This is a genomic window from Cohnella luojiensis (assembly GCF_004564235.1).
In the GTDB taxonomy this organism is placed as follows: domain Bacteria; phylum Bacillota; class Bacilli; order Paenibacillales; family Paenibacillaceae; genus Cohnella; species Cohnella luojiensis.
Genome location: NZ_SOMN01000035.1, coordinates 1 through 54,929, shown reverse-complemented (window position 1 = coordinate 54,929; position 54,929 = coordinate 1). Strand labels below are relative to the sequence as shown.

Genomic DNA, 54,929 nt, shown 5'->3' with positions numbered 1-54,929 from the left:
GTGTTGTTTTTGTTTGTATCCGTTTCCTAAACATATGCGATAGTTAACATGGCAAAAGCCACGCCCTATCCGAAGTTTTCTAACTCACGACTGAAGTCACGAGTTTGCGAAAACTGATCATCAAGTATACCATTTCTTTCCTCTGAGATTCTGAGATAATCTCCCTTGACATTATTCACGCAAGAGAGTATAGTTAAGAATCTAGAAGTAGTAACCCTCAGATTTTTCCTCAATAAAGGGTAATATTCCTCCGTTTTCCCACACGTTCCTTATTAAAATCTCAGATTGGCTGCTGGAAGGAACACGAATTCTAAACTGGAGCGGTCTTGGAGCCGTAAGAACGATAGAGAGGCAGGGCTATCGTTGTCTTCGTGAAAGTGAAATCAGGATGAATCGCGCGGTTGCGCTTCAATATTAGACCCTCGTCAGATACGTCTGACGGGGGTCGTCCAATTTTAAAGGATACAAGGAAAAGGCGGCACCCTTTACAGGGATGCCGCCTAACGTACTATTCATGAGATTTAATGACCAACCATCACCGGGATCTCGGCACTTCCTTCTTCGCCTTCGACCTTCTTAGGCTTCTGAAGCATCAGTCCAAGCACACCGCCGAGGACCGCGATTCCCAGCAGTATCAAGAACGTGTAACCGAAGGAAGAAGCGTATAGCTCGATGTCTTTTTCCGTCTTGCCCGTCTCGATCATCAGATCCTTCATCTTCGTCGCGGACAAAGTCGTGAGGATCGCGATAGCGAAGGACATCATGACTTGTTGCGCCGCATTGGTAAGGGATGTGACTCGGCCTACCAGGTTCTGCGGAGCGGATTGAATCAGATGGTTATTGAGCGGCATCATGAACAATCCCATTCCGGCTCCTAGCAAAGCAAGCGGCAACATGACCGCCGCATCTCCCGAAGACGCCGAGATGTTGGATAGCAACAATGCCGATATGGTCGTAAGAGCCATACCTGCTATGACTAGAGGACGCGCGCCGAACTTGTCGGATAATTTACCCCCTATCGGCATGAACAATCCGGAAGCAAGCGCTTGAGGCAGCATAATCAAACCTGTTTTGAACGGGCTGTACCCGTGAGCCTGTTGCAAAAAAAGAGGAACCATGAACATCGTACCGAACATCGCGATTTGCGAAATCCATTGCACGATAATTCCTTTAGTGAAGTTTCCGGAGCGGAATACGCGAAGCTCGAGCAACGGGTTCTGACGTCTCGTCTCGACGAGAATGAACAAGATCAGCGCCACGATACCGATTCCCGAACCGATCAACGTCGTTGCGTCGTTCCAAGTGGATTCACCCGTCATTTCGTCAACGCCGCCCTGGGAAACGCCGTATACGAGCGCGGCGAAAGCCAATGGCCCGAGGATCATACCCAACAAATCCAATGCCGCAACCGACTGGCGTTGAATGTTAGGCAACGAGCGTATACCGATAAGGATTCCGATTACGCCGATAGGCAAGTTAATCAGGAATATCCACTGCCAGCTATGATACTCGACCAACCATCCGGCGACTACCGGTCCTAACGCGGGGCCGAGCAGAATCGGAATCCCCATCATACCCATGACGGTCCCTACTTTACCCGGAGGCGACAACCTATAGATAAAGGCCATAGCGATCGGAATAACGACGCCTCCGCCCGCGCCTTGGATAATTCGGTACGTAATGAGCATTTCTACCGAAGTTGCCATTGCGCATAGCCCGGATCCGATGGTGAACAAACCGACCGAGATCAGGAATATTTTTTTGGCTCCGAATCGATCCGAAAGCCAGCCTGCCAATGGAATGACCGCAGCTTGCGCTAACGCATAACCGATGACCGTCCATTGTACTAACGAGAAGTTCAACAGTTCAAATTCTTCCGCTAGCTTGGGGAGCGCGACGTTAACGGCCGTCCCGTCCAAGATAACCATAAAAATACCGACGACGATCGCAACCAACGGGCCGATAATGCTGCGCATTGAGAATGGCGCTTCTTCCTTAGTTGCTTGTGCTTGCGTTGCTTTTGAAGACATGTATTCCCTCCTATCCTGATTAGAGCTTCCTTCGCGCAGTCTCTCTCGTCCATTGACCGCCACTTTCTTTGGCGTTACAATATGGACATATGGACCCTTCTGACGAAAGCCCGCAACTTTACCGGACAATTGTCCGTTTAAATCTGATGTTACCGGACAATTATCCGGTTGTCAACAAACGAAATGTAAATTTTCGGTAAAACGAGGAGGCTATTCCGTGTCCATTCGCCGGGAACGCAAAGACGCGTTGGAACACCGCCAATTGATTCTTCGGACCGCGCACGATTTATTCAGCGAACACGGAGTCCAGCCTGTCAGCATGCACCAAATTGCCAAGACGGCTGGGATAGGACAGGCAACGTTATATCGCAGATATGCCCACAAAGGCGATCTTTGCTTAGATATGTTATATGATTACAGCCATCAGCTCATGAACCAGATCAATCTCTTCTTGGAGGAGCATCGGAACGAGCCGCCTGCCTTTCGTTTGGGAGGAATCGTGGATCATTGGGTCGATGCGATCGAAGAGAAAGCCGATTTGATCATTGCCATGGAATCCAAGATGAGCTGCGAGGACGACCGCGGGAACTTCTTCCATTCGCCGATGTATCGCTTCTTCAGAGATAGGATGTCCGAAATTCTCTCCGAGATGCTGGTCAGCGATTCTCAGCAACCTATCGATACCGACTTTGCTGCCCATTCCATCATTTGCTCCATGTCCCCTATAGGCTACTTCCACATGAAGCAGGAGAAGGGCTATACGGTCGAACAAATTAAGCTGCACTTTCGCCGACTATTTACATTCTACGCGCATCCGCGGATGGCACAATAAAAAAAGAGGCTGATTCCCCCAAGCAGAGTTTGAAATCTGCCTATAGGATCAGCCTCTTTTTCACATTCCTAAGCCCCGAATGTTTTTTGACGTTCGCGCGTGACTTGGAACCTGCGTTCCAACAAGAAGAGCACTGCGGTAACGACTTCTACAAGAAATATTCCCGCTAATGCATCCATAATGACGTGTTGCTTCACGAATAATGTGGACATAATAATGGTACTGGATATCACTGTGATTAACGTTACGTTCCACTTGTTACGGAAAGAACTGGTCCATATCGTTCTCATGACCATATAGCTGGAGAAGCAGTGAATACTCGGAAAACAGTTATAAGGCTTATCGCGTTGGTAGATATAGCTCATTAGCTGCGAGATCGGATCGCTTCCCGTTACGATAGGACGGGGAACGGTAGTCTGGAATACGGAATAAATCAAATAACAGATTAAAGCGCAAACGACGTAAGTCATCAATGCGCGGTAATACACATTGACGTCCTTCTTGAAGAAATAAATCAAACATACGTAAATGTAGAATATCCAGATGGAATACGGCAAAGCGAAAGCCTTGACGAACGGAATGGCTTCATCCGCGGCCGTAATCAAGTGATAAACATCCCTATTCTCTATACTATTCGTCCAAGCATACATTAACCCCAGAATAGGGAATACAAGCATAAGCAACAGCGGCGCGTATTTCTTCCATTCTATATTTTTAAAAACCACTATCTGAACCCCCTGTATCTATATCTATATATCTATAATTCCGAACCCTCATTCATGTTTTGGCAGGTGACTCACGTAACTATCCGATAGCCTTAACAGCTCCAACGCTCGGTTATATTCCTCTTCCGTCGAATCCTTTTCACTCGCTTTCGCTCCGTTGAACGGATAATTCGATCCATCTTTGAATTCGAGTCCCGGCACGAAGATGCCCTTTCCGTTAACGAAAGACCCGGATGGCAAGTAATAACGCTGTGGAAGCAGGTTATCAACCTCGTTGAGAATATCCTGTCCGAAGTGAATATGGCCTTGCAACGAAATACCGAGGAGATTGGCCAACGTCGGGAAAATATCGACCTGGCCGCCTGTCTGCGTCAACCTCTTCGGTTCAGTGACGCCCGGAGCGACGACCAATAACGGAATATTCATCATTTCCGCGTATTGATATTCCCTTCCGTAAATTTCCCGCATCAGATCCTTCTCATGATTGCTGAGCGAGTAGATCGGCAAGCCCATGTGATCTCCGTATATAACGAACACCGATTTGTCCCACAATCCGTTCTTCTTCAGCTTCTCGATGAACAAGCCAAGCGAATAATCCGTATAATTCTGGGCTTGAATATAATCCCCGACCATAGTGCCTTGGTACCGTTTCGGGAGCTGAAACTTCACCTTGCGCTCCGGAATATCGAAGGGATGATGCGAGGACATCGAGATGATCTGCGAATAGAACGGATTGCCGGACCGGCTCATCTTCAGCAACTCATCCGCCGCCTTATCGTACAGAACTTCATCGGAAGAACCGAAGAATACCGTGTCTTCATCTCCGAAAAATTCGGCATCGTAATAACGATCGAATCCCAGCGCCTTGTATAATTCCTTGCGATTCCAGAATTGCACGTCATTCGTATGGAACGTAGCCGTCTGATAACCATGATCCATTAACACCTTGGGCATACTCGGCAAAGCCAAGTCCCCGTAATCCTGAGCGGCCGCTCCATGCTGAGGAATATAGAAAGACGTGTTCACTACGAACTCGGCGTCGGACGTATTGCCTTGGCCGACTTGCTGATAGAAATGCGGGAAATAAAAGTGCTCCTTCATGAGCTTGTTCATAACGGGCGTCACTTCCTGCCCATCGATCTTAAGATCGATCAGGAAATTCTGAGTGGCTTCCAGCTGCAGGACGATGACGTTCCTGCCCTCCGCTTCACCCCAATATAGCGGTGCCGCGGAATGCTGTTCCCCCTTGAGCTTGGCGATCGCTTCCTCCGTGACGTTGCCCGGATCCTCTGCCTTTTCGGTAACGCTGGAAATAGCGGCATAAGCCTCGTAACCCAGGATTCCCATGTTCTCCGCTTGCTTTAATTCGTTAATGCTGTCCCGGTGAATCCAGACGTTCGTCACGCTAACCGACAAAGAAAGCACGAATACCGCGGAGACGAGCACATTGGATTCACGCATCGAAAGAGATTTGCCCCATTGACGGAAACGACGGCTTATGAGCAGCAACAAAACCGCGACAATATCGATGTAAACGAACAGGAAGTAGGGGTGAAGCAAGGAGAAGACGCTCCCTTTGACCTCCGTAACTTGATTAACCTGCTGTAAAGCGTGATAGGTTACGATTACCCCAAAATATTTATAATACATTATGACTGCGAAATATATGGTCGTTAACAACAAATTAACCGTTACGTAAACACCTAATTTTCTGCGAGGCGCAAGCCATTCAATCAAGCAAAATAACACCCAGACAGACGGTATCCCCGTTGCCAACTGCAGCCAAGCCGATGAGCTGTCGAATACGACGACTCCAGCCAAATAGATCTTCATCACCATTAAGATGGAGAAAAAGACAAAGGGCTTGGACAGCCACGCTCCCAGCCTTGTAAAAGTCATGCAATACACCTCCAAAGAACCTTATTCATTATATAGGAAGTTTACAATGTGTTAAAGTACATCTTGAAGGAAGTTAACCTAAAGGTTGGCTAAAGAACGAGGCGTCGCGTATAATGAATCAAAACTTGAAAGGGGTATGCCCCATGGCCATTAGCTATACCAGAGAATATGACCAAATCCTGGACGATTTATCCCGAGCCTTGGTCACCGTGCCGAATTTCTATGAAGCATTCGAGATGGAGTCGGACGATTGGGAAAGCCTAAGCAAAGACGAGCGCGATATTTGCATACGCACTCTCGCCGATGATTTGTTCTATGTTCTTGGCACCGATGCTTCCGCCGAAGTCGGCCTCGGTACCGCGGAATATGACTCCAATCACTCCGTCATTAAAGTAACGGCCAACTCCCAGCTCGTTCACGTCGTTTCCTTGCGGGAATAGCCCATCTTTGGAGATTGACAATAGGGAATCCGAAGCGATATTATGGTTAAATGATAATGATTATCATAATCATAAATGGAAGGGCGGGATCCTATTGGACTTGAAGCTGTTCGAGGAACACTTCCACCTCTCCGACAAGGGGTCGGAGCATCCGTTGCTCTCAATCTCCGGTAATGATATCTTGAATGCCGAACCCATGCTAGCCATGCTGCGGAAGGGCTCCGAGTTGGTTAAGGGCATCGGTCTTGAGATTGGCGTCTCCGCTATTGGACTCGCTTTCTACGGGCTTATCGCTACCAAACAACTCGTCATGTCCCAATATAATCGGATATTGGATCTTTCTCTTGATAATCTAACCATACAAATTGAATCCCATAATGACCATGCCCATTTCGTATTCAAGATTTCGGAATTGAAATGGACCGACTTGCCCGCGGAAGGACGGGAAGCCGCCGTTCTGGCGGAATGGTCCCGATACTTCGCCGACACCGTTAATCCGCTGATTGAGGCTGCAACCTCGGCTATCGGATTGAAACCGTCGATTGTATGGAACCAATACGGAGCCCGTTCGGCTTACACGATGGACTATGTGCGGAAGATCGTTCCTGAAGGAACGGTACGTCAATTGATCGATGACGATTTTTCCTTGCTGGCCGGCCTTCCCGGGAAAATTTTCAATCGCGGGAAGAACCCTTTCGAATTTACCCCATGCTACCTGGACAGCCCGTATAAACCGGGAGCTCAAATCATGCTCCGCTCCTCATGCTGCCTGTGGTACAAACGAGAGAACGGAGTCAAATGCTATAATTGTCCGATTCTCAAGGATGATGAGAGAACCGAGCTGAAGTCGAAGATCGAAGCATCCATCAAAGAAAAAGAGCAGAGTGCATAGGTACATTGTTACATAGGAATTGGGCTGTCCCAAAAGTATGAACTTTTGAGCAGCTTCTTTTTTATCTTGGACCAGGTCGAACTTGGTGCAGGAATAGTTGCTGCTACTATTAAGAATTCGTTCTTATTTGCGTAGGTCAAACTAAATTGGTGCTCGAAGTCAGCGCGGAGGGTCGTAGTTAGCTTTAGTCAAACTAAACGCGGCGCGGAGTCGGTGCGAAGGGTCGTAGTTAGCTTTGTCAAACTAATTGGGTGCACGAAGTCGGCGCGGAGGGTCGTAGTTAGCTTTAGTCTAACTAATTGGGTGCCCGGAGCGGCGCGGAGGGTCGTAGTTAGCTTTAGTCTAACTAAATAGGTGCACGGAGTCACATCGGCGGGCCGTAGTTAGCTTTAGTCTAACTAAATAGGTGCACGGAGTCACATCAGCGGGCCGTAGTTAGCTTTAGTCTAACTAAATAGGTGCACGGAGTCACATCGGCGGGCCGTAGTTAGCTTTAGTCAAACTAATTGGTTGCCTGGAGTCGGCGCGGAGGGTTTAGTTAGCTTTAGTGCTTTAGTCTAACTAATTGCGTACTGGAGGCTTTGTTTAAGGTGTTGTAGTTTGCGTAGGTTTACTAATTGCGTGAGTGGAGAGGATTTATGAGTGAAGAAGGGGCTATCCCAAAAGGGTAGAACCGATTAAGTAAATCCCGAAATATGAACAAGAAAACCTCCAAATCCACTATCAAAGTGGGGATGGATGTTTTACTTTGGCTTGATTATTCATAGAAAGTGGGGGCTCAAAAAACCTAAAATTGACTTTTGAGACAGCCCCCTTTATTTTCGTATCATTTTTGGGGAATCTGGGGGTTGACTCCGCTCAGCAGCCTTCCGATTTCCTTCTGCAAATCCTCCGGCTCTTTCACGTAGTTGTACATTCCGAGGAAAGTTTCGGTTGCCTGCCGATCCGATCCGACCAAGCTGTAAGCTGCCGTTATTTCCGGAGGTGCAGGCGTATTCTTCGTAAATTGGCAGCCTATCCAGAACCGGGACATCAGCTTGGCTTCCATGGCCGATTGATACACCTTGCCCATTGGCTCCCAACTTCTCTTCCATTCGCTGGCCGGATACTGCGATAGGATTTCCGAGAGCATATGCGCACCGTATAACGCATCGTGCAGCCCTTGGCCGACAGCGGGATCCTTGAAGGATAGGGCATCCCCTAGAAGCGCCCATCCTTGACCCATGCCGACAAACCAGTCATTGTCGTAGCCATGCATACCCTTAACGGTTTCTGCGAAATTAGCCTTCCGAAAGCGATCAGCCAATGAAGTATGCCCGAACCCCTCATCGATCAGTCTTCGGATGCCCTCTTCCGGATCAGATTTGAATCTTTCCATCCACGCGGAATCGTCGAGCGGGTACATGACGCCAACGACGAACTGATCGTCGCTGGTCGGAAATACGATTGCCAGCTTATCTTGGTTTTTGTAGAATTCGACGTGCATTTCGCCTTCCTGGACGAAATCCGTTACGTAAGCTGCGTAGGAGGCGAAGTCGGTCGGCACCGCGATCTTTCGCTCGCTCCCTGCCCACTCCCTAACCTTCGATAATCTTCCGTCTGCTCCGACGACTAAGCGCGCGGAATAAGTCTCGATATCATCTCCGCCATCCTTGCGCTTTCCTTCTATGCACGTAATTATACCGTCCTCTTGGATAAGAGCCGTAACGCGGAAGCCTTCGATCGCCGTGACGCCCGGCTGGGCTTTGGCATTTTCGAACAGGATTTGGTCCAAGTATTTGCGCCGAACGCATAGGCACCCCGTTATGCCGTCGGATTCCGGGAATAAGCCATCGATGACCGCTCCATCGAAGTTAATGTGCGCACGGCGATATATTGGCGTATTCGTATTAAGCAGTGCGTCCAACACCCCCATCCCGCGCAGCAGGCCGAGCGAGTTGCTGTATAGGTTATTGGTCGACAAGGTATCGCTCGGGAACGTTCCCCGGTCTACTAGAAGTACCTCATAGCCCTCCCTCGCTAACCAATAAGCCAACGAAGAGCCCGCTACCCGGGCGCCCACAACGATCACGTCATACGTCTTGCTCATTATGCTCTCTCCTTCTCTCCAAAGACAGTTATGGATTCGATTCCATCCTCCTATCATCGTAATTCCATGCTGTGTAATATGACCAGTTACCACAGTCACCCGGGAAGTCATAGAATAAAAGCACAAAAAAACTCGACAAGGTCGAGTTTAGTTTCTTGAGCCCGAGAAAAGAAAAAGAGCACCTCTCGCGGTGCTCTCCAACATAATCTTGGTTATCCGATTGAGACGCCTTTACGCAAGGATTTTTGATCCCGGTTCGTGTTCACAAGCGCGGGAAGCATTTTAGTTCCGCTTTCCATCGGCTCATTACACAATCCGCAGGTCGGGATGGTTTCGAATGCGAAGTTATCCCTCATCCATCCTTTGCAGCCTTCACTCGTGCAGGACCAGACCGCCGTCATTTCTTCAGGAATTTCTTCGAACACTTTTTTCCGTGAGTACATGGACGAGCCTCCTTTTCCTATAGCATAACCAAAAAAAATGCCCTTAACTAACTGTTAAGGGCATTTTTGTACTGGATTTACAGTTTAACAACGTTCTCCGCTTGTGGTCCGCGGTTGCCTTGTACCACATTGAATTGAACGCGTTGTCCTTCGTCCAAAGTTTTGAAGCCTTCACCCGTGATCGCGCTGAAATGCACGAATACGTCGTTGCCGCCTTCAACCTCGATGAAACCGAAGCCTTTGTCTGCATTGAACCATTTCACTGTACCTGTTTGCATGTAATTCACCTCCAACTTCTATTGCCTCATGAACTTTTTTATTCATACGAATAAAAAATCCACAATATGAAACGGGTTAAAATCTACAAAATAATAACCCTTTCCATTTTGTGAATCCAGGTCACGATTTCGATAGGTCTTATCATATCAGGTTCCCATATAAAATGCAAACGGATTCTCCTTACGTTTTCATTTTCACAACCCCTTTTCCCATAAAACAGTAACCAGCAGCGCCGTGATTCAGGCGTTGCTAGTTTAGATTAACCATTATTAATAATCTTATTCTTGGTTTATTTAACCCGTCGCGACCAGATCAGTTGAGCATACCTGCGCCACGGATGGCCATCCGTCTCCTCTAGCAAGGTGCCGAGAACGTATTGGCAGTATCGCAAACGATGGACTCCGCCGGCATAAATAAAAAGACGATTTCCTTCGCTAAAGCAAAGGAAACCGTCTCTTTTGAATTTATATATCGTAAACGGGTTATTTTTTGGTCACTAGTTCCAAATCGACCGGAATGGCGTTTGGCACCTTCTCGCCTCCGGCTACTTTTACCGCCGTTTCGATCGACTGTTGGCCGATCAATTCCGGTTTCTGCGCAACCGTGGCTGTCATCGTGCCGGCATTGACGGCGCTAACCGCGTCGGCTGTCGCGTCGAAACCGACCACGACGATGCCTTTTTTGCCTGCGGCTTCAATCGCCTGCAAGGCGCCGAGCGCCATTTCGTCGTTATGGGCGAACACTGCCTGAATGTCGCTTTGGCTTTGCAAAATGTTTTCCATAACCGTAAGTCCTAAAGCACGGTCGAAATCGGCTGGCTGAGAAGCAACGACCTTCACGCCGTCTTTGCCGTCTACCGCTTTATGGAATCCTTCGCCGCGATCGCGGGCAGCGGAGGTGCCGGCTTTTCCCTGAAGTTCGACGATATTCCCTTTTCCGCCAATTGCTTGCAGAATATAATCGCCCGCCATCTGACCGCCCTTCACGTTGTCGGATGCGATATGCGTAACGACCGTTCCGCCATTAGCGGCGCGGTCAACCGTAATAACCGGAATACCCGCGCTATTGGCCGATTCCACGGCCGATACGACCGCGTCGCTGTCCGTCGGATTGATGAGAATGACGCTAACCTTTTTCTGGATTAAGTCCTCGATACCGCCGATCTGTCTTGCCGTATCGTCTTGAGCGTCAACGACGATCAGCTCCGCGCCTGCGGCTTTGGCCGCCTTTTCCGCGCCTTCTTTAAGCGTTACGAAGAAAGGGTTGTTCAAGGTCGATATCGAAAATCCGATCGTCACCTTGCCGCCAGCCGCTTGGCCGTTTCCTGTACCTGTATCTGTTGCCGTACCTGTCGAGCAAGCCGCTAGGAAAACGAATGCGGCAAGAAGCAGCATCGATCCGAATAATCTTTTTTTCATGGTTGTAGTCTCTCCCTCTAAGGTTGAATTTGTTATTAGCGTTTTTTCGAACGATCGAACAATACTGCGATTAATATGACGGCCCCTTTGACAACTTGTTGATAAAATGACGATACGTTCAATAGATTGAGTCCGTTGCTCAGAACGCCGATAATGACGGCCCCGATCAACGTTCCGACTATCCTGCCTTTGCCGCCCGACAGACTGGTTCCGCCGAGCACGACCGCCGCAATGGCGTCCAACTCGTAGGTAACGCCCGCCGTAGGTTGAGCGGAATTGAGCCTGGAGGTCAAGATAAGTCCGCTGACCGCAGCCAACAGGCCGCTGATCGAATAAACCAAGACCTTTACTTTCGATACGCTAATCCCCGATAGCCACGTCGCCTCCTCGTTGCTCCCGACCGCATACACGCGCCGGCCGAAAGTCGTATGTCTCAAAATGATATATAATACTGCAAACGCGATGATCATCCAGATGATCGGCATCGGTATTTGCAGAAAATACCCTTTCCCCATGAAGGCGAAATCTTTGTTCAATCCCGTAACCGGTTTTCCGTCTGTATAGACGAGCGTAAATCCCCGGAAGACGGTTAACGTGGCCAGCGTAACGATAAACGGAGCGAGCCTTCCGTACGCGACCAGAAGCCCGTTGACGGCGCCCATCACGATCCCGGCCAAGAGTCCGACGCCGACGGCCAGCCATGTATCCGTTCCCCCGGCCATCAAGCCGGCCGTAAACGCGCTGGACAAGGCGAGAATGGAACCGACCGAAAGGTCGATGCCGCCCGTCAAAATGACGAATGTCATTCCGAACGCGATCAGCGCGTTAATGGAAACTTGCCGTAGCACGTTAAACAGGTTGTCTACGGTTAGAAAATTTTCCGCCGAAACCGATAACACGAAAACGATCAATATTAACCCGATCAAGGAACCGAGCCCCTGCACCTTGAACCTTTTATGTTTCCGAACGTCTATTGCATCAGCTTGCTGCATGTGGTTCTCCTCCCCCTGTTGCGCTCATCATGATATTTTCCTGAGTAGCCTCTTTTTTGCTAAATTGCCCTGTTATTTTCCCTTCATGCATGACGAGTATCCTATCGCTCATTCCGAGCACTTCGGGAAGCTCCGAGGAAATCATCAATATTGCGACTCCATCCGCAGCCAGCTTGTTCATCAGATCGTATATTTCTTTCTTCGCCCCGATGTCGACGCCTCTCGTCGGCTCGTCCAATATGAGTACCTGCGGGTTCGTCGCCAGCCATTTCCCGATGACGACCTTCTGCTGGTTGCCCCCGCTGAGAGATCCGACCGGTTGCGCGCCGCTAGACGCTTTGATGAACAGCGACTTCATCATCTTGTCGGACAGCTCCCGCTCCTTCGCGCCGCTCAGAATGCCGAGATTCGAAACCGTCGCTAAGTTGGGCATGGACAAGTTATCGCTGACGGACATCGGCAGGAGCAGTCCTTCGTCTTTGCGATCCTCCGTCACGAGAGCGATGCCCGCTCGGATCGCGTCGATCGGTTTGCGAATTGAGGTCGGCTTGCCGTTTACCGAAATCGTTCCCCGGTCGATCGGATCAACCCCGAACAGCGCTTTGGCAAGCTCCGTACGGCCCGCTCCCATCAGACCCGCTATTCCGACGATTTCGCCCGCCCGGACGGAGAACGAGATGTCATGCAATACGCCTTTTCGCGAAAGCCCCGCAACATTCAGTTTGTCTTCGCCGAGCGTAATATCTACCTTCGGAAACCGGTCTTTGATTTCGCGGCCGACCATCATCTTTACGATTTGGTCCATATCCGTTTCCGCCACCCGCTCGGTGCCGACGTAACGCCCGTCGCGCATGACCGTGATCCGATCGCATATCCGGAAAATTTCTTCCATCCGGTGAGAGATGTAAATCATGCCGACGCCGCTCTTTTTAAGTGAAGCGATTACATGAAAGAGCGCCTCGATCTCGCGATCGGTTAGGGCGGCCGTAGGCTCGTCCAGCACTAAAATCTCTGTGTTCTTCGACAATGCCTTGGCGATTTCGACCATCTGTTGCTGGCCGACGGACAACTCTTCGACAACCGTATCCGGATCGATCGCCAGTCCAAGCTGCGATAGAAACCGAGTCGATTCCCGTTTCATCTTTCGCCAGTCGATAAGCTTAGTCGGTCCGTACGTGAATTCCCGGCCGAGGAAGATGTTCTCCATCACCGTCAAGTGCGGAATCAGGTTCAACTCCTGATGAATCATAACGATTCCAAGCTGCTGCGCGGCCGAAGGTGTAGATAGCGATTGCTCGGCTCCCTTTACGTTCACCGTACCTCCGTCCCTCGCGTAGATTCCGTTCAATATTTTCATCAAAGTCGACTTGCCGGCGCCGTTCTCGCCCATCAGGGCGTGCACTTCTCCGCTATCGAGCGAGAACTGCGCCTGCTGCAGCACTTTAACGTCGGAAAAGCTTTTATCGATCCCCTTCATCTCCAGCAACTGCGTTGCCATCTCGTGTACCCCCTTAGTTAGAAAGTAACCCCCGCGTGTAAAATGACGTTGGCGTAAGCCGTATGTTCTCCGGTACGAATAACCGCTTTCGCCAGATTGGTCAATTCCTTGAACTGCTCATGGCTGACGCCGTGCGCCTCTGCTTTATCCAGAATGCGTCCCGTCTGTTCGAACAACTCCGGACTGGCTTGTCTCATCTCATCAGCTATCGTATACCGTTCGACCTGCATTTCTTCCATTATAGTCTCCAGCGTTTCCAGAAAACCCGGTACTCCGCGCTTGAGGGCCAAATCGATCCGTTTCACGCCGGGCGGAATCGGCAATCCGCTATCCGCAATAACTATCGTATCCGTATGGCCAAGCTCGCTGATCAGTCTCGACAGCTCGCTGTGAATGATTCCGATTTTCTTCATCCTGTTACTCTCCTGTTGTCTTCAGTTCCTTCATGAACCTTAGCGCCTCGTCTTCCGTCGGCATTCCTGCCTGCGCGCCGAATTTGGTTACTGCTAGCGCGGAGACTACCGACGCGTAGTCGACCGCTTCTTCCAAGCTCCGTCCGGCCGCGATCGAAAGAGCCAGTCCTGCGTTATAGCAATCGCCGGCTCCCGTCGTATCGACAACCGGCACTTTATAACCCGTTAACGTACGCATCCCGCCGTCATCCGTCAAATATGCCGAGCCGTCAGCACCCAGCGTCGTAACGACATGGGCGGCGCCCATCTCTTTCATTCTCCGCATAGCCGACTCCAGCGCTTCGCCTTCGGCGTCCATCCCGGTATATCGGGAAAGCTCCGTTCGGTTGGGCGTCAAGTAATCGATGAACCCGAACAGCTCTTCCGGCAACGGCTGCGCGGGCGCGGGATTGAGCACAACCGTTTTACCTAACGACTTCGCTTTCTTGGCGGCATATAAGACCGTTTCGACCGGTATTTCTAATTGCAGCAGAACAATGTCCGCCTGAAGGAGCTTGCCTTCGCTGCGGTCAATGTCGGCCGGCTCCACCCGGTAATTCGCCCCCGGCACGACGACAATGCTATTGTCGCCTTCGGCGACATAGATCGAGGCCACGCCGGTCGCCACTCCGGCGACACGTTTCACGCCTGACACGTCGACGCCGGCTTCCTGCAATGAGCGGAGTAATTCCTCGCCGAACGCGTCATCGCCGAGCGCTCCTATCATTGCGGTCTCCGCGCCGAGCCGAGCCGCCGCGACCGCCTGATTCGCCCCTTTGCCGCCGGGGATAAATTGGATTCTTTCCCCCAATAGGGTTTCCCCTACCTGCGGATAACGTTCGGTTTCGATCACGATATCCATATTCAAGCTGCCGATAACGACTAGCTTAGGCTTGTTCATTCGTACCTTGCCTCCTAAAAGTCGAGTCCCGGACGATAAGCTTAACGTCAAGCTCGTACAACCGGTCCTCTTCCAACTTGCCTTCGATTTTCTTGATCAGCAGGCGCGAAATGAGCGCTCCCATATCATAAATCGGCTGCGCAATCGTCGTGAGCTCGGGTACCGTTATTTCCGTCGTTTGTATCCCGTCGAAACCGCAAACGGCCACTTGCCGGCCAACCGGAATCCCCTTTCGATGCAGCGCTTTCAGTGCCCCGATCGCCATCAAGTCGTTACCGGCAAAAATGCCGTCTATATCGGGATGGCGTTCCAGCAGCCGATCGGTCGCCTTCATTCCGCCGGCGATCCTGAAGTCTCCCGGCTCTATCAGCGTAGGCGAATACCAGTCTAATATCTGCACCGATTGCTCATAGCCGATAAGCCTCTCCTTAGCCGTAATCAGATGCTGCGGTCCGTATATATGCGCGATTTTACGGCAGCCCACGTCAAGCAAATGTTGGACAGCCATGATGGCGCCTTCTTTGTTCTTGGACCTCACTATGCTCGAGTTTTCTTCTGAAGGACCGCGATCCAAGCAGACGAAGGGAATTCCTAGCTTCGTCAACATTTCCGCATCATCGTGCCCAAGCGTGTTGGAGGCGAAAATGATTCCGTCGATATACTTCTGCTTAAGCGTTTCAATGTATCTTTTCTCTTTGACGGCTTGATCATCCGAATTTCCGAAAATAACCGTATATCCGTAAGTGGCTGCGACATCCTCCACCGCGCGTGCCAAGTCCGAAAAAAACAAGTTCGATATGTCGGGAAGAATGAGCGCGATCGTGTTCGTTTTTTTGCCGGCTAAGCCTCGGGCGACCTGGTTGGGCGCATACTTCAATTTGTCTATCGCATACTTAATCGTTTGCTCCGTTTCCGAATTCACGTAACCGCTTTTGTTCAAATAACGCGAGACGGTCGATACGGAAACTCCGGCCAGCTTGGCCACATCACGAATGGTTGAGATGGCTCTCCCCCCTCTGCGAAATAAATTGCGGTAACGGTACCATAAATCTTTATAGTATGCCTTAATAACGCTTATATATAGCATTATTCTAATGTGGTAACGGTACCGCATTTGTAATATAGCACGCAGAATAAAAAAGCACAAGCACCCGCTAATTATTAGATATAATTAACAATTTTATGCTTGTCGCGAATTACACGGCCGTTTTTAAATCCTCGGGACAAAAAAAAAGGCCTATTCCAATACGAATAGACCCTTGATATACCCTTTTCCATAACTCGTTTTTACCAGCCTACCGCCATACCGTCTCCCCGCGGATCGGCCGCTCCATTCAAGCAGCCTTTGTCCCGGTCGATCAATATTCCTTGCGCTTGACCCATGATCCAATCCCAATCTCCGACCCGTTCCACGTTATGGCCTTTTTTTCGCAGCATTCGAACCTCCTTTTCGGAAACCCTGCCCTCCACCTTGAGGCTGTCGCTTACTTGCCCCCAAGTCCTGCCATACACCCATCTCGGATTGGCTATCGCTTCTTGGATCGTGCACCCGTAATCCAGCACGCTCGTCATGATCGATAATTGCGTTTGCGGTTGCCCTTCCCCGCCTTGCGTTCCGAATAACAAATACGGCAAACCGTCTTTAAAGACCATAGCGGGCATCAAAGTGTGAAAAGTGAGCTTACCCGGCAACAAGCAATTGATATGTTGGGGATCCAGAGAGAAAAAGGAGCCTCTGTTCTGCATGATTATACCTGTACCGCCCGGCATATAGCAGGAGCCGAAATCGAAATACAGGCTTTGAATAAAAGACACTCCATTCCCTTCCTCGTCCACGACGGCGGCGTACGCCGTATCCTGCCCCATGGCCGGAGACAGATGAGCGCCCGCTTTCTCAAACGATATACCCTCAGCAAGATGATTCGCGAACTCTTTGGAAAGCAAGCGGTGCAGCGGGATGTCGGCGAATTCCGGATCCGTTAGATAGAGGTCGCGTTGGAGAAACGCCTTTTTGACGACTTCCGTCATCAGATGATAGTAATCGGCGGAATGACGGGAAATCGCGCCAAGATCGTGCCGCTCCAACATATTCATCATCATGAGCGCGGTGAATCCCTGAGAGTTGGGAGGCATCTGATAGATTCGATAATCGCGGTATTCCGTCGAGATCGGTTCCACCCACCGGCCGGCATGAGAGTTGAAATCCGCCTTTCCCAGCAAGCCGTCGTTCCGTTCTGCGTCGGCCACGATCCGCTCCATGATTTCGCCTTGATAGAAGGCATCCCTCCCTCCCTTCTGCAGCAGCCGAAGAGTTTGCGCCATATCGCGCTGAACAAGGGTTTCTCCCGGGAGCGGGATAGCGCCGCCCGGCATAAATACTCGCGCCATCTCCGCGTTCTGTCGAATCAGCTCCTCGTCCCTGCATATCCAATCATAAAGGTTTGGGGAGACGGGAAAGCCCTCATCCGCATATTGGACAGCCGGCGCCAACACTTGCTCCCACGTCAGTTTCCCGTTGACCGACCACACTTCCCACCAAGCGTCCACCATCCCGGGGACCGTTATGGCGCTAAGCGCTCCGCGCAACGGAATAGAGGATAATCCCTTGTTCGCGAAATATGCGACATCGGCGCGGGCAGCCGCTCTGCCCGTGCCGTTGAATCCTATCAATTCTTTTGATTTCGCTTTATAGAGCATGAAGAAAGCATCTCCGCCCACTCCGGTCATATGCGGGTAAACGACCCCGAGCGCCGCGCTGACGGCTACCGCAGCATCGAATGCGTTGCCGCCCTGCTCCAATATCCTCGCGCCCACCATGCTCGCCAAATAATGAGGGGAAGTTACCATTACATGCTGTGTTACCGGCATCGCGTTATTCATTTTCCTTCCCCCTCCTTAACTTGTTCAGTCCGATTATTAACCTAAAGCGCATGGGCGTCAAACCGTTGCTTCGCCTTTTGTTACATATAATAAGATTCCCCCCACGCTTTGTGCATAAATACGTTTCATTCTCGAATTCGGAAAATCGCGCAGCGCAAAGACCGCCTTCCTCTTAGCAGGAAGGCGGTCCGATTCCTAAAGATTAACCGATCAACAGCGACTCCGCTCCGTCAATAAACACTTTCGTGCCCGTGATCAGCGAGGATTGCTGGGATGCCAGGAACAGCACTAGGTCGGCTACTTGCTCCGGCGAGCCGGCATGGTGCTCGAGCGGACTGGAACCTTCGGGATATTCTACCGGAATGGCGGCCTCTTCCGCCTCGGGCGTCCGATTCGTATTTTGACCGATGTTGGTCTTGATTGCCCCGGGGCAAATCGCATTCACGCGTATCCGATATTCGGCCAACTCCAAGGCAGCCATCTGCATAAACGCGACTTGCCCCGCTTTGCTCGTGCTATAAGCGCTCGCTCCGATATTCGAGAAGATTCGGTTACCGTTCACCGAACTTGTGATAATGACGCTCCCCCCTTGCTTTTTGAGAAACGGAATCGCGTATTTCAGCGTTAGGAAGGTTCCTTTCAAGTTAATGTTCATCGTTCGGTCCCAATCTTCCTCGGACAGATCCTCGATCGTCGTCCACGTACCGTTAATGCCCGCGTTTGCGAAGACGATATCGATCCTCTCCCAGCGATCCGCCGCTTTGCTGATCGCCATTCTTACCGACTCCGATTCCGACACGTCCGCTTCTACCGCCATCGCTTCGCCGCCCAGTCTCGCGATTTCTTCCTTCACCATGTTCGCGCGCTCCCTTTCGCGATCAAGCACGCACACTTTGGCTCCATGCTCCGCCAACCGAAGCGCCGCCCCGCGACCAATTCCAGATCCGCCGCCAGTGACGATAGCCACCTTGCCATTGAGTTTTTGTTGGCTCATATCGTTTTCACTCCTCATCGATTTCGTTCATCGAACCATTGTTTCCCCTCCTCCCCTTTTTTACCCGTCTGGGATGGCTTCCGGACGCAATGTTTACACGGGGCATCACCCCCTACATTTTTAGTTGCAAAATATGCATGAAGAAACTCAAAAGCCCCCGATTCCACAAGTTATCGCGGAAACGGGGGCTGTGCCATCTCTTCTTAACCTCCGGAAACCAGCTGCATGACGAAGAGCTTGTCGCCGGGCTGAAGCGGGAGATCAAGGCTATCCAACCAATCGATGTTGTCCTTGTTGTAGCACAGGAGAACGTGTTTCCTCACCTTGCCCGTCTCATCGTAAACATGGCGCTTAAGCAAGGGGTAGTCGGCGAATAAACGGTCTAGCGCTTCCTTTAGCGTATCGGCTTCCAGCGGAAACTTGGCCCTTCCGCCCGTACAATCCGCCAGCAAGCCTGGTACGCCAACCTCAATCCTCATCCTCGGCCTCCAAGATCCATGGTTTAACCGACAGAATACGCGATAGCTGCCCCGGCAACCGCTCCCAGTTCACTCCCCGATCCAAGGAACAGAATAGCTCCCCGGACGTCGTGCCGAAGTAAATGCCGTAAGGATCCATGGAATCGACCGACATGGCGTCGCGAAGCACGCTGACATGCCTTTGCTCCTCGGGAAGAACATCCCCGATCGGCAGCCACGCCGCTTCGTCCCCGCGTCTGCGATAAACGAGCAGCTTGCCGTCCCTCATCGACCGTTGCTCCGAACTCTCTAATGGAATAATGAATAAATCCCCCGTCGGCGATACGCAGAACGGAAATCCGAACGGCTCGTCCCCTTCTTTCATCGTCAAGCCTTCTTCGAACGGCATCCAATTATCTCCGCCATCCTCGGATTTGAATACCCCGCAATGTTCCTGCATGAAGAGATTATCCGTATTATCCGGATCAGCCACCATCTTATGGATGCAATAGCCTACTTCTTCGAAGGGCTGTCCCGTAGGCACGCGTGCTAGACCGGCATTGCGGGCTTGCCAGGTTTCTCCTCCGTCTTCCGACCGGAACACCCCGACCGCCGACATCGCTACCCATATTCTCTCGGGACGGTTCGGGTCTACGATAATCGTGTGCAAGCACATCCCGCCGGCACCCGGGAACCAACCGGGACGCGAAGGATGACTCGTTAATCCGCTTAGTTCCTTCCAAGTGACCCCGCGATCATGGCTGACGAACAGACCCGCTTCCTCGACTCCCGCATAGAGCGTATCCGGCTGCGACGGCGCTCCCTTCGCTAATTGCCAAATCCGATTCAGCGAGAAGCCGCTTTCCTCGGAATAACGCGGTCCTTCTTCGATCTGCGTCCACGATTCTCCGAAATCATAACTGACGCGAATGGACGGCCCATAAGCGGCATGGGAAGTGCCCGCGAACAGAGCATGTCCGTTGCGACTGTCACCCAGTACGCTATAAGCCTCCCAACCGCTCAAATACGGACCGCTAAGCTTCCAATCTTTCCGTTCTTCATTAGAGGAATAGACAAACACGCCCTTGTTCGTTCCTACCAACAATTTTACTCGCTTGGCCAAGAAATTCCCTCCTGACAGGTTTTCGTTCTTCGTACAAAAGTTCGCTAAAAAGGCAGCGTTTTCCTTTATTTTAAGAATATATTCATGGAATATTTTACGGTATACTGGCTTTATGGAATGGAGTGTGATTGAAGAATGCCAGCAACCGAAACCAAGGTCGTCCGGTCGGTCTGTCCCTTCGACTGTCCCGATACTTGCAGTTTGCATGTGAAAATGGAAGATGGCGTCATAACGTCCATCGACGGCAATTCGGAACACCCGGTTACCCAAGGCGCGATATGCAACAAGGTACGTCATCTGAACGAGCGCGTCTATCATCCCGATAGGCTCATGCATCCCATGCGCAGGGTCGGTCCTAAAGGATCGCTTGCGTTCGAGCGCATCTCCTGGGATGAAGCCTATGATGAAATTACCCGGCGGCTCAAAGATAAAATCACCGAAAAGGGAGCGGAGTCGATCCTCCCTTACAGCTTCTACGGAAACATGGGGATTCTTAACGCCGAAGGCATGGATCGCCGGTTTTTCCACCGTCTGGGCGCAAGCCAGCTGGAGAGAACGATATGCAACGCGGCCGGTTCCGCGGGTTATCGTTATACGATGGGAGCCGCAGCGGGAATCGATCCCGAGGATACCGTACACTCGAAGTACGTCCTCGTGTGGGGCTGCAATCTCGTCTCGACCAACATGCACCAGGTCATGTACTTGACCGAAGCTCGCAAGCGGGGAGCCAAGATCGTGCATATCGACGTTCATCGCAACAGAACCTCCGCATGGGCGGACGAGTTCATCGGGATTCTGCCCGGCACGGACACGGCTCTGGCTCTCGGCATGATGCATGTGCTCATTAAAGAAGGACTTACGGATGCCGAATTCATCGCTAACCATACGAAAGGCTACGATGAGCTTATCGCCCAAGCGGAATCGTATCCTCCGGAGAAGGTCTCGCAGATAACGGGTATCCCCGCGGACGTGATCGTGGGTCTGGCCCGCGAGTACGGCAATGCTTCGCCGTCTTTCATCCGGATCGGCAATGGCTTGCAGCATCACGATAACGGCGGCATGGCCGTCCGCGCCATCGCTTGCTTGCCGGCGTTGACCGGTCAATGGGGTATTCTCGGCGGCGGCGCGATTAAAGGCAACGGTTATTATTCCGCGGTGAACAGCTATAAGCTGGAGCGGCCTGATCTCATGCCCGATCGGAATGTTCGTTCCATCAACATGAACCGTCTGGGAGAAGCTTTGCTTACCGCCGAGCCGTCCGTCGATATTCTATTCGTATACAACAGCAATCCCGCGGTCGTCGCGCCCGACCAGAATCAAGTGCGCCAAGGCTTGATGAGGGATGACCTGTTCACCGTCGTGCATGACTTGTTCCTGACCGACACCTGCCAATACGCGGACTTGGTTCTGCCGGCGACGAGCCACTTCGAGAATCGCGATCTATTCGCTTCATACTGGCACTTATACCTTCAATTGCATGAGCCGATCATCGAACCGATGGGAGAATGCAAATCAAACTTCACTTTGTTCAAGGAGCTAGGCATGCGCATGGGCTTCGAGGCTGAGACGTTCGACATCACGGAGGAGCAGATGATCCGGCAAGCCTTGGACCGCAGCACCCCTTACTTGGACGGTCTCGCTTACGAGGATCTGGAGCGGGACGGTTGGGCGAAAATGAAGCTGAACAAGCCTTCGATGTTCCCGGATAAGATTCCGACGCCTTCCGGCAAAATCGAGTTTTATTCCGCAGCCATGCTGAAAGCCGGACTCCCTCCCGTACCGGAATACGTTCCGATTCACGAGCCGGAGGAGCTTCCCTTCCTGCTCGTAACTGGGCCGAATCATAGCTTCATCAATTCGACCTTCGGCAATCAGGACCGGCTGAAGCGGCTCGAGAAGCAGCCGACCGCGGACATGAACGCCGAAGACGCCGCCTCTCACAGGCTGCAGAACGGAGACAAGGTTCGGATATGGAACGAGCGAGGGGAATGCCGCATCGCCGTGAAGGTTGCGAACAACGTCTTGCCGGGCGTGCTCGTAACCCAGGGGTTATGGTGGGAACATGGCAACGAGGGGGTTCAGGCCGTCAATTCGCTGACGTCCCAGCGTCTCTCCGATATGGGAGGCGGGGCAACCTTCTTCTCGACGCGGGTGGACATGGAGAAAATAGAATAAGTAAAGGCCGCCCGGGGAGCAAATCCTCGGGCGGCCTTCGTTTATCCCCATTTTACAATTCCCTCTAGGGTACCAGTACCGTATGCTGGGTGACCGTATGGAGGTCCCGCCATATCCGGTTCATCGGGTTATCCTCCATCAGAACCGCCATGCCGAGCAACGGAAAAATCGCATGCGCATATGCTAATGTGCTTATGGCTATCCTTTGGCTGCTTTCGCCGACCTCGCGTTGCTGCTGCTCATCCATCGCTCCGCTTCTCTCGAAATCCGCCCAAGTCCGCTCCACCGTTTCATAGAACTGTTTTGCTACGGCATCCAATGACGTTTCATGCTCCTCGAGAACGCTAATCAACGCCTCTAATCGCTGGGGACGAGCGATTGCCCAATCGGCCTGCCTTGCCATGGCGAAAGAACGGGCTTCTTCCAGGAAGTGACGGCAGATGCCGAGACTTACCGCAGCGAAAGAGGTTTGGGCGAAAGGGAGGAAAGGATATCGGAAAATGGGGTCGTCATAGTGAGGCGTGCTCATAATATCGAATGTGCGCTCAGAGGGGACGAAGGCTTCCTGCACCCTGATCGAGTGGCTTTCGGTTGCTTTTAATCCGAAAGCGTTCCAATCCCGAATGATCTCCACTTGCTCGGGCAGGAAAGCGAAGGAGCGAACCTCAGGTTCCTCGCCCGGCTCGGCTCCTATTCTGCAATTCGCGGTGAACAGGCTGGCATAGGTCGAACCGCTGCAATACTTCCATTGCCCGCTAACGATATATCCGCCATCGACCGAAAGAGCGATCCCGTTCGCATGGCCGCTTCCCGCAACGACGGCTCTATCATGTCCGAACAACAGCTTGGATTGCTCTGGAGGAAGCGTCGCCGAGAAAAACCCTCCGCCCGAACCGATGGTAACGAGCCATCCGAAGCTCCCGTCGATCCAGGAAGCGCGCTCGAACACGCGCAGCGCTTCGGGCAGAGGCAGCATAAGGCCGTTTAATTCCTTTGGCACGAACAGCTTGAACAGTTTCGCTTCATACATATAGTTCAAAATCTCTTCGGGAAGCTTGCCTTCATTTGCATGCTTATCGGCGACATGGCGTATTTCGGTTATCATACGTTCAGGAATGTTCATGAATAGAACCCTCTTTCTTTATCGTCTAGGACAAAAGTCTACTTGATGGACATTTGTCTATATGTGAGATAAACTATGTAAAGCACTAACCTTAAGGAGGGTCGGGCAATGGATCGCGAACAACAGATATTAGACCTCATACGCCACAATCCTTTTATCTCTCAGAATGAAATCGCGAGCCGAATCGGCATATCGAGGTCCGCCGTAGCCGGCTACATTGCAGCCCTAACCAAAAAAGGCGTCATCCGCGGACGGGCATACGTAACCGCAGATGAGAATACCGTTCTCTGCATCGGAGGCGCGAACCTCGATAGCAAAGCGACAGCCAAGCAGCGGATTCGTTCCGCCTCGTCCAATCCCGCTAACGTCAAGGAATCCTGCGGCGGCGTGGCGCGCAATATCGCGGAGAATCTGGCCCGTCTGAGCTGTACCGTTTCCTTGCTGACCGTAGTCGGCGATGATCAAGCCGGACAGTGGGTGCTGAAGGAAACCGCAAGAACCGGCGTGGATACCAGCTTGTCCAACGTACTGCCTGACGAGAAGACCGGTACGTATACCGCTCTTCTCGACATGAACGGAGAGATGTTCGTGGCCTTCGCGAACATGGACATCTACGATAAACTCTCCGCGCGATTGCTCCAGGAGAAATGGTCGCATATCGCGGCGTCGAAGCTTGTGATCGCGGATACGAACTTGCCAGCCGATGGATTGAGCGAACTCATACGGCTTTGCCGGGACAGCGCGCTACCGTTATTCATCGATCCGGTATCCTCGGAGAAAACGAAGAAGCTGCCTAGCGACCTGCGCGGGGTGACCGCCATTTTCCCCAATCTGGAGGAAGCGATTGAATTAGCCGGCGCAGAGGCTACAGCCTCGGACAAGCCGGACTACGCCGAGTTAGCGCTAGCCATTCATAAACGCGGCGTCCAGCATGTATTCATTACGGCGGGCGAGCAAGGCGTCGTGTACTCCGGAGACGAAAGCGCTGCCGTTCTCTACCCTTCGGTTCCGACCGACGTAGTCGAGGTCACGGGCGCGGGAGATGCGTTCGTCGCCGGTGTGGCCTATGGCATACTGCATGATTTTAACTACCCCGATGCGTGTCGGCTTGGGTTAGCGGCAGCCCATCTAACGCTTCAGACGAACGAGTCCGTATCCGCGCAATTAAACGAACGGATACTCCAACAAACAGCCAAGGAGAGATTATCATGAACAACTACCTTACTTTTACGGATGAAGTGCAAGATGCACTGGTCCAAAACAAACCGATCGTTGCGTTGGAAACTACGATCATATCCCATGGCATGCCTTATCCGCAAAATATAGAGATGGCTCGCAAGGTCGAGCAGATCATTCGCGACAACGGAGCGGTTCCCGCTACGATCGGCATTCTGGACGGACGTATCAAGATCGGCCTGAACGAACAAGAACTGGAAGCCTTCGCGACGACGAAAAATGTGGAGAAAGTAAGCCGACGCGACTTCCCTTATATACTAGCCTCCGGCAAAATCGGAGCGACGACGGTAGCCGCTACGATGATCGGCGCCGCATTGGCCGGCATAGAAGTATTCGCGACGGGCGGAATCGGCGGCGTTCACCGCGAGGGAGAAACGACGATGGACATTTCCGCCGATTTAACCGAATTGGCCCGGACGAACGTTGCCGTCGTCTGCGCTGGCGCCAAGTCCATTCTAGACATCGGCCGAACGCTGGAGTTCTTGGAAACCCACGGCGTGCCGGTCGTCGGTTACAAAACCGACGAGTTCCCTTCTTTCTATGCAAGGGAGAGCGGTTATGGCGTTGATTTCCGCCTCGACGAGCCTGCTCAAGTCGCCAATGTTTTGAGAAAGAAATGGGAACTGGGGCTAGACGGCGGAGCAGTCATCGCTAATCCGGTTCCTGCTGAATCCGCGCTGCGGCAACAAGATATCGAAGGGGTGATTCAACAAGCGCTCGCCGAAGCCAAGGATCAGCAGATCACGGGCAAGAAGGTGACTCCGTTCTTATTAGCTCGCATTAAAGAACTAACGGACGGCAGAAGCTTGGAAACGAATATTGCCCTCGTGTACCATAATGCTCAAGTGGCAGCTCAGATTGCCGTCGCTCTTAAAGCTTAATTCAAAAATAGCGCATATAGACAAGCGGCAGTCGGGCTTCTATTCACAACGGAACGACCCGAACGGCCGCTTGTTTGCCGCTAAGCTGGATTCCCGTCTCCTTTTTACCGCCCGCAGCCAGATCCTTCAGCAAGCGCTCCAGCAATTCCTTCGCTTTCGGTCCCTCTTTGCCTTGAATTTTAACGACCAATTGAACCGCGTTGCCCGAGGCGAGCAGCTTCTCGGCTTGCCGCTGCTTCGTCTCGTAATCATGCTCCTCTATACTCGCCGTAAGCCTGATCTCTTTCACCTTCAGCTGTAGATCCTTCTTCCGCGCGTCTTGCTTCTCCTTCGCCGCTTCCTGCTTGGCCGCGCCCCGCGATACTAGCTTGCATGGGGGAGGGCTGCTGAACAGGGAAGTACAGACGAGATCGACCTTCAGCTTGCGTGCCATGGCCAAAGCTTCGTCTCTCGAAACAACTCCCAGATCCTCTCCGTTAACTCCCGTCAACAGGACCTCGGATGCCTTTATTTTTTCGTTTAGAATGAGCATGGTTTATAAGTACCTCCTTAGTAACGTACATTAGCAAGAATACCTAATAACAACATAATAACAAAAAACCCGATCCATCAGGGATCAGGTTCGACAGGTTTGAAGCTTTAATATCGGTCTACCACTTTGGATATATAGCGAAAGTCGTCGACATCGGCGCCTTTGAGCGAAGTGGTTTTTTCCGCCAACAGCAAAATCGGAAGCACCGCGACGATCTGGGAAAGAATCGCGTCTGCCTGTTCGGGCAATATCAATATCCGCTTTTCGGTAATCCCCGGCAACGATACGCTCCGATCAGTAATGAAATACACTTCCGCTTGCAAGGAGGCCAAATGCTCTGCGTGTTTCAGCGATTCCTCCCTGTCTTCGGCCGTTGCGATGACCACGATCAGGAGTCCTTCCCGCACTACTTCGATATTGCCGTGCCGGAATTCCGACAATGTCATCCCTTCCGCGTGCTGGAACGTTTTTTCTTTTATAACGAGCGGCGGGCGGAGTTAGCAAACTTTCTTTACTATCTCGGCTCGATTCGACTGCGGCGGGCCGAGTTAGCAAACTTTCTTTACTATCTCGGCTCGATTCGACTGCGGCGGGCTGAGTTAGCAAATATTCTTTACTATCTTGGCTCGATTCGACTGCGGCGGGCTGAGTTAGCAAACTTTCTTTACTATCTCGGCTCGATTCGACTGCGGCGGGAGGAGTTAGCAAACTTTCTTTACTATCTTGGCTCCATTTTCCAGCGTGTTCCTTAGTTTGGTAAGGTTTTGTTACTGATAGGTTAAAAAAAACACCCGCTGCTCGGGCTCAGTTATGATCCGGAACAGGCAGGGTGTCTTTTTAAATCGTTTCCAATGATAGCTCTCCCGTGGCCGGGTTCTTCAGCACGATTCGCGCCTCGAAGGCTTCCTCGTCGGCTTTATCGAATTTCAGCTTAGCCGTCTTTCCCTTCTCTACCAGCGCTTTAACCATCGTATCGGTCAACGTGCGGTCGAAGCTTTCCTTCCAGATAACGAAGCCGCAGCCGGTCTTGTAATTGCTGCAGCCATAGCCTTTGCGGCCCATGAAGATGTGACCGCCGCAGCCTGGATTCGGACATATTCCGATCGTGCCGGGTTGCGCCGAGGAACTCGCGGGTGCGGATTTGGCCGAAGCGGGAGTCGCCTTGGTTTTCTTCGGTGCAGCCGATCCCGCGGATTCCCCTTCCGACGTTGGCTTCTTCTTGCCTTTTGCTTCCTTTGCCGGAGGCTCGGGTCTCGCGAAAGCATTCTTGGCGGCTGGCCGCTGAAGCTTAACCTTATCGATAATTTGCCACGTGAATTTCTTTACGTTGCCCATAAAAGCATCCGCGGAAGCTTGTCCGCGCGAAATCTCCGTTAGTCTCCGCTCCCAATGCCCGGTCATCTCAGGCGAGGTGAGCAGCTCGACTCCGGCTCCGCGGATGAGCTCGATCGCGGTCCGTCCTTTAGGAGTGATCACGATTCTCTTACCCTGCATGTCGATGTAACCGACCTGCTTCAGCCGTTCGATCGTTGCCGCCCGGGTGGCCGGCGTTCCCAGCCCCGAGTCCTTCATCGCATCGCGAAGCTCCTCGTCCTCGATTTGTTTGCCCGCGCTTTCCATCGCTTTAAGCAACGTACCTTCCGTAAAATGCTTCGGAGGCTGCGTTTCCTTAGCTTTAACCTCGACGTCGCTGCAAACGACGGGCAGCCGCGGATCGATCTCGAACGGAGCATCCGTCTCCTGCTCCTCCTCCTCGGCCGATCCCGCTCCATCCTCTTTGCCGCCGTCTTTTCCGCTGCCGTTGTCCTTGCCCGACTTGGCTTGATCCGCGTAAATGACTTTCCAGCCTAAGCTAAGCAATTGCTTCACCGTCGTCTTGAAGCTTTCCTTTTCCACTTCGGTCATAACCGTATGGACTTTATATTCCGCTGCCGGATAGAAATGGGACAGGAATCTTTTTACGATCAGATCATAGAGCTTCCGCTCGTCGGGACTTAATCCTTGAGGCTTCTTCATCGTTGGCATGATGGCATGATGATCTTCGACTTTAGCCGGATTGCAGACGTTCTTGTTATTCGTATGTACAAGCTTCTTATTCGCGTCCTTCACGAATTCTCCGTAATCGGAAGAACTCCGCAAGGAATCCAGAATCTTGTGCATCTCCGGAATGTTCTGCTCGTTGACGTAGTTGGAGTTCGTACGCGGGTAAGAAATGACCTTATGCTTCTCGTAGAGCGCCTGCGCCGTGTCCAACGTTTTCTTGGCGGAGAAGCTGAACTTCCCGTTCGCTTCCCTTTGGAGCAGCGTCAAGTCGTAAAGCTTAAAGGGATACTCCTTCGTATCCTTGACCTCATAGCTTGCGATCGTGCCCGTCTTGCCCTTCACCTTGGCTGCGATCGCTTCGGCTTTCTCGGGATCCGTAAGCCTGTCTCCTTGCCAAATTCCTCTATAGTCGGTCGCCTGTTGCGTGAACAAGCCCGTAATGTCGTAAAATTTCAAAGAATCGAAAGCTTCGATCTGTTTCTGGCGATCGTATATGAGGGCGAGAACGGGCGTCTGCACCCGGCCGACGGACAACAGCTCGTTGTGCTTCGTCGTGAATGCGCGGGAGCCGTTCATTCCGATCAGCCAATCCGCTTCGCTTCGTACGCGCGCAGCCTGCGTCAGATTCTCGTACTCGGTATTATCCTTCAATTGGTCGAAGCCCTTGCGAATCGTCTCCGCCGTCAAGTCTGAAATCCATAGACGCTTGACCGGTTGCTTCAGATGGAGATGCCTTACGATGAGCGAAAATATATGCTGCCCTTCCCGCCCGGCATCGCAAGCGTTTACGAGCGCGCCGCTCCTTGCCGCGAGTTCTTCGATCACTTGAAGCTGATCCTTCGTCCGCGGATTGGGGAGCAGCTTGAAATCTTCGGGGATGATCGGCAGATCGCCGAATCGCCATTTTTTATATTTGTCATCGTAGAGGTCCGGCTCCGCCAACCCGATGAGATGGCCGATCGCCCAGGTGATGATATAATTTTCTCCTTCTAAATAGGAGCGTTTATTTTGAGCTTTGGGCTCGATGACGGCGGCGATGTTGCGGCCCATGTCCGGCTTTTCCGCTATGACCAACGTCTTCAAAGGGGTCGTTCCTCTCCGCGTGGGATTACAAGATTTTTGTCTCATTATATCATATGTCCCTTAAAGGGCGGGAACCGTTATGTCCCAGGTTCAGAGAATCGATCTCCGAATCCGGCCAACAAAAAACAGTACAACCGTCAATAGGCTGTACTGTTTGATAGGTTTTACTGTTAATAGGTTTTACGATCCGTTACCAAGCAAGCATGACGGCAATCCAAGCCGCGACGGCCGGAATACCTTGCGCGAAGAGGATCGACCTCTTCACGGTCCAGCCTCCATAGAGGGCGGCGATCAGGACGCAGACGAGGAAGAACGTCTGAATCTGATACCCGGTGGAAGCGTTGGGGTGAAGCAACCCCCATACCAGTCCCGCAGCCAAGAATCCGTTATACAATCCCTGGTTGGCCGCGAGCGTCTTGGATTCCCTGGCGAAGCTTGTGGACGTGCCGAACCTTTTCCGAATGCCGGGAGAAGTCCATAGGAACATCTCCATGAGCAGAATGTATACATGCTCCAAAGCGACAAGCCCCACCAGAATCGCAGCTATCACCACCGGGCAGCCTCCCCTTCACATTTGCTCAGCCTAGTTGAGTATTTCCCCTACTCTTTATTTATTCGTGACGGGGATGGAATTATCACTGCGTTTTCGCGTATTCGGCAGCTCCGGCTTCCTGCGTCCGGGGAACCACCAACTCGCCCGTCCGAGCAGCTTCATCGTAACCGGAACGAGCAGCATCCGGATGACCGTGGAATCCAGCGCGATTGCTACGGCCATGCCGAAACCGAGCATCTGTATCGGAAGCACGCCCGAGAAAGCGAATCCGGCGAAAACGGCAATCATCAATACGGCCGCGCCGGTAATGAGAGGACCGGTCTTCTCCATGCCCTCGGCAATGCTGTCTTCGTGCGCTCCGGTCCGATCATGCTCTTCCTTCACCCGGCTCACGAGAAACACTTCATAGTCCGTGCTCAGTCCGAACAGCAACGCGAGCAGCAGCACCGGAACGAAGTGGATGACGTAACCGTTCGATTCCGCGTTGAAGATTTCGGAGCCGTAGCCGAGCGCGAACACGAACACCAAGATCCCGTAAGTCGCGGCGACCGAGAACAGATTCAAGATAATCGCTTTAAGCGGCAGCAACAGACTTCTAAAGGTAAAGATCAGGATGAGGAAAATAAGTACAAGCATGATCCCCAGAGCCGGAAGCAGGCTGTCGCTAATCGCTTGGGACGTTTCCATGCCGTTCATCGTTTCCCCGCCGATACTGAAGGAGGTTCCTTCCGGCAGAGCGAACCCGGGCAACACTATATCTCGCAAACTCTTCACGACTTCCCTGCCCGCTTCGCTCGATCCGTATTGATCGAGCTCGACCTCCAGCAAGGCGGTATGACGATCCTTGCTCACATAGCGGTTTACCATGAAATCGACGTCGACGGGTAAGGCGCTGCCGCTCCCATTCAATAAGCCGGAGACGATACCCGAATCCATGCCGGGAAAAAAGGATGCGACGGATGTCACGTTCGATATATGCTCTTGTTTGCCAAGCTCCGCATGGAGCTCGGCAATCTTCGTGAGCGCTTCCGGAGCGCTTAGGTCGCTGTTCTGGTTACGCAGCACGATGCTGATCTGATTCGTCGCGCCGATTCCGAAAGATTCCTCCATGAGGGCAAAGCCCTGGCGAACCGACGTATCGGCGGGAAGCGTGCGGATATCGGGGGAATCGAGCTTCAAGTTGAGAGCGGGAGAAGCGAATGCGCCCAATGCGAGTAAAGTAAGGACGAGGAACAATATCGGGCGTCGCATAATTGCTTTCGTCCATCTTTTCCAGCCGCTTGTTCGAGTGCTAGCGCGTGGCCGCAGAAAAGGAATACTGCCTTTATTGATACGAAGACCAAGGATGACGAGCACGGCAGGCAACAGCGTCAAGCTAGCCAGCCCTGCCACGAACACGACGACGATGCCGCCGAACGCGATCGCTTTGATCGCATCGATCGGAACAATGAACAACGCGGAAAGCGCGGCAATGACGGTTAGCGCCGAGAAGAACACGGTATGACCGGCCGTTTCCAGCGTTTTCACGAGCGCGTCCTGCTTTGTGTTACCTTTTATCGCGAGCTCCGACTTAAACCTGCTGACCATGAACAAGGAATAGTCGATTCCGACGCCAAGCCCTAGCATCATAGCCGAATTCGTCACGAATACCGAAAGCTCCACTTCCCGGGCGACCAAGTATACGATCCCCATTGCGACGAGCACCGAGGCAATCGTAACCATAAGCGGGGTAATCGTGGCCATGACCGACCGGAATACGAGCAGAAGAATGATAATGATAAGCGGGAATACGATCATCTCCGCCTTAGCCAGCCCTTCCTGGCTTTGCACGCTGCTCTCGCCCCAGAAGGCCGCTCCTCCTACCAGATAAGCTTCCGCTCCAAGGCTCTCGGCCTGCTCGACTACGCGTTCCTGGTAATCGGGCACTTTATTAATGACGAAATCCAATTTCATGTCCATATCCACGAAAGCGATGCTTAGATTAGGATCCTTTCCGACTAGCCCAGAACCGATCCCCTCGGAGGCGTTCAGGATGCTGAATACGCCGGACACGCCTTCTTCGGCCTTAAGCCGATCGACGATCTTCCCTAGCTTGTCGTTATATTCCGGCGAACCCGCCGCATGCTCCGGATCCTTCAGGACAAGCGTCATGGAGCTCTCCGACCTGCCGTCGAACTCGGTCGCCAACAGCTTGCCCGCGGTTAGCGACTGCGATCCGGGTACATCCCATCCGCCCCCGCTTAGCAGAGGCGTTAATTTGCCGAAGGCAAATCCTCCGAACAGAGCGATTACGATCCAAAACGCTACGATTACCCATCTTACCTTGTACAGCGCCTTTCCCCATCCGCGTAATAACCCGTGCATTCCTCTCCACCGTCTTTCTCTGTTTAGTTGTTCTTTTTACTCGCATGAATGATATATGCAATTTATTGTTTGATCATTCAAACAACGAACGTTAAAAAGAAAGAGCCGTGATCACGTTTCTCTCTTTTCGTTTAACCGTTCATAATACGCGCCGAGCATCTCGGCAAGCATCGCGTACGCTTCGTCGTACTTGAAATCCGGATCCGCGACCTTCTGCAGCCCGAGACCCTCGATAATCGAATACAGAAGAGATGAGAATACATCTGCCTGTTCCTTAGGGAATCCCGCGATCTCTCCGACCGTATCGCCGATATACCTGCGCTTCGTAGCCAACATTTCCTTCAATGTCTCGCGAGCCGCCTCGTTCCTGAGCCCGATCGCGGACAGCTCATAACGAAGACGGAACCATTCCGGTTCTTCGAGCGCCCTGCTCTTGGGATACTCGAGTAACCTAGCGATGCCGGATAACGTTAGAGGCTGGCCGTCCAGCTCGATTAGTTCTTCGAAGGACTCGCAATATTTTCGCGTTTCCCTGCGGAATACTTCGGCGAACAGCAGGTCCTTGCTCGGGAAGTAATAGTTGATAAGCCCTTGCGCCACGCCGGCCGTGATCGCGATTTCTTTGGTCGAGGCCTTATCGTAGCCCTTCTCCGATAATACGTCATAAGCGGCCGCTATTATTCTGTCTCTTTTGTCTGCGTCGGTCATCGGCACACACCTTGTTTCGTATTTTAATGAAATGCAGATTTATTAATAAGTTGAATGAACGTTCAAACAAAAAAATAACATACTAACTCCTAGTATGCAAGTCTGAATCTGAATCTATAACGCGAGCTTATAACGTCCCGAACCAAGTTTCCACTTCCCGGAACGTTCCAACGTTCGATAAAATGCCGTCGTGGTCTGCGTCGAGTATAGTTGCAACCTTTGCTTGGTTATGCTCGGCGAACAGCGGCGCGTATTGTCCGGGAATAAAAACCTCTTCCTTCTCGCCTACCAACACGAGGGTCGGTTGGTTCATTGCCTGCAAGTAACGCTCGTATTTTGCTTTCGTCGTTCTGGACATCAGCAGCCGATAGCTGACTTCCAAGGTCTCGCGGCCGTGCCTGAGTGCCAGCGGCTTGTCGTTGCGCATGACAATCCAATTGTTTAGAAAACGAATGCCAACCGCGTTAAGTATGGTGAGAAAGGCGATCTTGGAGAAATTAATCCGAATCGTGCTCCAAGGGTCCTTCTTGTGGTTAATCGGCGCGTTCGGGTGAATAGACGGGGTCAACAACAGGAATCCTCCGATATCCTTCGCTAGCCGTCGGTGGGTAGCCAATCGGATCGCGTTCGCTCCCCCGCCCGAATGACCGGCGATAATCAGCTTAGGCGGAGAAGAAACGCTCGACCGGATCCATTTCGTTAAATCCTCTATATCGTCATCGTACTGGCCGATATATTCCACGTCGCCCCTGCGAATCGGATGCATGCCGTAGCCTCGTAAATCAGGCACGATCACCTGCGCCAGCCCTCGCTTCGATATAAATTCCGCCAGCGGCCGAAGGTAGTGCCCATCTTCCGAAATCCCGTGCAGCAGAATGACGATTTTATTTGAATCCGCCGGATAATGGCGGTAGCATAACGATCTTCCATCCCTAGCATTATAGGTTTGAATCGAGGGCAAATCTCTGTCCGGCATGATGGGCCTCCAACGGTAACATTCTACGCACACTCCGCGCGACTAGCGATTTATTCTTTTGAAAACGCTATTCAGAGTTTATCATACCACACCCCCTGCTTCGCGTCCCATTAAATTTAGGTCTATAGCCTCACTGATTACGGGCAGCCTTTTTTTGTGTTTTGAATCCCGCCGAGTTGACCGTATACTGAAAGTAGGAGGGGACGAGCGATGTGCGGAAGATATACGATCGTGGTTTCCATGGAAGAGCTGATGCTAAGGTATTTAAGCGAGTTGCCAACCAACCGGTATTCGCCCCGCTACAACGTGGCTCCCATGCAGAACGTGACAGCGGTGATTCATGACGGAGAAAAGAACAAACTCGGAGAACTAAGATGGGGGTTGGTTCCTTCTTGGGCATCGGATGAGAAAATAGGAAGTAAAATGATCAACGCGCGCGCGGAAACAATCCTGGAGAAAGCCTCCTTCAAGAACCTGATCCGCCGCAAGCGCGCGATCATCCCGGCCGACGGATTCTACGAATGGAAGCAGCACGGGGGCAAGAAGCAGCCGATGCGCATTACGATGAGGGACGGGGCCATTTTCTCCATGGCCGCGCTATATGATTCATGGATGGCGCCCGACGGGCGAAAATTAAGCACGTTCACGATTATAACGACTACGCCGAACAGCCTAATGGCCGACATCCATGACCGGATGCCGGTGATTTTACAGCCAGAGGACGAGGCATCGTGGCTGAATCGGGACAATGACGACGTCAAGCAGCTAACGGGCTTGCTTCGCCCTTACTCCGCCGAAGCGATGAAGGCGTACCCGGTTTCGCCCATCGTAGGCAACGTAAAGAACGATACGCCGGAATGCATCGAGGAGCAGATGGTGTTGTTTTAATAAGCTATAGCCCCTTGATCATTCCGCCGTCGACGAGCAGCGATTGTCCGGTGACGTACGTGTTGGCGAACGAGCCGTAGAAAACGGCATGACGCGCGAACTCCTCCGGAGTGCCCGGCCTGCCGAGCGGAATCTGCTTGTTGGCTTCCGTCTGAATGTCCTCCACCGAGCAATGGCGGTCCGCGGCTCTTTTCCGATCCAATTCGGCGATCCGGTCCGTCGCGATCCTGCCCGGCGCGACCGTATTGATGAGAATGCCATCGCCGGCCAATTCGGAAGCAAGGCTTTTCGTCAGAGAGTTGACTCCCGCCCGGAAAACATTCGATAAAATGAGTCCGTCTATCGGCTGCTTGATGGAGGTGGACGCCAGATTCACGATTCTACCGCCGTATATGGCGGACTTAAGATACGGCATCGCCTCTCGGATGAGCCGAATGGTGCTCATCAAGCTGAGCTCGAAGCCCTTTGCCCAATCCGCATCCTCCATGTCTGAGAAGAATCCGGCGGGAGGGCCTCCGGCGTTCGTGACCAACACGTCCAATCCGCCGTGCGCCTCGGCCGCGCTTCGGATCGCATGGCGAATATCCTCGCCCTTGGACACATCCATCTGAATAACAGTTGCTTCAATGCCGGTGAGCGCCCGAATCTCGTCGCGCGTTTGAGCGAGCTGATCCAAGCTTCTACTGGCTATGGTCAAGCGAGCTCCCTCTATCGCGTATTGCAGCGCGACCGCCTTGCCCAGGCCTTTGCTCGCCGCCGCCACGAATACGGATTTCCCCTTAAGCATCAAGTCCATAAGACACAACTCTCCTTTTCATACCATTCCTGCCGTTAGTTTTGCTATCCCTTTCGCTCAGAAGCGGCCACACACTTATTTGTTGTGGTGCCCGCTACAGCCGTAATGGCACAAGTGTCGGGGTACTGACCGCGTAACGGCAGGTTTTGCCGTTAAGCCACGCAAGTGGCGAGGTAGGGACCGCGTAACGGCAGGTTTTGCCGTTAAGCCACGCAAGTGGCGAGGTAGGGACCGCGTAGCAGCAGGTTTTGCCGTTAAGCCCGCGCAAGTGGCGAGGCGTAGGGACCGCGTAGCGGCAGGTTTTGCCGTTAAACCTGCTCAAGTGACGAGGTAGGGACCGTGTAGCGGCAGGTTTTGCCGTTAAGTCCACGCAAGTGGCGAGGTAGGGACCGCGTAGCGGCAGGTTTTGCCGTTAAGCCCGCGCAAGTAGCGAGGTAGGGACCGCGTAGCGGCAGGTTTTGCCGTTAAGCCCGCGCAAGTGGCGAGGTTGGGACCGCGTAGCGGCAAACGGTGACACGCCGTGCTATTATTGTTACGCATCCACGTAGTTCCATACACCGTAACGGCAATCCGTACCGCTGATATTGTCACGTATCAACCCGATGCTTTTAAATTTCCCAACCATCTGAGTGAAAGGGATAACTCATCTCCAATATTATGCACTATTCATTATCGATTTGGATATGGGGATCGACTTGCGGAAAAGAGACTTTCAAAAGCCTCGTTCGATCGCGGGAGAGAGTTGAAGATGGCCAAAGAGAATATTCATTTCGGTTTGCTTAAAGCTTGGACTACGGATTCGGCCTTGACACCTCCGAGATCGTCCGGTATATTGAACGAACATAACTTAATTTACCAAACTTACGACGGAAGCACCGGTAAGCAAAGGCGTTTAACAGCCTTTCTTGCAGGTGCTTTTTTGTCGTCCAATCCGCTTCTAAACCCAAGGAGGAGATCGTTAATGCAAATGCCTTACGGAAAAAGAATGACAGCCCCGATTGCCTTGTTCGTAGTAATTCTATGCGCCCTATTGGTCGCGACGCCCTTCTCGGGCGTTTCCGCTGCATCGGCAATCGAACTAACCGCGCCCGTAAAAGCCGATTTCGATAAGGCCGTTGCCTCCATAACGGATAAGGAAATGTCGGCGAAGCTTGGGGCGCTTTACGGCGACTTCGGCACTCTGCTTAAACAGGACAAAACCGACGAAGCGAAGATCAAAGCGCTGCATTATCGTAACGAGGAAGATTTGATCCTTCTTCGTAAGCAGATTCGGTTGATCGATGCGGACAAGCTTAGCAAGCTTGGGAATCAAGTCAAGGCGACCAAGGAACGGTACAAGCCTTTGTTCGAGGCTTATACATTGGTGAACAAGCAAATCACGATCGCTAGATCGCTAAAGAACAAAGCGCTAAGCGCCCTGCTGCGAGCCCAAGCAGACGCGCTGAAGCTGTCCGTCCAATTCGCCCGCGAGGACATTAAGGCCAAGGAAGCGTTATACAGCTCGGCGAAATCGGCGACAGCCCGCACAATCAAAACCGCACGGGAATTGCTTGAAGCCATTGATCCTCTCAAGGTTCAAATCAAAGCGCAACGGAGCGCGGCCAAGCTGCCTCGAAGCAGCTTAGCTCCCTTATGGACGAATTTCAAGTACGCGATCAAGAAGCGAGAGGCCAAAGGCACGCTGGATGCGCTGTCCACCCTCGTCATGCTAGCCCGTCAGATCGTAGATCAGCAACAGAAAATCTACGCGCTGGAGGTTAGAATCGGCGATATCATCGCCACGACCAAAGCAAGATACCTATAATGCCAGTCACGGAAGAGGTATAATAGACTCCGACGATTAGAAGGAGATGACCTCGGCATGGCATTGAACATTCGGTTGCTAACCGATCAAGATTTCGAAGACGCGATGCAGCGTCAAGCCCGGCTGCGCGTCTTCAAGAACGACCATATCGTCGACTCCAACGGAATTATCGTCCGCTTCGACGATCGGACCGTCGTCATTCAATCGGGAGTAGGAGATCTGGCTTATCACGCGAGGAAAGATTGCGAATTTTTCGAGCTGCGTAAGCGATAGGCGCTTAACGAAGAGAGCCTTCAGGTTTCGCGTTGGAAACGCGCCTCCTGAAGGCTCTTTTTGGGATTTTACATCATTTAATTAGACTAACTCGAACTACGGCGCTCCTCACCCACTCCCTGTAGGCATTTAGTTTGACTAACTCCAACTACGGCGCTCCTTAGCCACTCCCGGCACACATTTAGTTTGACTAACTCCAACTACGAGGATTCTGAACTCGGGACGAATTAAGCAATCATCGCCAGTGCAGTTAGGTTTTTCCTAAATGCAGTATCGGGTTGCTATCCCCTGGCAGTCAGGTTTTATCGAACTCCGGAACCATATCCCCCCATATCATGCATATATATGGATATGACCTTCGGGGAGGGAATTCATCCATGAGACTTGCGCTTTGGTGCCGCGTCGTTATTATCCTTTCAGCCTTGCTGTTCATTCCGGCCGTGGTTACCGTTCACGCGGCAACCGCCGTTCGACTCGAGAAGAAATTCGCCAAGTACGAGCAGTTCATCAAGATCGACAAGTCCTCCAACAAGCTCTATTTCTACGAAAAGGGAAAGCTGGTCAAATCCTTCCCCGTCGCCACGGGAAAGAAGCCATCCTATACGCCGGAAGGCTTGTTCACGATTCATGAGAAAATCAAAAACCGGCCGTACTATAAAGAAAAAATCAAAGGCGGAGACCCAAAGAACCCGCTCGGAGACCGCTGGCTCGGATTGAAGGTCACCCGTAACGGAAAAACGTCGTACGCTTACGGGATTCACGGGAACAACAACGAAAAGTCAATCGGCAAGTACGTATCCGCGGGTTGTATCCGGATGCACAATAAAGACGTCCGCTGGCTCTATGACCAGATCAAGACGCCTACCCTCGTGTACATTATTTCGTCGAAGTAAGCTTGGCCTAGACCTTGATCGCGGATGTCCAGCCCCAGTAGAAGGCATCCCGATCCCAGGCCGCTTTGCCGCCGTGCAGCTTCTTGAACGCCTTTTTGACATCCTTATCGATAGACTCATGCCCGTTATCGTTAACGTAAATAAATCGCTCGCCAAAGTTGGATTTAATATAATTAACCGCATCGGTTTGATACAGGACTCCCGCATTCTTCAATTCTCCGAACATCCAATTTGCAACGTCGTCAGCCGTTAAATCCATCGCATTCCGCTCCTGCCTTATCCTACGATTCTGTCGATCTCGCTCTTCAACAACAAGTAGCGATGAACGCTTCTCTTGATGGGCATCTTGGTCAGCCCGTGCTTGTCTACGTAAATTTTCATCTGATCCTTGGAAAGCCCCAGCAAGCTCCCCGCTTCCGTAAGCGTTAGTACTTCCTCCGTGCTAGTGGCGTTAAAAGTCTTCTTCGCCTTCTGGTTCCAGTCTTCGAATGCTTGCATATATAACAACCTTTCTGCTAGTCAGCTCCTAAGCATCTGGCTTATCTGCCGTTCAACTCTTTGTATTTCTTATTATAGCATGTTTTACCCCTATTTATCAGCACCGCGGGTCATGCTCCCCAAGATATCCGAGCAAATTTAATGTTAGATTACCTTACATATCAGCACAAACGCTTAACGAAATCGTGTTTGAGCTGCAGAACGTGCTCGACAAGTTAAAGGTATAAAACTAACGCCCGAAGCACATAAGAAAATACAGAGCTACGGCATTAATCTCGCCGTGCTCTGTACTCATAATCATGATTGGATTCTCGACATTTATAATTGCTCTTTTAACTTACATCGCAAATAACTACAAGAGAAAGTAAAAACCCACCCCAAGGTTAGCTGCCAAAGGTGGGTTTTTGTCGCTGAACTTGAATGGACATCCCATCCAAGCCAATTGTATAGGCCGAGTGTTACCAGCACTCGGTCTTTCTATTGTCATTTTAGCATATGCGACTCGGGTAAGACAATATACACTGCCGCCACCTCGCGGTATGCTGGTAACTTTCATTCCTTAATCGGCGCACTGCCAAGCACACCAAAAAGCCGGTTCCCGTTTCACCAGGGACCGGCTTTTATGTTGCGTCATCTATTGCAGCTGTCCATGACCGTGAAAGAGGTCGCTGTAGAGGCCTCGCTTCGCCAGCAACTCGTCGTGGGAGCCTTTCTCCAGCAAACTTCCATCCTTAAGCACTAGAATCTGATCCGCACGCCGAATCGTATTCAGCCTGTGGGCGATGACGAAACTCGTACGACCTTCCATCAATCGTTGCAGCCCCTCTTGGATCTTGATTTCCGTCACGGTGTCGATGCTGCTCGTTGCCTCGTCCAGGACCAGAATGGCCGGGTCGGCCAGGATCGCCCGGGCGATCGCAAGAAGCTGCTTCTGCCCTTGGCTGATTCCGCTTCCGTCCCCTTGCAGGATCTTGTCGTATCCCCCGGGCAAACGTACGATGAACGAATGGGCATTCGCGAGCCTTGCCGCCGCTTCGACCTGCTCGTCGGTGGCATCCAGCTTGCCGTAACGGATGTTGTCGCGGATCGTACCTTCGAAAAGAAAGGAATCCTGCAAAACGAATGCCATATGCGCGCGAAGGCTCTCCCGTCGAATCGAAGTTATGTCGTGTCCGTCAACCGTGATTTTCCCCGCATCGGCTTCATAGAAACGGGATAACAGCTGAATGAGCGATGTTTTGCCGGCACCCGTCGGTCCGATGATGGCAATCGTCTCACCCGGCAGCGCTTCGAAGCTAATGTCCTTCAGCGTCGCCTCGCCTCGATTGTAAGAAAACGAGACATTGGAGAATACAACCGCGCCTTGAATCATCTCAAGCGACTTAGCCGCACCCTCGTCCTCGGCTTCCTCTTCTTCGTCCAAGATTTCGAACACTCGCTCGGCTCCGGCAATCGCCGACAATAGCGTATTCCACTGATTCGCAAGATCATTGAGCGGCCTCGTGAATTGTCTAGCGTATTCGACGAATACGATGATAACCCCGACGGTAATCGCGCCTCTAATGGCAAGAATACCTCCGACGCCGGCAATGATGGCGTAACTAAGATTGTTAAGCCCGTTCATGACCTTCGGAATGAAGCCCGATATCGTCTGCGCCCAGAAACCGGACAGCTTGATCCGCGCATTGCGTTCGCCGAATTCCCCAATGACCCGCTCCTCTTGGGAGAATGCTTTAATAATGCGTTGACCGGAGAGCGTCTCCTCGATATATCCGTTCAGATCCCCTAGATTGCGCTGGCGCTCCTTGAACAGAACGCCGGTCCTGCGAGTTATCCACTTCATGCCTATGGCCATTAGCGGTACGACCAAGAAGGTCAGTAATGTAAGAAGGGGACTCAGGATCAGCATTACGATTACCGTGCCGACGAGAATTAGCACGCTGGAAAACACCTGGATTGCGGAGCTATTCAAAGTCGAACTCACGTTATCCATGTCGTTTGTCATGCGGCTCATAAGCTCCCCGCGCTGGCGCTTGGCGAAGAACGGAATCGGCAGCTTGTGCAAATGCCCGAACAGGTCCATGCGCATCCGGTATACCGTCTCCTGCGCGATCGCGATCATCCATATGTTCTGCAGCCAGCTGACTAGCGAGCTAAGGACATACACGGCGGCGAGGCCTGCGAGGAATAACACCCAGGGCGAGCCGCCCGGCCCCTCCAAATACCGATCAATCGCCAAGCCGATCAGATAAGGTCCGAGCAAGGTTAGCGCGGAGCTCGTCATGACCATGAGAAGCACGAGGATCAGCCGCCCCTTGCGATGAGACAGGTAGCGTCCTATTCGCTTGAGCGTCGCTTTCCAATCCTTAGCCTTCGACTTAGCCCGCTTTCCTGACGGCACCTCGGCTTGGCCAGCCTCGCCCGCCGGGACGTTCATCTTCAGCTTACGATAGCGAAAAGGTTCACTGAGCGCTTGCCACATGCGAACCCTCCTCCCCGAATTGCGATTCATAGATGCGGCGAAACAGCGCGTTGGCTGCCATCAACTGCTTATGATCCCCTTGCGCAATGAGATGGCCGTCATCCAGCAGCAGAATGAGATCCGCATTAAGAGTGGAACTAATTTTCTGCGTAATAAGAAATGTCGTACAGGAAATGCCGCCGAGCGCCTGCAGCAGATCTGCTTCCGTGCGAACGTCAAGCGCGCTCGTGGAGTCGTCGAGGAGAAGAATAACGGGCTTTCGTATGAGCGCGCGGGCAATCGATATCCGCTGCTTCTGTCCGCCGGATAGATTAATGCCCCGCTGCCCGAGCAACGTATGATAGCCGTTCGGCAGCTGAACGATCGTATCGTGGATCTGCGCCAGCATTGCCGCTTCGACAACCTGCTCCATGCTCGCATTTTCGAATCCCCATGCGATATTGTCGCGGATCGTTCCGGTGAATAACACAACCTCCTGAGGCACGTAACCGATGGAGTCGTGGAGTTGCCCCACACCCAGCTCGCGGACATCTCGTCCGCCGATTCGAATAACCCCCTTGTCCTCCTCATATAGACGAAGGATTAGCTGCATCAGCGAGGATTTCCCTGAACCGGTCGCGCCGAGAATGGCGACGGTCGTGCCCGGGCCCACCCTGAAAGAGATGTCCTCCAACACGGGTGCAGCTGTATTCGGATATTGGAAGGTCACCTTTTCGAATTCCACGCTGCCATCCGTAATATAACCCGTGTTACGCGAACCTTGGGCGGCGGTCGTATGTGATCCGTCGTCCGTCGTAAGCGCCTCTTCTATACGCTGCGAGGACGCCCGAGCCCTTGAGAAAGCCGATACGAGCATAGACAAAGCCGATAATGCGCCGGCCGTTCGGAGAGAGTAATTCACGATTGCTATCACCTCGCCGGCAGTCGCGCTTCCCGCGCGGATTTCCAGCTGTCCGAACCAAAGCACCGCGATAATTCCCGTATTCATAATGAGTACGATGAAGGGCAGCGTGATCTCGGTTAGCCGGAGCGCCGAGGTGGAGCTCTGCATCAATTCCCCGCTATGCCGGGCAAATCGCGAAGTCTCCACTTCTTTTCTTACGAACACGCGAATGAGACGCATACCGGTCAAGTTTTCTTGCATGACCCCATTAACCGTATCGAGCCTTTGCTGAACCTTCTTGAACAAAAAGGCCGCCCTATGCACGATCCAAATAATAAACAAGAACAACGCGGGCACTGTCAGCAACAGTAAAAATCCGAGCTCCGCGTGCACGACAAGCGCCATGATCATGCTGCCTAAGACGACTAAAGGAACCCTCAGCATGAAGCGCAGCCCCATGAACGTCGTTTCCTGAACCTGCGTGACGTCATTCGTCAGCCGGGTGATCAGCGACGAGGTGGCGAACCGGTTAAACACCGCATAGGAGAACGCCTGCACTTTACCATACAGCTTTTCACGAATGTCGTACCCCAAGCTCTGGCTCACGTGCGCCGCGTAAAATGAGCTCAATATCCCCGCGCCGAAAGCGAGCACAGTACCGACGAAGAGCACCCCGCTCCACAGAAGCACGATGTTCGCGTCGCGCATCGCGATTCCGTCATCGATAATCTTTGCGATCAGCAGCGGCTGAACCAACTCTACCGTCAACTCTACCAGCATTAGGAATACCGCCATAATTGCTGCTACGCGATATTTTTTAAGGAACTGGAAAATCTGCTTCATTTCGTGTCCTCCGCTAATTTTGGAACCCTATCCGCTTTTTCCTATTTTACCTCATAAATACCTCTGCATGGAAACCCCTTTCACCCATTTATTGTGCCTACCAAATTGAAAAAGTTGCCTTGCGTGCTACGAGAATCCGTAAACATCGAAGCGCCCGGACTCCCGGGGAAGGTGGATTCCTCTCCGAGCAAATGATATGATACGAATGGATATAGAGGACAAGGGGGATATGAAATTGATTGCCGCAAAAAAACGTCTAGTCGTTTCACTTCTCGCGCTTATCACGCTTCTGCTCATCCTAACGGGGTGCGGAGGCAAGGAAAAAACCAACAATTCAACCGATGCGACAGCCAACAACGGCGGTGCCGCATCCACACAGGAGGCTTCCCCAATGAATGGAGTAGACACATCCGGCGATAACCCTATCGTCACCATCGAAATGGATAGCGGTAAAATCATTAAGGTCGAGCTTTATCCGAAAATCGCGCCGAACTCGGTCAACAACTTCATCTCCCTCGTGAAAAAGGGCTTTTACGACGGCACGATCTTCCACCGCATTATCCCCGGCTTCATGATTCAGGGCGGCGACCCCGATGGTACGGGAATGGGCGGACCGGGCTATTCGATCGCCGGAGAATTCACTCAGAACGACTTCGAGAACAACCTGAAGCATACGGCCGGAGTTCTCTCCATGGCCCGCGCGCAAAATCCGGACAGCGCCGGCTCCCAGTTCTTCCTTATGGTAGCCGATGCGCCTCATCTTGACGGGGCTTACGCCGCATTCGGCAAAGTCACGGAAGGCATGGATGTCGTTAACGAGATCGTCAAATTGCCTAAGGGCGCCAACGATCGTCCGAACACGCCTCCGGTCATGAAGAAAGTGACCGTGGATACTCGCGGAGTCGATGCTCCCGAGCCCGAGATCATTAAGTAAATCGCAGCATGATGCCTTAAACACGAACGCGAAGAAGGGGCTTTTCCAGAGGTCTTAAACGACCTTAGGAAAAGCCCCTTTAAATTGCACTTTCTTTCGTCGCTATCCCCTTCGATCAGGAGAAAGGCCAACTCGGCTCATAGGCGTTTGTTTCGCGATGCAACGTTGCACTTGCAATCATTCTAAAAGCGTTGATAATCATCGTTATTCTCGCTGATCAACCCCGCTAGACTTCAAAGTACGGTTAATATCATCGCTATTGGGCGATATTTTTTCCCCTGATAAAAAAATTACACCAACAACGAAGAAAAACATCATTATTAACCTTTCTTGCAGGCAGTATCGCATCAAAAACAATATAAAACATCGCTATTCGAAGAATTCAGTTAAACCGAGAGGACATTCGAAGCTCACAGTATTTTCGACAGGAATTCCTTCGTGCGTTCATGCTTCGGATGGTCGAACAATTGTTCCGGGGAACTGATCTCCAATATCCGCCCTTGTTCCATGAACACGATCCTGTTTCCGACTTCCCGCGCGAAGCCCATCTCATGGGTCACGACGACCATCGTCATTCCTTCGCGGGCCAGATCCTTCATGACGGCAAGCACTTCCCCGATCATCTCCGGATCCAACGCGGAGGTAGGCTCGTCGAACAACATGATCTTCGGTTCCATCGCCAATGCCCTCGCGATAGCGACCCTCTGAGCTTGACCGCCCGAGAGCGAGGACGGATAAGCTTCCGCTTTATCCGTTAACCCCACCTTGCCGAGAAGCTCCATTCCCTTCTTGCGTGCCTGTTCGGGCGACCGCTTCCGGACCTTCATCGGGGATAGCATGATATTGTCGATGACGCTCATATGCGGAAACAGATTGAAATGTTGGAATACCATGCCCACTTCGGCTCTGATCTCTTCGATCCGGGTATGCTTATCCAGGAGCGGGCGTCCGTCGATCGTAATTTCTCCCCGCTCCGGCATCTCCAGCAAATTCAGGCAACGCAGGAAGGTGGACTTGCCGGATCCTGAAGGACCGACCACGACGACGACCTCTTGCCGGTTAATCTCTATGTCGATATCGGAAAGAACGACGTTCGGCCCGAACGACTTCGATAAATCTTTGACTTGGATGATGGCGTCCATGGCTTTACATCTTCCTTTCCAGATAGATCAGTAGTTTGTTAAGGGAATACGTTAGAAAGAGATAGATTACTGCCGCGGTCAAATACGGCTCCCAGATCTTTCCATACTGCGAACTTGCGGCTCGACTCCAATACATTAGCTCCGGGGCGGCGATGACGGCCACCAAGGACGAGTCTTTGATCAATACGATGAATTCGTTGCCGAAGGCGGGGATCATCCGTTTAACCGCTTGGGGTACGATGATGTAACGCATCATTTGAAAATGAGTCATGCCCAAGGACTTAGCGGCCTCGGATTGCCCGCGGTCGATGGACTGTATGCCAGCGCGGTAGATTTCCGCCGTATAGGCCGCCGCGTTCAAAGCGAGCGCGACTATCGCCGCGACGATGGCATCCGTCGTCCCCAACACGTTATAGACGACTCCGTAATGCACGATCAGAATTTGCAGCAAAAGCGGCGTCCCTCTGAAAAAATGAATGTACCCTCTCATAGGCAATCGCAAATACCATCTCGAAGACATATTTCCGAAACCAATTAAAAGACCTAGTATCGATCCCAGAATAATGCCGCTGACCGAGATGCCGATCGTATAAAGCGTTCCTCTCATGAAAAGAGGAAAGTAATCCCAAATGATGTCAAACCTAAAATCCGCCATGCATTTCCCTCGATTCGTCTAATTTCCGTGAAAAAGAGCACGCGCAACGTTGCCATTACGCATGCTCCCTACGATTTTACCCTTACTTCGTTTCGATTAAACGGGTCATATCCGGCTCGACGCCGATCCACTTCTCGTACATCTCTTTGTACTTGTCGCTCTCCAGAACCTTCTTGACCGCAGGCTCAAGTAAAGCTTTAAGTTCTTTGTCCTTCGGGAACGCGATTCCGTAGTACTCCGGAGCGAAGTTCTCCGTATCCAGGATCGAAGCGAACTTCTTGTCCGGATTGTTCTTGATATAATCTTTCACGACCGCGCTGTCCGCGACGACGGCATCGACGCCGTTGCTCGCCATCTCCTGCAGTGCAAGCGCGTTGCTTTCGAATTTCTTGAGCGACGAGTTTCCATCGCCCATGATGCCGGTCATCAATTCGTCGGCGGTCGTTCCGCCTTGAACCGCTACTTTCTTGTCCTTCAAGTCGAGCGCGCTTTTGATATCGCTGCCTTCCGGAACCAAGATCATATTTGTGGATTCGAAGTATGGAGGCGAGAAGTCATACGATTGCAGACGCTCATCGTTTATCGTGATCGCGGAGATAGCTCCGTCGAACTCCGCTCCCGTCCTCACGCCTTCCAGCAAAGCTTCCCATCCGATATTTTTAACTTCATACTCCAGTCCCGCTTCTTCCATTACCGCGGCCAGGAAATCGATGTCGAATCCGACGATTTCGTCCTTATCCATATTCTCCATCGGAGGATAACTCGCGTCGGTGGCGAAACGGTACACTTTCTTCCCCGCTCCGTCCTCTTCCTTGGAACCGCACGCAGATAAGACAAGCACCAAACTAGCAATTAATGCGATTATCCATGTTTTCTTCATATTACTTCCCCCTAGGCACTATTCAATATTATTAAAAGTTTAGCAGTAGTCCGTTTCATTTGGCAACTAAAACTTTCTCCCATGTTATGAAACATGACACGAAATGACTTTTATCTGAACTTTAAACAATTCTAATTGGATAGCTACTTCATAATATTTGATCATTTAAAATAGTTATAAAATGCGAGCCAATCTCCCAAAATCTCAGGCTCAGTCTTATTAAAGAACTTCCTCGCGGTATCCTCTCTATCCCAAGCCGAAATAGGACTTGATTCAGTGAATTTCTCTGCAATATACCTGGTAAAAGAATTCAAACTCGTTATCCCATACTCATCGGCGATATACCGGTATAATGCCAGAATCACACCGTAATTTCTGTTGCTGGAACTAACAATATCAGCGAACGATTTTAAAGGTATGCTGTCTAATACGTCCTTACGCCCATTCTTTTGCTGCTCACAGTATCTAATGATAGATTCTTTACTTTCAAATCCAAAAGTGACCAAATTGTTTTTATCATTTGTGGGATAGGGATAAAAGTAGCACGAGCAATACTCCGCCGCTCCTTCCGATAACCAAAAATAATAATTTTCTCCCCCGTAATTGCAGTAAGTACCTTTGTTCATGACAAAATACGATTGATTGTCAAAATAATGACTCAGCTCATGCACGATAGTTTGCCGATGATCCCGATAAAGAAGACTTCCGTTTAATATGATTTCGTTAGGCATTCCGGCTCCCGTGTTTGAGACCCATGCCCCGGTAGCGGCTTGCCTATCCGCGGGAAGAGAAGTGTTGGAATCGTTCGTATAGAAGTAAATTTCTAGCGCGGAGTTAGGCAATTCGTAAGGTTTGAATCCTCTTTTTTCTTCAATGGACTCCAGCATATTACCAATCTCTTCATAGGAGTATCCTTTTCCGAATTGCAATTCGTAATTGTCGGTAACATAAATATTAATGTGTTCTCCGACTCCCATGCTTAAGGTATAATGATTAATTCCCTCAACCATTCCTCCGGCATAATTGCTATGAACGTCTTTTTTTCCGTGATATGATAGTTCTCCCTTGTTCAATTCGGCGATTCTCCTCTTTATGAAATTTCAGTTTACGAGTGAAAGAGATTAACTATCCTATTATAATGGAACTAGCCCGAAGCTAATAGATTAGGCGGTGAATACCCGTGTCAGTGTCGGATAACGAAAAGAAGAGAGCGGAAAGAAACCGAACGATTACGCTGGACGACTCCGAGAGAAACAAGTACGGGGCGAGATTGGTTAAGTTAACCGCTAAAGCCAAGCCGGAAGAGATTATCGACCGCACGATCAACCAGGACTTGTTCGACGCGATCGATTACCTGCCGGATGGATTCGTCGATCTCCTCTTCGTCGATCCTCCCTATAATTTAACGAAAACTTTTAACGGCAAGACATTTAACCAAATGAATAATCAACAATATATCGACTGGCTGGACGCCTGGTTTTCCAGAATCATTCGTATATTGAAGCCCCATTCGACGGTCTACATATGCGGCGATTGGCGATCGAGCCATGCAATCTTCGAAGTCGCCTCCAAATATTTAAATGTCATCAACCGGATTACCTGGGAACGCGAAAAAGGCCGGGGAGCGCTCGCCAATTGGAAGAACGCCTCTGAAGACATTTGGCACTGCACGAAATCCGGCGATTATAAGTTTTACGTGGATCGAGTTAAGGTGAAGCGCAAGGTCATCGCCCCCTACCGAACGGAGGAAGGCAAGCCCAAAGATTGGGACGACGGCTCCGACGGGAAATTCAGGCTTACGCACCCGTCCAATTTGTGGACGGACCTTACTGTCCCGTTCTGGTCGATGCCGGAGAACACGGATCACCCCACGCAGAAGCCGGAGAAGCTGCTCGCCAAGATTATTCTGGCAAGCTCCGACGCGAACGACGTCGTGTTTGATCCTTTCAGCGGAGCGGGAACGACTTCCGTCGTCGCCAAGAAGTTGAACAGGAGATATGTTGCTGTCGAAATCGATGAAGCTTACTGTTGCCTTACCGAGAAACGGCTAGAACTGGCCGACCGCGACACGGCCATCCAAGGCTATTCCGAAGGAGTTTTCTGGGATCGCAATGCAAAGCTATAAATCTGTTTAATAGACAAAAGAGAATGGCGTGACACCTGAATTTAACGATTCATCGGTGGACACGCCATTTGTTTTGGTGATTTTTACGAATAAAGATTGATTCATTGATTTCATTTCCTAATATTCAACAAAATTGGGATTATTATATTGTTTTTTTTAACGCCAAGTTGATATAAATATGTTTTAATAGATTCATCACTGCTTATTATGTTTTGTAACCGAAAGGATGATTGGGAGAATGGTAGAAGCCGAAAGCAGATGGCACTTTCTTGGACGATGCGGCTTCCTACACCATCGTCGTGAACGACTTCATGGCGACGGGCGGCGACGGATATACGGTTCTAACGAAAGGAACGAACCGCGAAGCGGGTCCGGTAGACCTTGATGCTACGATTGCGTACATCAAAGCGAAATTCGCCAGCGGTTCGATTACGGCGAAAATCGAAGGCCGTTTCACCAAGGTTAATTAAGGCATAATAGCATGAATAAGAACAACCTCCGGTCAACGCGACCGGAGGTTGTTTCGTATTCGGATAACGGCGGGCTTAGGCTGCCGCAACGGCAGCCTTCGATACCGGAGCATTTCGCGCGGGACAGTCAAAAAAGGTGCCTTCGCGCCACATGCTATAGCGCTGGGGTACTAACCAAGTTATTTTGAAGGCTTACTTCTTCTTTATTTTCGCCCATAATCGGCCTTTATTTCGCCCCATTGCTTGGTCTGCCACTTCATGACTTTGTTCGGATATTTGTTTGTCTTCAGCCAATGGACCGCGCGGTCGACCAAATCCCATATTTCCTTCGTCGTCTCGTCTCTCGCTAACGTGGAGGACACAGCCTTCTGCTTGACCCATTTTAACGCGTTCACCGAGTCGCTGTAGACGGTTTTGTCGCTGCCGATTTTTTGCAAATAAGCCAGCCCATGAACGATGGCCAGAAACTCCCCGAGGTTGTTCGTCCCCTTCCGGATCGGCCCCATGGAGAAAATGACCTCGCCCGTCTTCGTATCCACTCCCTTATATTCGACTGGTCCCGGATTGCCGCTTGTCCCAACGTCTACGGAGATGCTGTCGTAGTCGATCTCCTCGGTCGTTTCAATGCCGGAGGATTTGGGCTTAAAGCTGCCGCCAGCGCTAGAGCTGACCGTTTTGTCGCTCCCCCAATGCTTCTTCCAGCCTTCTTTATAAGCTAAGTCCGCTGCCGCTTTCGTTTCATAGGACTTAAACTTCGCATCGTCGAACTTATTGATTTGTTCCTGGCAATCCGACCAACTCGCGTATACGCCAGGTTTTCTGCCCACCCATACGACGTAGAATTTCTGTTTCGCCATCTAATATGTACCTCATTTCGTTATTCGTTGGCAGGATTGCTGAAACCGAACTTCGCAAATATTTCCCGAGTCTCACCGCTCTGCAAAAAGGCATAGAATTGTTGGGCTTCCTCCGGATACTTCGTCGCCTTCACGATTCCGACTGGGTATTCGATGGGACTATGACTGCTCGGATCAATAACGGAAGCAATAGTTACCTTCTTGGAAGAAAATGCGTCCGTCTTGTAAACGAAACCCGCGTCGGCATTGCCCGATTCCACGTAAGTCAGTACCTGGCGCACATCCTTCGCATAGACAAGCTTTGGTTGCAGTTGATCCCATAGCCTATCATGCTCCAAAGACTCCTTCGTATAAGTGCCCGCCGGCACGGTTTCCGGTTCCCCAAGAGCCAGCTTCCCGAACTCCGGTTTAATTAGGTCACCCATGGAACTAACCTTTTCATGCTTGTTTACAGATACGACTACCACGAGCTCATTCCGCAACAACCCGGTTTGCTGCTCCGCTTCAATCAATTTCTTATCGACAAGAGCCTTCATCTGTTTCTTCCCGGCAGACAGGAATAGATCCGCGGGAGCGCCTTGTTCGATCTGTTGCTGAAGAGTACCCGATGAACCGAAGTTAAAGATTAATCGGACATCGCCGTGATCCTTCTCATATAACGCTTGGATTTCTATCAGGCTATCCGTCAAGCTAGCAGCCGCGGATATGATCAATTCCGTCTGCGACGAAGAGTCCGAACGATTTCCCCCGCATCCTACCGTCGCAAGCATCATTAAGACGACTGCCGCGATCGAGGTTATTTTCCTAACCATCGGCTCTTCCCCCTACTCCGCTAGACATTTTCTTAGCATGCGGTAACGATTATAGGCTTATGATTCGTGATGATGATCGTATGCTCGTGTTGAGCTACGCGGCTGCGGTCGGGAACCGTCAGCGTCCAACCGTCCGCTTGTTCCATTACATAGGTTGCTCCTGTGGATAAGAAAGGCTCGATGGTTATGACTTGACCCGCCTTTAACACTCTCCTGTCCCGCTGCTCGTAATAAGGAAGGATTTCGTATGGCTCTTCATGCAAACTCCGACCGACTCCGTGGCTGCATAAGTTTTCAACTACCTTATAACCGCCTTTCCTCGCTTCGCCTTGTATGATTCTGCCGACTTCATTGAGCTTTACGCCCGCCTTCAAACCGGAGATCGCTTTCATCATCGTGGAATACGTATACTCGCATAGGTTGTTCACATCGGTCGTAATCGGAGATATCTGAAAAGATTCGCCCGCATCGGCATAATACCCGTCGAGTTCGGCCGAGACGTCTATGTTGACGAGATCCCCTGCACGGATGACCCGGTTTCCGGGAATTCCGTGAGCCACCTCTTCGTTAACGCTTATGCAAGTGTGCGCAGGGAAACCAACGTCTTTCATGGGAGCCGAAACGGCACCGTACCGGGAAAGCACATCTTTCCCGACCTGATCCAATTGTCCGGTTGTCATTCCCGGTTCTATGCTGCTCTTCATTTCCTTAATCGTAAGGGCGACGATTCTTCCAATCTTCATTAATTGCTCGATATCGCGTTGGGATTGTATGGTCATGGCGAACTCCTTTTCTGCGAATCATGAAAAAATAGAGAAAAATGGCGCCAACATCGGTCGCCGCGATGATGATCCCCATCGGCAGCGCGTTAGCGCTTCCCGCGATTCCGACGATCGGCGCAAGCATGCCGCCGATCAAGAAAGACAAAAGCCCCAATAATGCCGCCGCGCTTCCCGCTGCATAACCATGGTTGCGCATAGCCAGAGTGAATCCGGTCGTACTAACGATGCCTACGCTCGATACGACGAAGAAGAGCGGAACTAAGATCGCGGTTAATCCCGAGGAGAGCGCGATCATGACGAGTAAAGCAACCCCGCTAACCGATGCAATAATGAGCCCGATCAGGAAGAGCTTCCTCTCCCCGACCTTGCCGGCCAGCCGTCCCGTCAATTGACCGGCAATGATGATTCCAAATCCGTTAATGGCGAAGAATAGGCTGAAAAGCTGCGGCGATACGCCGTATATGTTCTGCAGCACAAAAGGCGAACCCGCGATGTAAGCGAACATGGCCGCGGTAACCAATGCTTGGGCAAGCGCATACCCCATGAATGACCTGTCACCGAGAAGCTTGCGGAAGGTGGACAGCGTTTCGCGGATGCCGCCGGTCATACGATTGCCAGCGGATAACGTTTCCGGCAGACCGAACAGAACGGCCAATAACGTGAGCACGCCCCAACCCGCCAAGACGACGAACAGACCTTCCCACGGAATCGCTTTGAGCAATTGTCCGCCGACGACGGGCGAGAATATCGGTGCCGCACCGTTCACGAGCATCAGCATGGCAAAGAATTTCGTCAACTCCGGCCCCGAGTACATATCGCGAACGACAGCGCGGGAAATCACGATTCCAGCCGAACCGGCTAGCCCCTGGATGAACCGTAACGCAACGAACATTTCTATCGACGGGCTAAATGCGCAAAGAATGGAAGATACCGCATAGAGCAATAATCCGATCAATAAGGGTAACCGTCGTCCGTGAAAGTCGCTTAAAGCGCCGGCGAATAATTGTCCCACGGATAAGCCGATCATGCATGCCGTCAAACTAAGCTGCGCATAGGAGGAACTCGTGTGCAGGTTGTTGGCTAACTGGGGTAAGGCAGGTAAATACAAATCTAGCGATAATGGGCCGAACGCAGACAGGGAGCCTAGCAGAACGACTAACCATACTAAATTCGCCTTCTTCGCTTCTTTAACTTCGACCGTTAATTTTTCATGATAGGAATTCACTTCGGACACCTGCTTTTCCTAGCTCGATCTTACTATTCTAAAGCCTTTATTCCCATGATTCAATCGCTGTTATATAATACATATGTTCCCATTGAGCATCCTTTAACGACCTTAATCGATAGATAGGAGACCACGCATGGACATTATCCAGCTACCCACTCATTTAATAGATGAAGATACGGATCAGCCCAGATACCAGTTCGACGAAGAAGCGCTTCAGGAATTAATGAGCAGCATCGGGGAGCTCGGACTGCTATCCCCTATTAAAGTAAGAACGACCCCGGACGGCCGTTACAAAATCATTTACGGTAACAGGCGCTACAAAGCGTGCCGAACGCTTGGACTCCCCACGATCCCTTGTATCGTCTCCAATGTCACCGACGAGATGGAAATTTACTTGGAGCAAATCGCGGAGAATTTGACACGGCAAGGCTTCTCCCCGATCGAAGAAGCGGAAGCGTTCAACAAGCTTCTGAACGATCCGAAATTCAGCAGCTCGATCAAGTACATGTCCGGGAAGCTCGGCAAACCGGAATCCTACATCAAGAATAAACTCGACTTGCTCAAATTCAGCAATGCCGTGCGTGCTTTAATCGTGTACGGTACGGAAATCCGGAAGGATAAGCTAACCGAAGACCAGTTAATGCCCCTTAAAGACTTGCCGATGGAGTATCGCGACTCTCTTGCATTGATCATGGCGGCAGATGAAATGCCCGTCCCCGACGTAAAGAGAATAGCGAAGCTGTTCAAGGATAAGGAAATTTCCGAAGCGACCAAGGGCAAGCTCTTATTTAAGACGGGCCCGCAGCTTCTTGAAACGTGGTCGACATTCGAACATAACAAGAAGGAACGCGCGAAGAGCGCCGAGCCTAAGGAAGAAGTCGTCAAGGACATGCCGGAGAGCAAGGAAAGAAGTCCGCGTCAGGAGAATTCTTCATTCGAACGACCTGTCGGAATGGCGAAGGACGTTGCGGCGGTTGCCTTTAGTGCCGCATTAATGACGGTTCGCGAAGAGGTTGTGGAAGATGATGAAGCATCGACTACGGACGATCAACCCTCCGAGAGCTTCATCGAAGGCATGCTTAATTTATTGCTCGGCACCCTTCCCGCTCCAACTCACCTCTCTCCCAAAGATTTGCCTAAGTTGGAAGGCGTCGAGAGGGACCAATTCGTTCAGGACGTCGATACGCTTATCGGCGACCTGGAGAAGCATCTAGCGGAATGGCGCACGGTGAAGGACATGATGGCATCGCAAGCTAAGTAGGAGCGAGCACGGATGTCGGTACGATAATCCTCGATGGATGGAACCCAGCCATTGCAGGCATATAGTTTGGCCAAATCGATCTACGGCCTCTAAGCCACTCCCAGTTGGGCCTTAGAAGGTCATAGACAGTCTAAACAATTCGCTTAGAGCGGCCTCGGATAATTCAATCGGTTGTAAACATAGCAAAATGGCGACCCAGTGGGCCATTTTGCTGTGAAACCTATGCTACCGCAACGTAGAAATATTATCGGATTGCCCCGTCAAACTCTTCGTTCGTACTATATAGACGGCAATAAAGAAGGCATCATAATTTAATACAAAGCCGATCAATAATTGTCATCGGAGTTTTGCTTATTTCTTCAGTGAAGCTTTTTACTGCAGTTCTTATCTCGTCTACTGTTTCA

52 protein-coding genes are annotated in these 54,929 nt (G+C 51.5%); 15 read left to right on the top strand and 37 right to left on the bottom strand.

The features are described 5' to 3' along the window. Positions 1–521: 521 nt before the first annotated feature. On the bottom strand, positions 522–2,030 hold the full coding sequence (locus E2980_RS19640; protein ID WP_135153922.1) for an MDR family MFS transporter: 1,509 nt from the start codon (positions 2,028–2,030) through the stop codon (positions 522–524). Positions 2,031–2,247: 217 nt separating this feature from the next. Here E2980_RS19640 and E2980_RS19635 point away from each other — a divergent pair, with 217 nt between their 5' ends. Beyond that, complete coding sequence (locus E2980_RS19635) at positions 2,248–2,862, top strand: TetR/AcrR family transcriptional regulator (RefSeq protein ID WP_135153921.1); 615 nt, start codon at positions 2,248–2,250, stop codon at positions 2,860–2,862. Positions 2,863–2,930: 68 nt separating this feature from the next. Here E2980_RS19635 and E2980_RS19630 read toward each other — a convergent pair whose 3' ends face one another. Both E2980_RS19630 and E2980_RS19625 read right to left on the bottom strand, forming a co-directional pair. After that, positions 2,931–3,587, bottom strand: coding sequence for a phosphatase PAP2 family protein (locus E2980_RS19630; protein WP_135153920.1), 657 nt, complete (start codon positions 3,585–3,587; stop codon positions 2,931–2,933). 48 nt (positions 3,588–3,635) lie between these two features. Continuing rightward, entirely contained in the window at positions 3,636–5,486 is a 1,851-nt protein-coding gene (locus tag E2980_RS19625) for an LTA synthase family protein (RefSeq protein WP_135153919.1), read from the bottom strand. A gap of 113 nt (positions 5,487–5,599) precedes the next feature. Between E2980_RS19625 and E2980_RS19620 the strand changes: the two genes are divergently transcribed. Continuing rightward, positions 5,600–5,926 carry a hypothetical protein gene (locus tag E2980_RS19620; RefSeq protein ID WP_135153918.1) on the top strand — a complete coding sequence of 109 codons (327 nt, stop codon included), beginning with the start codon at positions 5,600–5,602 and terminating at the stop codon, positions 5,924–5,926. A 94-nt stretch (positions 5,927–6,020) separates the two neighbouring features. Then, a complete protein-coding gene (locus E2980_RS19615; protein WP_167747192.1) occupies positions 6,021–6,818 on the top strand; it encodes a (2Fe-2S)-binding protein in 798 nt (265 codons plus the stop codon). 826 nt (positions 6,819–7,644) lie between these two features. Here the strand turns inward: E2980_RS19615 and E2980_RS19610 are convergent. The 13 genes from E2980_RS19610 to E2980_RS19550 all read right to left on the bottom strand — a co-directional run bounded on the left by E2980_RS19610 (position 7,645) and on the right by E2980_RS19550 (position 20,345). Further along, complete coding sequence (locus E2980_RS19610) at positions 7,645–8,907, bottom strand: NAD(P)/FAD-dependent oxidoreductase (RefSeq protein ID WP_135153916.1); 1,263 nt, start codon at positions 8,905–8,907, stop codon at positions 7,645–7,647. A 212-nt stretch (positions 8,908–9,119) separates the two neighbouring features. Beyond that, positions 9,120–9,350 (bottom strand): cold-shock protein, encoded by a 231-nt coding sequence (locus E2980_RS19605; protein WP_135153915.1) that lies wholly within the window; start codon positions 9,348–9,350, stop codon positions 9,120–9,122. 77 nt (positions 9,351–9,427) lie between these two features. Beyond that, entirely contained in the window at positions 9,428–9,628 is a 201-nt protein-coding gene (locus E2980_RS19600) for a cold-shock protein (protein ID WP_041059099.1), read from the bottom strand. A gap of 483 nt (positions 9,629–10,111) precedes the next feature. Beyond that, positions 10,112–11,047, bottom strand: coding sequence for a ribose ABC transporter substrate-binding protein RbsB (gene rbsB, locus E2980_RS19595; protein ID WP_135153914.1), 936 nt, complete (start codon positions 11,045–11,047; stop codon positions 10,112–10,114). A gap of 35 nt (positions 11,048–11,082) precedes the next feature. Beyond that, on the bottom strand, positions 11,083–12,039 hold the full coding sequence (locus E2980_RS19590) for an ABC transporter permease (protein ID WP_135153913.1): 957 nt from the start codon (positions 12,037–12,039) through the stop codon (positions 11,083–11,085). Next, complete coding sequence (locus E2980_RS19585; protein WP_135153912.1) at positions 12,026–13,537, bottom strand: sugar ABC transporter ATP-binding protein; 1,512 nt, start codon at positions 13,535–13,537, stop codon at positions 12,026–12,028. The genes E2980_RS19590 and E2980_RS19585 overlap by 14 nt, the downstream gene beginning before the upstream one ends. Positions 13,538–13,554: 17 nt before the next feature. Next, entirely contained in the window at positions 13,555–13,950 is a 396-nt protein-coding gene (rbsD, locus tag E2980_RS19580; RefSeq protein ID WP_135153911.1) for a D-ribose pyranase, read from the bottom strand. A gap of 4 nt (positions 13,951–13,954) precedes the next feature. Further along, on the bottom strand, positions 13,955–14,890 hold the full coding sequence (gene rbsK / locus E2980_RS19575; RefSeq protein WP_135153910.1) for a ribokinase: 936 nt from the start codon (positions 14,888–14,890) through the stop codon (positions 13,955–13,957). Next, a complete protein-coding gene (locus E2980_RS19570; protein ID WP_135153928.1) occupies positions 14,877–15,893 on the bottom strand; it encodes a LacI family DNA-binding transcriptional regulator in 1,017 nt (338 codons plus the stop codon). The genes rbsK and E2980_RS19570 overlap by 14 nt, the downstream gene beginning before the upstream one ends. Positions 15,894–16,177: 284 nt before the next feature. After that, positions 16,178–17,770: a gamma-glutamyltransferase gene (gene ggt, locus E2980_RS19565; RefSeq protein WP_135153909.1), complete on the bottom strand. Its 1,593-nt coding sequence runs from the start codon at positions 17,768–17,770 to the stop codon at positions 16,178–16,180. A gap of 202 nt (positions 17,771–17,972) precedes the next feature. Beyond that, positions 17,973–18,764 carry an SDR family oxidoreductase gene (locus E2980_RS19560; protein ID WP_135153908.1) on the bottom strand — a complete coding sequence of 264 codons (792 nt, stop codon included), beginning with the start codon at positions 18,762–18,764 and terminating at the stop codon, positions 17,973–17,975. Positions 18,765–18,967: 203 nt separating this feature from the next. Beyond that, positions 18,968–19,243 carry a MoaD/ThiS family protein gene (locus tag E2980_RS19555; RefSeq protein WP_135153907.1) on the bottom strand — a complete coding sequence of 92 codons (276 nt, stop codon included), beginning with the start codon at positions 19,241–19,243 and terminating at the stop codon, positions 18,968–18,970. Continuing rightward, positions 19,233–20,345, bottom strand: coding sequence for a WD40/YVTN/BNR-like repeat-containing protein (locus E2980_RS19550; RefSeq protein ID WP_135153906.1), 1,113 nt, complete (start codon positions 20,343–20,345; stop codon positions 19,233–19,235). The genes E2980_RS19555 and E2980_RS19550 overlap by 11 nt, the downstream gene beginning before the upstream one ends. Before the next feature lie 135 nt (positions 20,346–20,480). Between E2980_RS19550 and E2980_RS19545 the strand changes: the two genes are divergently transcribed. After that, positions 20,481–22,520, top strand: coding sequence for a molybdopterin-containing oxidoreductase family protein (locus E2980_RS19545; RefSeq protein ID WP_135153905.1), 2,040 nt, complete (start codon positions 20,481–20,483; stop codon positions 22,518–22,520). 64 nt (positions 22,521–22,584) lie between these two features. Here E2980_RS19545 and E2980_RS19540 read toward each other — a convergent pair whose 3' ends face one another. After that, a complete protein-coding gene (locus E2980_RS19540) occupies positions 22,585–23,643 on the bottom strand; it encodes an acyl-CoA dehydrogenase family protein (RefSeq protein WP_240703110.1) in 1,059 nt (352 codons plus the stop codon). A 108-nt stretch (positions 23,644–23,751) separates the two neighbouring features. Here E2980_RS19540 and E2980_RS19535 point away from each other — a divergent pair, with 108 nt between their 5' ends. Both E2980_RS19535 and E2980_RS19530 read left to right on the top strand, forming a co-directional pair. After that, complete coding sequence (locus E2980_RS19535) at positions 23,752–24,855, top strand: carbohydrate kinase (RefSeq protein WP_135153904.1); 1,104 nt, start codon at positions 23,752–23,754, stop codon at positions 24,853–24,855. Then, the gene (locus E2980_RS19530; protein WP_135153903.1) at positions 24,852–25,760 is read left to right on the top strand and encodes a pseudouridine-5'-phosphate glycosidase; all 909 of its coding nucleotides are present in this window, start codon (positions 24,852–24,854) and stop codon (positions 25,758–25,760) included. The genes E2980_RS19535 and E2980_RS19530 overlap by 4 nt, the downstream gene beginning before the upstream one ends. 43 nt (positions 25,761–25,803) lie before the next feature. Here the strand turns inward: E2980_RS19530 and infC are convergent, their stop codons facing one another. The 7 genes from infC to E2980_RS19490 form a co-directional block, all read right to left on the bottom strand. Next, entirely contained in the window at positions 25,804–26,292 is a 489-nt protein-coding gene (gene infC / locus E2980_RS19525; protein WP_135153902.1) for a translation initiation factor IF-3, read from the bottom strand. A gap of 107 nt (positions 26,293–26,399) precedes the next feature. Then, positions 26,400–26,771: an SIS domain-containing protein gene (locus tag E2980_RS19520; RefSeq protein ID WP_276322353.1), complete on the bottom strand. Its 372-nt coding sequence runs from the start codon at positions 26,769–26,771 to the stop codon at positions 26,400–26,402. A gap of 358 nt (positions 26,772–27,129) precedes the next feature. Then, entirely contained in the window at positions 27,130–29,418 is a 2,289-nt protein-coding gene (locus E2980_RS19510; RefSeq protein ID WP_135153899.1) for a type IA DNA topoisomerase, read from the bottom strand. 190 nt (positions 29,419–29,608) lie between these two features. Then, positions 29,609–29,968 (bottom strand): DUF1304 domain-containing protein, encoded by a 360-nt coding sequence (locus E2980_RS19505; protein WP_135153926.1) that lies wholly within the window; start codon positions 29,966–29,968, stop codon positions 29,609–29,611. Positions 29,969–30,025: 57 nt separating this feature from the next. Next, positions 30,026–32,335, bottom strand: a complete 2,310-nt coding sequence (locus tag E2980_RS19500) for an MMPL family transporter (protein ID WP_135153898.1) — start codon at positions 32,333–32,335, stop codon at positions 30,026–30,028. Positions 32,336–32,446: 111 nt separating this feature from the next. After that, the gene (locus tag E2980_RS19495; RefSeq protein WP_135153897.1) at positions 32,447–33,043 is read right to left on the bottom strand and encodes a TetR/AcrR family transcriptional regulator; all 597 of its coding nucleotides are present in this window, start codon (positions 33,041–33,043) and stop codon (positions 32,447–32,449) included. Positions 33,044–33,170: 127 nt separating this feature from the next. Then, a complete protein-coding gene (locus tag E2980_RS19490; protein ID WP_135153896.1) occupies positions 33,171–34,019 on the bottom strand; it encodes an alpha/beta hydrolase in 849 nt (282 codons plus the stop codon). A gap of 210 nt (positions 34,020–34,229) precedes the next feature. Between E2980_RS19490 and E2980_RS19485 the strand changes: the two genes are divergently transcribed. Then, positions 34,230–34,907: an SOS response-associated peptidase gene (locus E2980_RS19485; protein WP_135153895.1), complete on the top strand. Its 678-nt coding sequence runs from the start codon at positions 34,230–34,232 to the stop codon at positions 34,905–34,907. A gap of 4 nt (positions 34,908–34,911) precedes the next feature. Here the strand turns inward: E2980_RS19485 and E2980_RS19480 are convergent, their stop codons facing one another. Further along, on the bottom strand, positions 34,912–35,703 hold the full coding sequence (locus E2980_RS19480) for an SDR family oxidoreductase (RefSeq protein WP_135153894.1): 792 nt from the start codon (positions 35,701–35,703) through the stop codon (positions 34,912–34,914). Between the two features lie 961 nt (positions 35,704–36,664). Between E2980_RS19480 and E2980_RS19470 the strand changes: the two genes are divergently transcribed. From E2980_RS19470 to E2980_RS24965, 3 genes are all read left to right on the top strand, one after another. Continuing rightward, entirely contained in the window at positions 36,665–37,507 is an 843-nt protein-coding gene (locus E2980_RS19470; RefSeq protein ID WP_135153892.1) for a hypothetical protein, read from the top strand. 57 nt (positions 37,508–37,564) lie between these two features. Next, positions 37,565–37,780: a hypothetical protein gene (locus E2980_RS19465; RefSeq protein ID WP_135153891.1), complete on the top strand. Its 216-nt coding sequence runs from the start codon at positions 37,565–37,567 to the stop codon at positions 37,778–37,780. 377 nt (positions 37,781–38,157) lie between these two features. After that, a complete protein-coding gene (locus E2980_RS24965; protein ID WP_135153890.1) occupies positions 38,158–38,673 on the top strand; it encodes a L,D-transpeptidase in 516 nt (171 codons plus the stop codon). Positions 38,674–38,680: 7 nt separating this feature from the next. On the opposite strand, the gene E2980_RS19455 is transcribed toward E2980_RS24965, so the two are convergent. Together E2980_RS19455 and E2980_RS19450 are read right to left on the bottom strand one after the other, a co-directional pair. Further along, positions 38,681–38,932: a DUF6953 family protein gene (locus tag E2980_RS19455; protein WP_135153889.1), complete on the bottom strand. Its 252-nt coding sequence runs from the start codon at positions 38,930–38,932 to the stop codon at positions 38,681–38,683. Positions 38,933–38,949: 17 nt separating this feature from the next. Then, on the bottom strand, positions 38,950–39,171 hold the full coding sequence (locus E2980_RS19450) for a DNA-binding protein (protein ID WP_135153888.1): 222 nt from the start codon (positions 39,169–39,171) through the stop codon (positions 38,950–38,952). Positions 39,172–39,416: 245 nt separating this feature from the next. On the opposite strand from E2980_RS19450, the gene E2980_RS25260 reads away from it, so the two are divergent. Beyond that, positions 39,417–39,539: a putative holin-like toxin gene (locus tag E2980_RS25260; protein WP_476695915.1), complete on the top strand. Its 123-nt coding sequence runs from the start codon at positions 39,417–39,419 to the stop codon at positions 39,537–39,539. Between the two features lie 266 nt (positions 39,540–39,805). Here E2980_RS25260 and E2980_RS19445 read toward each other — a convergent pair whose 3' ends face one another. After that, on the bottom strand, positions 39,806–41,653 hold the full coding sequence (locus E2980_RS19445) for an ABC transporter ATP-binding protein (protein ID WP_135153887.1): 1,848 nt from the start codon (positions 41,651–41,653) through the stop codon (positions 39,806–39,808). After that, positions 41,634–43,379 (bottom strand): ABC transporter ATP-binding protein, encoded by a 1,746-nt coding sequence (locus E2980_RS19440; RefSeq protein WP_135153886.1) that lies wholly within the window; start codon positions 43,377–43,379, stop codon positions 41,634–41,636. The genes E2980_RS19445 and E2980_RS19440 overlap by 20 nt, the downstream gene beginning before the upstream one ends. A gap of 235 nt (positions 43,380–43,614) precedes the next feature. On the opposite strand from E2980_RS19440, the gene E2980_RS19435 reads away from it, so the two are divergent. Further along, entirely contained in the window at positions 43,615–44,313 is a 699-nt protein-coding gene (locus E2980_RS19435) for a peptidylprolyl isomerase (protein ID WP_420808664.1), read from the top strand. 410 nt (positions 44,314–44,723) lie between these two features. Here the strand turns inward: E2980_RS19435 and E2980_RS19430 are convergent, their stop codons facing one another. The 4 genes from E2980_RS19430 to E2980_RS19415 all read right to left on the bottom strand — a co-directional run bounded on the left by E2980_RS19430 (position 44,724) and on the right by E2980_RS19415 (position 48,063). Next, positions 44,724–45,446, bottom strand: coding sequence for an amino acid ABC transporter ATP-binding protein (locus E2980_RS19430; RefSeq protein WP_135153924.1), 723 nt, complete (start codon positions 45,444–45,446; stop codon positions 44,724–44,726). Positions 45,447–45,459: 13 nt separating this feature from the next. After that, positions 45,460–46,110, bottom strand: coding sequence for an amino acid ABC transporter permease (locus E2980_RS19425; protein WP_135153885.1), 651 nt, complete (start codon positions 46,108–46,110; stop codon positions 45,460–45,462). 82 nt (positions 46,111–46,192) lie between these two features. After that, positions 46,193–46,990 (bottom strand): basic amino acid ABC transporter substrate-binding protein, encoded by a 798-nt coding sequence (locus E2980_RS19420; RefSeq protein WP_135153884.1) that lies wholly within the window; start codon positions 46,988–46,990, stop codon positions 46,193–46,195. A gap of 161 nt (positions 46,991–47,151) precedes the next feature. Next, complete coding sequence (locus E2980_RS19415; protein ID WP_135153883.1) at positions 47,152–48,063, bottom strand: hypothetical protein; 912 nt, start codon at positions 48,061–48,063, stop codon at positions 47,152–47,154. A 107-nt stretch (positions 48,064–48,170) separates the two neighbouring features. On the opposite strand from E2980_RS19415, the gene E2980_RS19410 reads away from it, so the two are divergent. Together E2980_RS19410 and E2980_RS19405 are read left to right on the top strand one after the other, a co-directional pair. Continuing rightward, on the top strand, positions 48,171–49,115 hold the full coding sequence (locus E2980_RS19410; protein WP_205700000.1) for a DNA-methyltransferase: 945 nt from the start codon (positions 48,171–48,173) through the stop codon (positions 49,113–49,115). 269 nt (positions 49,116–49,384) lie between these two features. Next, positions 49,385–49,585, top strand: coding sequence for a 5'-nucleotidase C-terminal domain-containing protein (locus tag E2980_RS19405; protein ID WP_135153882.1), 201 nt, complete (start codon positions 49,385–49,387; stop codon positions 49,583–49,585). 203 nt (positions 49,586–49,788) lie between these two features. Here the strand turns inward: E2980_RS19405 and rnhA are convergent, their stop codons facing one another. The 4 genes from rnhA to E2980_RS19385 are packed head-to-tail and all read right to left on the bottom strand — an operon-like array spanning position 49,789 to position 53,261. Then, entirely contained in the window at positions 49,789–50,442 is a 654-nt protein-coding gene (rnhA, locus tag E2980_RS19400) for a ribonuclease H (protein WP_135153881.1), read from the bottom strand. A 20-nt stretch (positions 50,443–50,462) separates the two neighbouring features. Beyond that, on the bottom strand, positions 50,463–51,254 hold the full coding sequence (gene modA / locus E2980_RS19395; RefSeq protein WP_135153880.1) for a molybdate ABC transporter substrate-binding protein: 792 nt from the start codon (positions 51,252–51,254) through the stop codon (positions 50,463–50,465). A 32-nt stretch (positions 51,255–51,286) separates the two neighbouring features. Next, on the bottom strand, positions 51,287–52,033 hold the full coding sequence (gene map / locus E2980_RS19390) for a type I methionyl aminopeptidase (protein ID WP_135153879.1): 747 nt from the start codon (positions 52,031–52,033) through the stop codon (positions 51,287–51,289). Beyond that, complete coding sequence (locus E2980_RS19385) at positions 51,963–53,261, bottom strand: multidrug effflux MFS transporter (protein ID WP_135153878.1); 1,299 nt, start codon at positions 53,259–53,261, stop codon at positions 51,963–51,965. The genes map and E2980_RS19385 overlap by 71 nt, the downstream gene beginning before the upstream one ends. A 136-nt stretch (positions 53,262–53,397) precedes the next feature. Between E2980_RS19385 and E2980_RS19380 the strand changes: the two genes are divergently transcribed. Continuing rightward, positions 53,398–54,525 carry a ParB/RepB/Spo0J family partition protein gene (locus E2980_RS19380; protein ID WP_135153877.1) on the top strand — a complete coding sequence of 376 codons (1,128 nt, stop codon included), beginning with the start codon at positions 53,398–53,400 and terminating at the stop codon, positions 54,523–54,525. Positions 54,526–54,929: the final 404 nt, after the last annotated feature.

What these genes read in the sequence shown, in the direction of transcription:
- E2980_RS19640 (WP_135153922.1), bottom strand. Translation starts at nt 2,030, where the DNA reads ATGTCTTCAAAAGCAACGCAAGCACAAGCAACTAAGGAAGAAGCGCCA.
- E2980_RS19625 (WP_135153919.1), bottom strand. Translation starts at nt 5,486, where the DNA reads ATGACTTTTACAAGGCTGGGAGCGTGGCTGTCCAAGCCCTTTGTCTTT.
- E2980_RS19620 (WP_135153918.1), top strand. Translation starts at nt 5,600, where the DNA reads ATGAATCAAAACTTGAAAGGGGTATGCCCCATGGCCATTAGCTATACC.
- E2980_RS19610 (WP_135153916.1), bottom strand. Translation starts at nt 8,907, where the DNA reads ATGAGCAAGACGTATGACGTGATCGTTGTGGGCGCCCGGGTAGCGGGC.
- E2980_RS19605 (WP_135153915.1), bottom strand. Translation starts at nt 9,350, where the DNA reads ATGTACTCACGGAAAAAAGTGTTCGAAGAAATTCCTGAAGAAATGACG.
- E2980_RS19600 (WP_041059099.1), bottom strand. Translation starts at nt 9,628, where the DNA reads ATGCAAACAGGTACAGTGAAATGGTTCAATGCAGACAAAGGCTTCGGT.
- rbsB (WP_135153914.1), bottom strand. Translation starts at nt 11,047, where the DNA reads ATGAAAAAAAGATTATTCGGATCGATGCTGCTTCTTGCCGCATTCGTT.
- E2980_RS19590 (WP_135153913.1), bottom strand. Translation starts at nt 12,039, where the DNA reads ATGCAGCAAGCTGATGCAATAGACGTTCGGAAACATAAAAGGTTCAAG.
- E2980_RS19585 (WP_135153912.1), bottom strand. Translation starts at nt 13,537, where the DNA reads ATGGCAACGCAGTTGCTGGAGATGAAGGGGATCGATAAAAGCTTTTCC.
- rbsD (WP_135153911.1), bottom strand. Translation starts at nt 13,950, where the DNA reads ATGAAGAAAATCGGAATCATTCACAGCGAGCTGTCGAGACTGATCAGC.
- rbsK (WP_135153910.1), bottom strand. Translation starts at nt 14,890, where the DNA reads ATGAACAAGCCTAAGCTAGTCGTTATCGGCAGCTTGAATATGGATATC.
- ggt (WP_135153909.1), bottom strand. Translation starts at nt 17,770, where the DNA reads ATGAATAACGCGATGCCGGTAACACAGCATGTAATGGTAACTTCCCCT.
- E2980_RS19560 (WP_135153908.1), bottom strand. Translation starts at nt 18,764, where the DNA reads ATGAGCCAACAAAAACTCAATGGCAAGGTGGCTATCGTCACTGGCGGC.
- E2980_RS19555 (WP_135153907.1), bottom strand. Translation starts at nt 19,243, where the DNA reads ATGAGGATTGAGGTTGGCGTACCAGGCTTGCTGGCGGATTGTACGGGC.
- E2980_RS19545 (WP_135153905.1), top strand. Translation starts at nt 20,481, where the DNA reads ATGCCAGCAACCGAAACCAAGGTCGTCCGGTCGGTCTGTCCCTTCGAC.
- E2980_RS19540 (WP_240703110.1), bottom strand. Translation starts at nt 23,643, where the DNA reads ATGAACATTCCTGAACGTATGATAACCGAAATACGCCATGTCGCCGAT.
- E2980_RS19535 (WP_135153904.1), top strand. Translation starts at nt 23,752, where the DNA reads ATGGATCGCGAACAACAGATATTAGACCTCATACGCCACAATCCTTTT.
- E2980_RS19530 (WP_135153903.1), top strand. Translation starts at nt 24,852, where the DNA reads ATGAACAACTACCTTACTTTTACGGATGAAGTGCAAGATGCACTGGTC.
- infC (WP_135153902.1), bottom strand. Translation starts at nt 26,292, where the DNA reads ATGCTCATTCTAAACGAAAAAATAAAGGCATCCGAGGTCCTGTTGACG.
- E2980_RS19500 (WP_135153898.1), bottom strand. Translation starts at nt 32,335, where the DNA reads ATGCACGGGTTATTACGCGGATGGGGAAAGGCGCTGTACAAGGTAAGA.
- E2980_RS19495 (WP_135153897.1), bottom strand. Translation starts at nt 33,043, where the DNA reads ATGACCGACGCAGACAAAAGAGACAGAATAATAGCGGCCGCTTATGAC.
- E2980_RS19490 (WP_135153896.1), bottom strand. Translation starts at nt 34,019, where the DNA reads ATGCCGGACAGAGATTTGCCCTCGATTCAAACCTATAATGCTAGGGAT.
- E2980_RS19485 (WP_135153895.1), top strand. Translation starts at nt 34,230, where the DNA reads ATGTGCGGAAGATATACGATCGTGGTTTCCATGGAAGAGCTGATGCTA.
- E2980_RS19480 (WP_135153894.1), bottom strand. Translation starts at nt 35,703, where the DNA reads ATGGACTTGATGCTTAAGGGGAAATCCGTATTCGTGGCGGCGGCGAGC.
- E2980_RS19470 (WP_135153892.1), top strand. Translation starts at nt 36,665, where the DNA reads ATGCAAATGCCTTACGGAAAAAGAATGACAGCCCCGATTGCCTTGTTC.
- E2980_RS19465 (WP_135153891.1), top strand. Translation starts at nt 37,565, where the DNA reads ATGGCATTGAACATTCGGTTGCTAACCGATCAAGATTTCGAAGACGCG.
- E2980_RS24965 (WP_135153890.1), top strand. Translation starts at nt 38,158, where the DNA reads ATGAGACTTGCGCTTTGGTGCCGCGTCGTTATTATCCTTTCAGCCTTG.
- E2980_RS19455 (WP_135153889.1), bottom strand. Translation starts at nt 38,932, where the DNA reads ATGGATTTAACGGCTGACGACGTTGCAAATTGGATGTTCGGAGAATTG.
- E2980_RS19450 (WP_135153888.1), bottom strand. Translation starts at nt 39,171, where the DNA reads ATGCAAGCATTCGAAGACTGGAACCAGAAGGCGAAGAAGACTTTTAAC.
- E2980_RS19445 (WP_135153887.1), bottom strand. Translation starts at nt 41,653, where the DNA reads ATGTGGCAAGCGCTCAGTGAACCTTTTCGCTATCGTAAGCTGAAGATG.
- E2980_RS19440 (WP_135153886.1), bottom strand. Translation starts at nt 43,379, where the DNA reads ATGAAGCAGATTTTCCAGTTCCTTAAAAAATATCGCGTAGCAGCAATT.
- E2980_RS19425 (WP_135153885.1), bottom strand. Translation starts at nt 46,110, where the DNA reads ATGGCGGATTTTAGGTTTGACATCATTTGGGATTACTTTCCTCTTTTC.
- E2980_RS19420 (WP_135153884.1), bottom strand. Translation starts at nt 46,990, where the DNA reads ATGAAGAAAACATGGATAATCGCATTAATTGCTAGTTTGGTGCTTGTC.
- rnhA (WP_135153881.1), bottom strand. Translation starts at nt 50,442, where the DNA reads ATGGCGAAACAGAAATTCTACGTCGTATGGGTGGGCAGAAAACCTGGC.
- modA (WP_135153880.1), bottom strand. Translation starts at nt 51,254, where the DNA reads ATGGTTAGGAAAATAACCTCGATCGCGGCAGTCGTCTTAATGATGCTT.
- map (WP_135153879.1), bottom strand. Translation starts at nt 52,033, where the DNA reads ATGACCATACAATCCCAACGCGATATCGAGCAATTAATGAAGATTGGA.
- E2980_RS19380 (WP_135153877.1), top strand. Translation starts at nt 53,398, where the DNA reads ATGGACATTATCCAGCTACCCACTCATTTAATAGATGAAGATACGGAT.